This is a genomic window from Rosistilla carotiformis, assembly GCF_007753095.1.
Lineage (GTDB): Bacteria > Planctomycetota > Planctomycetia > Pirellulales > Pirellulaceae > Rosistilla > Rosistilla carotiformis.
Genome location: NZ_CP036348.1, coordinates 7,164,951 through 7,222,621, shown reverse-complemented (window position 1 = coordinate 7,222,621; position 57,671 = coordinate 7,164,951). Strand labels below are relative to the sequence as shown.

The window sequence follows — 57,671 nt, the reverse complement described above, 5'->3', positions numbered from 1 at the left end:
CAATAAGATCGTGTCGGCGATTCCCGCTGCTGCGCCGGTCGTCTCCATCGCTTTGCCAATTCCCAAGGCGGCGCCGATCACGACAAGCACCGACCAGTCGATCCCACGCCGCGCTTCGGTCGACGTGCAGCAACGCGAGCAGATCATGGCGATCACCGCACAGAGCGCTGCAGTGGTCAGATCCAGGAAACCGCTTGCCGCAGCCAGGACCATCAGCGTGATCACACCCAAGGCGATCCAGGCCCGTTCGGGACGCCGAACCGAAGCGTTTTCAACGGCACTGACTAAGAAGAAGTCGCGAGTATCGCGGCGAGATTGAGTGAACGAAGCGGGCGCATCCAACAGCAGCACGTCGCCCGGTTGCAGCACGACATCGCCCAGCTTGCCCGGCACGCGGCGGTCGCCTCGAGCGACGGCGATCACGGCGGCTCCGTAATGCGTACGGAAGCCTCCCTCGCGAATCGATTTGCTGACCAACGGGCACCGCGGCGAAACAACCGCTTCGACCAGCGATCGGTTCCAGGCCGGCGCGGCGACTTTCCTCGCCTGTTCCGACGCGATCTCGAGCCCACGAATCTTTTGCAGATCGACGACCGATTCGAGCATCCCGACGAAGATCAAGATATCGCCCGACTGCAGCTTCTGTGTCGGCCGAACCGCTTGAAAGACTTCGCCCCCCCGTTCGATCTCGGCGAGGTAGAGGCCTGGCAGATGTCGCAGCCCCGCATCTTCGATCGATTGACCGGCCAAGGGACCGCCCGGAACCACCTCCATCTCCACGGTGTACTGCCGCGGATCGTCGCTGGTGCTGACCGCGGGCTTGCGATCGCGCATCAACCAGCGGCTGCCAACGGTCATGTATAGGATCCCGATCAAGGTCGCAGGCAATCCAACCCAAGCGGGTTCAAAAAAGTGCAGCGGCCGCCCACCGGGACTCTGTTGGATCATGTCGTAGACCATGATGTTGGTGCTGGTTCCCATCAGGGTGCACATTCCGCCAAGGATCGCGGCGTAGCTGAGCGGCAGAAAGAACTTGCTAGGGCTGACCTGCATCTTCTTCGCCAGATCGGTCACGACCGGCAACATCGCAGCGACGATCGGAGTGTTGTTCAGGAACGCGCTTAACGCCGCCACGGGAGCAACTAATCGCAGCTGTGCATCGACGGTAGACTTCGGTCGCCGCAACAGCCAACTGGTTGCCAGTTCGGTGCCGCCGGTCAATTCCAGCCCAACGACCGCAGCGAACAACAGCGCGATCGTAACGACGCTGCGGCTGCCAAATCCGTCGATCGCTTGAGCGACGGTCGGCAGATAAAAGGTTGCCTCCGGGTTCAACGACCGGCTGTCCAAGGCAAACGCTGTCGACAGTTCGCCGACCGTGACCAAGGCGGCCAGGCTGGCCAGGACCAATAGATCGGTCGATGCCCAGCGGCGAGCCAACGCGTACAGCAAGACGCATACGATGGCGATCGTAAACCAACTTTCCCAAACCAAGTGCTGGAAGCTCCTTGTATCGATTGCCAACAGGGTTGCGAAACACCCCCAGCGGTGATTGCCCGCGGGGTTTTGTAATCAGGGACCATTCGAACGATCGATGGCGGCCAGGACGCGTCGGATCGGTGGCTGCACCGCTGCGATCAATTCTGCGGGCAGCGGCCGAAGAATTTTTCCAGCGTCGCTGCCTCGGGCCGCTTGGTGACCAACGAAACGAGCACCAGTGTAATTGCTGAAACGACAAATACCGCTACCACCGGGTGCAATGGCGGGACTTGTAAAAAGCCCAGCGAAAGCGGCTGTTCCGGGAAACTGTAGCGGGGGTTGCCGCCGAAATCAGAGCGGTAAAACAGTACGAACCAGGCCGAAATCGCTGCGATCACGCTGGCGATCGCTCCGGCGGCGGTCAGCCGTCGCCAATAGATCGCCGCAAAAACTAAGGGGAACAGCCCGGTGAAGCCGGCAAACGACCATAGCCCCAGGTCGAATACGCTGCGAGGCAACACGAGGCTCAAACAATAAGTAGCCAGTACCACGGCGACGACAAATGTTCGCGCGATCCTCACCGTTTTTTGATCGTCGCGCCCCTCGGAGTCCCCCGTTTGCAGAACGTCTTCGGTGAACATCGTCCCCAGGCAAAGGAATTGGCTGTCCAGCGACGACATCACCGCCGCCAGAATGCCGGCGCACAACAACCCGCCCAACAGCGGACCGGCATGCGTACTGACCAACAACCCCAGCACCGCGTTGCCGCGATCGTGCGGGTCCATCGACGCCAACGCGTCGGCGATTCCCGATTCGGGACCGCTGGCCCAGATCCCCAACAGCACGCAGGGAACCCAGACGATCATAATAAAGATCGGGTGCATCACGATCGGCAGCTTAAACGCATTGGCATTCCGGGCCGTCAACCAATGCTGGAAGACGTGCGGGAACATACCGACCGACAGCGGAATCAACAGGAACGAAAAGAAGAGCGGCTTGGGAATCTTGGCCCGCGTCAGCTGGCTCTCTTCGACTTGCGACGATGCGATCCGCAGATTCTCGATGAAGCTGTCGGTGCCGCCGATGGCACCGGCGATCACGACAAAACTGACAACTCCCAGAACCATAAAGACAGCGGTCTGGAAAGCGTTTGCCCAAGCGGTGCCTCGCATGCCGCCAAAAAAGACGTAGATCAACACGACCAGACAGATCACCGCCGACGCGATCGCTGACGGAACGCCATATCCCGACGCGGCAAACATCCCCGATTTTTCGAACGCGCCCTGCGTAACCGCTTCGACCACCGCGCCGCCGCCGAGCACGCCAACCATCAGGTAACCGATCACCAAAAAGACCAGGATCGGGAACAACAGGAAACCGATTGCGTGGCTGTCCAAGCGATCGCGAAAAAATTGAATCTGGGTGCGGTAGCCGTGGCGTTGGCCCAGTCGCCACAGTGGAACTCCGATCACAAAGAAGCACAGCGAGTGGACGATTCCGCTGGCCGAACCCAACAGCCCATACACGCCCGCTCCGGCGCGAAACGCCTGGCCCGTCGAACCGACAAGCGCAAAGGCGGTCATCGTCGTTCCGAACAGCGACATCAACAGCAGGAATGGGCCGATCGAATGGCTGGCGAACATGTAGTCTTTTGCGGTGCCGCGAAACAGCCGATTGGCGGCTAGTCCCAGCGTGATTAGCAGCGCCAGGTAGATCAGGATGACAGCCAACTGGATCATCGGTCCCCCTCCTTCAACTCACCTTCGATCGCCGCATCGGGCCAACAAAATTTGGTCGCCAGCAACCACAGCGTCGCCGCGGCGATCGAGATCCCGACGTGATAGGAGATCGCTCGGGGTAGAAACCCAAAATCGAGCGTCGCGTTGTTCCATTGCCAGTAGTCTTGGTGCAAGACCACCAGCACGACAATCAGAAACCAGATCAAATACTTCAACGCAGGACCTTTGCAGCGGGCGATCGATTAATTTGGTGGGAAATCTTCGGCACGAGGGCGTGTAATGTACCAAGTTAGCGGCCCCGCTGTCGCGATCCCCTGAGTCAGCCAATTCGACGCGCGACACCGCGACTTGTGCGATTCGGCGGTCTAGTGCGATAATCGCTCGGATGAGCAATTCAACCTACGATTACGATGTTTTGGTGATTGGAACGGGGCCTGGAGGCGAAGGTGCGGCGATGCAAGCCGCCAAAGCGGGGCTGCGAGTCGCGGTGGTCGAGCGGCACACGTCGATTGGCGGCGGCTGCACCCACTGGGGGACAATCCCCTCCAAGGCCCTGCGTTATTCGATCTCGAGCGTCATGAACGCGCTGGGCAGCCCGGTGCTGCGAGCCTGCGGCGTGCACGCCAACCCGACGATGAAGCAACTGCGCAGCAGCGCTCAACAGATCATCGGCAAACAGGTCTCGATGCGGCAGACGTTTTACGATCGCAACAACGTGCCGGTTCTGGTCGGCCAAGCGAGCTTTGTCGACGATCACACGATCCGCATCGATGGCCAGAGCGATCAGAAGGTGACGGCCAACAAGATCGTGATCGCCGTCGGTTCGCGTCCCTACCATCCGCCGGACGTCGATTTTGAGCACCCCCGAATCTTCGACAGCGACACGATTCTGGGGATCGACGAAAAGCCGTTTTCGATCACGATCTACGGCGCCGGAGTGATCGGTTGCGAATACGCATCGATGTTTCGCAATCTGGGTATCAAAGTCAATTTGATCAATACGCGGGCCAAGCTGCTGGAGTTCTTGGACGATGAGATCATCGACGCTCTCGCGTACCACATGCGCGATCAAGGCGTTGTGATTCGCCACAACGAAACGCTCGACAAAATCGAAGGGGTCGACGACGGAGTCATCTTGCATCTCAAAAGCGGCAAGCAATTGAAGAGCGATGCGCTGCTGTGGGCCAACGGCCGGCAAGGCAACACCGACGGATTGGGCTTGGAAAACGTCGGCTTAACGCCCGACAAACGGGGCCAGTTGGAGGTCGATGAGCAATTCCAAACCGCGCGCGATCATATCTATGCCGTCGGCGACGTGATCGGATTCCCCTCGCTGGCCAGTGCGGCGTATACGCAGGGCCGCGCCGCGGCGCGACACTTTTCCGACAGCGTCGAAGTCGAATCGAATCTGCGAATTCGCGACATCCCGACCGGGATCTACACCAGTCCCGAGATCAGTTCGGTCGGCAAGACCGAACGCGAATTGACCGAGGAGTGTGTGCCATACGAAGTCGGTTCGTCGCAGTTCAAGAGTCTCGCCCGGGCACAGATCACCGGCCGGACCGCGGGAATGCTGAAGATCCTGTTCCATCGCGAGACCCGCGAGGTGCTGGGCGTGCACTGTTTTGGAGCCGAGGCGAGCGAGATCATCCATATCGGCCAGGCGATCATGAATCAGCCCGAAGGACACAACACGATCGACTATTTTGTCGACACGACCTTCAATTACCCCACGATGGCCGAAGCCTACCGCGTCGCCGCCCTCAACGGCTACAACCGCCTGTTTTAGGTCGCGTATTCGCTGGAGTGGAGGCTTCAGCCGAAATACGCGCAACTCCAACCCCCGTTCGGCTGAAGCCTCGGCTTCAGTAATTCGTCGGCTAAAGCCTCCACTCCAACATTTCGTCGGCTAAAGCCTCGACTCCAGCGAAAACGTCGACTCCAGCTATTTGCGGTGCGGCATTGGGACCGGGCCTGCTATCGGCGGGCAAATCTTGGCATAATGGTGCGACCCCCAGCATCCCGCTTTCTCTGGGGGCACTCACAAATTCCAAGTAGGATGGGCGGTTTCGCCTTTCCGCTGCAAAACGCCGCGTTTGGGCAGACGTGCCCGATGCTACCAATCGACGAATGATATGCCAGTAACCTACAAAGATTCCGGAGTCGATCTCGATCTGTACGCTCAAGCGATGCAGCGGTTGCCCTCCCTTGCCCGGCGAACGTTCAGCCCCCGCGTGGTTTCCAACGACGGTGGATTCGCAGGGCTGTTCAAGCTCGACTTCTCCAGCCCGCTCTTCTCCCGCAACTACGAAGATCCGATTCTGGTTGCCGGAACCGATGGCGTTGGCACGAAACTAAAAGTCGCTCAGATAACAGGCCGCCACGATACGGTGGGAATCGATCTGGTGGCGATGTGCGTCAACGATCTGATCTGCACCGGCGCCGAACCGCTCTTCTTTCTCGATTACATCGCGATGGGACGCGACGATGCCGATCGGTTGGAACAGGTCGTCAAAGGGATCAGCGACGGTTGCCTGCAAGCCGACAGTGCGCTGTTGGGTGGCGAGACCGCGATCATGCCCGACATGTACGCCGCCGAAGATTACGACCTGGCCGGGTTTGCCGTCGGCGTCGTCGATCGTAAACATTTGGTCGATGGCAAATCGATCGTCCCGGGAGACAAGATCATCGGCATCTCCAGCGACGGCATCCATTCCAACGGCTACAGCTTGGTCCGCAAGATCATCTCGCACGCCGGGATCGCCCTGGATGCCTGTCCAGCCGAACTGGGCGGCGCATCGGTCGCCGATGAATTGCTGCGACCGACGCGGATCTATTCGTCGATGCTACGTCGCGTGCTGGGGCACTACCGCGTCAAACATGTCGTCCACGGAATCGCTCACATCACCGGCGGCGGGCTGCACGAGAACCTCTCGCGGATCTTGCCGAAGACCGTCGATACGGTGATCCAACCCGACAGCTGGCCGATGCCGCCCGTCTTCCCTTGGTTGCAGGGATTGGGAGACGTCGCCGATGAAGAGATGCAGCGAGTCTTTAATATGGGATTGGGGCTGGTCTTGGTCGTCAGCGATTTCTACGCTGCCAAGATCATGGAACTGGTGCGGGCTGGCGGATGCGAGTGCACCGAGATCGGCCATGTCGAAGCCGGCAGTGGTGAGAGTCGATTTGCATGATCTGTGATGCTGCATTGTTGCCGCTGCTGAATTCGTCGCTGCCGCTGGCCGTGGCGCAGATGACGACATCGACCTTCTGGTTGCTGGGCGTGGTTGTCGCCGTCTTGGCGATCCTGCTGTTGACCGGCCGCTTGTTGGAACGACGGCAGAGTTCGATGATGAACCCGGCGCTGCTGCAGCGGTTCAACCATCGCGTTCGCGTCTGGTTGATGATGTCGGCGATCCTGGTCTTCGCCTTCTTGATGGACCAATTCATCCGTGGCGTGACGGTGTTGCTGTTCGGATTTGTTTCGTTCTGGGCGCTCCGCGAATTTGTCACGATGACCCCGACGCGGCGCGGCGATCACCGAACGCTCTTCTGGGTCTTCTTTATCTTCACGCCACTGCAATATGTGCTGATCGCCTTGGGCCCGGCCTATTACGGACTCTACAGCATCATGATCCCGGTCTACGGATCGCTGTTCATCCCGGCGCGAAACGCATTGGCTGGCGATTCGAAGCGGTTCCTGGAACGGACCGCCAAGATCCAAGTCGGTCTGCTGATCTGCGTCTATTCGCTCAGCTACGCCCCGGCGATGTTGGACCTGAACCTCAGCAGCAGCCGCAAGGTCCAGTGGGATGGCAGCCCCGTTAGCTTGCTGTTCTTCTTCATCCTGATCGCCCAGATCGCCGACGTGCTGCAGCAGGCTTGGAATCGATTCGCCGGCGTCCACGTGATCGCCAAAGAGATCAACGCCAGTCGCACCTGGGAGGGACTGCTGGGGAGCATCGTTTTGACCGGAGCGATCGGCGCGGCACTCTGGTGGGCGACGCCGTTCGAATGGTACGAAGCGGCGGTGATGTCGATGATCGTGGCGATGATGTCATCCGCCGGCACGATGACCTTAAGTGCGATCAAACGCGATCGCGGCGTGACCGATACCGGCACCTTGGTTCAAGGGCACGCCGGGCTGTTGGACCGCATCGACAACGTCTGCTTCGCCGCTCCCGTCTTTTATCACCTGACCCGCTACTTCTTTTCCGTCTGATCCAATCGTGAAACTGTTCGACACCCACGCCCATCTCGATAACCCACGCTACGACGACGATCGCGACGCGTTGATGCAGCGATCTCGCGACGCCGGTGTCGTCTGCACCTTGGCGATGGGAACCACTGCGGCGTCGAGTCGCAAATGCATCGAGATCGCCGATCGCTACCCCGACGTCTACGCCGCCGTCGGAATCCAACCGACCTACGTCGGCAAACCCGATGCGGGCGATTGGGACGAGATCGTCGAACTGGCCAAGCATCCGCGCGTCAAAGCGATCGGCGAGACGGGACTCGATTGCTACTGGGACGACAACGCGCCGCTGCCGCTGCAGCAGACGCTGTTCCAGCAGCACATCGAACTCTCCCGGCAGACCGGACTGCCGTTTATCGTCCACATGCGAAACAGCGAAGCCGAGGTTTTGCAGGTGCTGCAAGACGCGGGCAAGCAGGGGCCGGTCAACGGCATCATGCACTCGTTCACCGGCGACTGGGAACTGGCGCAGAAGTGCTTGGACCTGGGAATGGATATAAGTTTCGCCGGGATGGTTACTTTCAAAAAGTCGCAGGATCTGCGCGAAGTCGCCGCCAAGATTCCCGCCGACCGGATCCTTATCGAAACCGATTCTCCCTACCTCACGCCGCACCCCTTCCGCAGCAAACGTCCCAACGAACCGTGGTATGTTCAGCACACGGCGGAGTGTTTGGCCGAGGCCCGCGGCGTTTCGGTGCAGCAATTTGCCGATCAGACGACGCAGAACGCTTGCCGCCGGTTTGCTATCGCGTTGGACGCCTAAAAACCAGCGAATCCGTAGCTCCACCAAACAACTTCGCGTTTCGATGCGTACTGTCAGGTTCGAGCCCACGCTGCAAACGCCGCCACATCTCTCCCCCTTTCCCCAAAGAAAAGCCGACGATGCTTGAACTTGTTGACGTGAAGAAACAGTTCCCTCAGCCTGGCGGGGGAACGCTGACGGTTCTGGACATCCCCAAGCTTTCGATCGATGCGGGGGAACAGGTCGTGTTGATCGGCCGCAGCGGCGGCGGCAAGTCGACGCTGCTGCACACGATCGCGGGGATCACCAAAGCGGACGGCGGCCAGGTGATCGTCAATGGCTACGACATCGCGCGGCTCAGCGAAGCCGGTCGCGATAGGTTCCGCGCCGGGGCGATCGGTTACGTCTTCCAGACCTTCAACCTGCTGGGCGGGTTTACGGCGCTAGAGAACGTGCGTCTGGGGATGACTTTTGGCAGCGGACGCCACGACATCGCGCGGGCTCGACATCTGTTGGAACGCGTCGGGCTGGCCGATCGAATGCACTACAAGCCCAGCCAGTTGTCGGTGGGTCAACAGCAACGCGTTGCGATCGCGCGATCGCTAGCCGGACGTCCCAAGTTGTTGCTGGCCGACGAACCGACAGCGAACATCGATCCCGCGAATCAACAAACGATCATCGATCTAATCCGCGACACCTGCCGCGAGGAACAGGTGGCGTTGCTGTTGGTTACGCACAGCATGCAGGTAGCGGAACAGTTCGATCGGATCGAAAAGTTCGAAGACCTCAATCGCGCCATGGCGACCGCCAGCATCTAAGACGATCCCGCGTCACCCCGCAATCGAACCGACGGAATTGCAAACACTATGAACCTCTTTAAGATCGCCTGGCGAAACGCCCAACAACGCGGACTGTCGACTCTGCTGACCACGATCTCGTTGGCTCTTGGAGTCGGCTTGGTCGTGCTGGTGCTGTCGATTCACGGCATCGTTTCGGACGCCTTTCAACGCAACGCAACCGTTGGCTACAACCTGGTGGTCGGGGCGAAAGGGAGCCCGCTGCAGCTGACTCTGAACACGGTCTACTACCTCAGCCAACCCGTCGAAAACCTGCCTTACGACTATTATTTGGAGTTCTTTGGGCAGGAGGAGCGGGAGCGGCAACTGGCGGCTTATGGCGGTCACTTGGACGAACCCGATCGCCCCGGCAAGTTCTCGCTCTACACCGGCAGCGACTCCGGCGGACTCGTGATCCCCGTCTGCCTTGGTGACTACTTTGGCGAATACCGCGTCGTCGGAACAACGCCTGCGTTCCTCGATAATCTGAAGCACGGCCCCGACGTCGACCAGCCTTATGAATTTCGCGAGGGGCGAAACTTCCAAACGCACAGCGAAGAGAACGGCTTCTTCGAAGCGGTTGTTGGATCGCGCGTCGCTTCGACGATGAACATCAAAGTCGGCGACACGTTCAACCCAACCCACGGCGATCCCGATGGCAAGGGGCACGACCTCGGATTCAAGATCGTGGGCGTCCTGAAACCGACCGGCACGCCCAACGACCGGGCGACGTTTGTGAACATGGAAGGCTTCTATTTGATGGAAGGCCACGCCAAGCCGAGCGAACATGGCGACGAAGAGGAAGAAGCGGAAGTCGAAGAGGAAGTTGTCGTCGCCGGCGAAGAGGCTGCGGTTCCCAACACTCCGCTGCCGTTGGACCAACGTGAAGTCACCGCGATCCTGCTGCGTCCGTCGCAGACGATGTTTGCGATGATGTTGCAAAACGTGATCAACGAAGGCCTGCAAGCTCAAGCTGCGACGCCGATCGGCGAGATTTCCAAACTGATGGAACAGTTCGTCGATCCGATCCGTTACGTCCTGCTGCTGATCACCGCGATCACCTGCATCGTCGCCGGCGTCGGAATCCTTGTCAGCATCTACAACTCGATGAACGACCGCCGCCGCGACATCGCGGTGATGCGGGCGTTGGGAGCTCGGCGAGGAACCGTGATGTGGATCATCCTGTTGGAGAGTGGCATGATCGCCGTCTTGGGCGGGCTGTTGGGCTGGATCGCCGCGCACGGCGCGATCGCTCTGGCTAGCGGCACGATCGAAGATCGAACCGGCGTCCCCGTCAACTTCTTCAGCACCACATCAGCTGAACTGTACGTCCTGCCGCTGGTCCTGGGACTCGCCGCAATCGCCGGCTTTGTCCCCGCACTGGTCGCCTATCGAACCGACGTCAGCCGCGCTCTGGCGTCTTAAACGCGAGGAATCAGACCGGTTTTGCTAGCGGGCCGAGTCGCGGCTGAAAACCGGCTCGGCGCGGCGTTTGGCAGGACTATTGGAAGTGTCGGGCGGAAAAAGTTGCAACTATTTTTCGTTGAACGAAACACGCTTGAGGAAAACCTTAAGTGGTCTGCGATCCCGTTGGACTGGGATATTACGCTTCTATGGCGATCAATCCGGCGGGCAAATAACGTTTGAAACCCGCACAAAATCTGCGTTTCTGGAAAATTGCTCGATGTGTACGTGTTGAAGTAGACAAAGGTTCGGATGGGCGTTAATATTCCTTCCGGACAGCAGCTGAGTGGTTTTCTCAAACCTTGGGAAATCGAAAGCTCGGAGATGGCTTTGGCAGCAGGTCCACTTATTACATCTCTAAACCTCATACTGAGTGCATTCGTCGATTGGCGAATGCACTTTTTTTGTTGGCCGAGGGGCCCACTCAATCTAGTCCTCGCGTTGCTCAGCCGCCGGCGGATGGTTCTGCACGAACGACCGCAGGCACTCTTGGAATCGGAGCACTAGCTTGCTCTGGAACCGGTAGGGATTCCAGGCCATCACGATCTGACGCGTCGGTTGGTTGCCGGCGAGCGATCGGTAGATCCGCCGATCCGAAGCGTCCAATGCCCGAGCCATCGCGGGGATCAAGCTGATCCCGTGTCCTAGGGTGACCAGTTCCTGGACCGATGCCAGTTGGCTGGTCCGTTCGACCGAGACCGGTTGCATCGACTTCTGTTGGCAGAATTGCACGATGTTTCGCGTCAAGCAGTGCGCTTCGCCCAACAGTACAAAGGGCATCGCGTCGAGGTCATCCAAGTGGATCTCGGACTGATCGCGCAGCGGATGTTGTGGCGACATCACCAACAGCAGTTCCTCTTCGAACAGGTCTTCGAATTCCAGATGCTTCGCTTCCAGCGGGCGAGCGAGGATCGCGAGGTCGGTCTCGCCATCGGCCAGTTGTTTCAGTAGGACCTCGGTCGTATCCTCCTGCACGCGAACCGTCGCCTCGGGACAGGCTTGGCCGAATTCACGCAGCAGCGGCGGCAGGAAATAGGGGACGATCGTCGGGATGCCTGCCAGCCGGATCGTCCCGGTCTCGCCATCGTCGGTGATCTCGCGATGGACGTCGTCGACCAACGCTAAGATCTGGCGAGCCCTATCGTGCAGGATGTGCCCCGCGTCGGTCAGCGCGATCAGCCGCGGTTGGCGTTCAAAAACCGGCTGCCCCAGTTCCTCTTCGAGCCGCGCGATCGAACGACTGAGCGCCGGTTGAGAGAGTCCAATCGCATCGGCAGCGCGGGTGAAGTTGCCAAACTCGGCGACTCTCAAGAAATTGCGTAGCTGATCGAGTTCCAAAGTGACCTCATTGCCAAAGGTTGGCGGAATGATGTTGGTAGAAGTAACGGGGGCAGAATGATTGAGGCAGAATGATTGAGGCAGAATGATTGAGGCAGAATGATTGAGGCAGAATGATTGAGGCAGAATGATTGAGGCAGAATGATTGAGGCAGAATGATTGAGGCAGAATGATTGAGGCAGAATGATTGAGGCAGAATGATTGAGGCAGAATGATTGAGGCAGAATGATTGAGGCAGAATGATGGAGGCAGAATGATGGAGGCAGAATGATGGAGGCAGAATGATGGAGGCAGAATGATGGAGGCAGAATGATGGAGGCAGAATGATGGAGGCAGAATGATTGAGGCAGAATGATTGAGGCAGAATGTGCGGTGTCGAATGCATATCATTCTGCCCCCATCAATCTGCCAACCTTCCCCTCTAAGTTAACAAAATAAGGTCGAGCGTCCTGCGACTCAGCCCGCAACCGCGAAGGTGCCGAGCGTCAGCGCGCCGCTGTGGGAATCGACAGCTTGGTTGGCGAAGCGGAGTGGTTTGCCTGAGGGCATCGGGTTGGGGATCTGCAATCGCAGTTGGTGCTGGCCGGCGGGCAGCTTTGTCGGATCGAGCGTTTGTTCGAACGTCTTCCGCGCTCCCGGTTGGATCATGCGTGGCGACCAATCGGTCGCCAGTTCCCCAATCAACTTTTGATCGCTGGCGATCTGCAAACGGGCGGTCCAGCCATGGTGATAAAACGGAGCGATCCCGCGGTTTTCGACCGTCACTTGAACCTTGACCGATCCGTCGGGCTGACGCTTCGCCGCCGCATCGACAACTTGCAGGTCGTAGCCCATTTTCTGAACCGCCTCGATCGCCCGCCGATAACGATCCGCATCGGCTTTCTTGCGACTCAACCCCGTGTCCATCATCCAAGTCGCGTGCGTTACGTCGCGGCACTCATCGAAACTCTGCGACGCGGCGGTGCAAGGTTCTTTGTCGAAACAGCAGCCCCAGACCTCCGGCCGAATCTCGCCTCCGATCGGCGCGGTCTGCCAACGCTGCGACAAACCAGCGTGCAACATCTTGGGCCAGAAGTACCAATCGTCTTGCTTCCGCCCGGTGGGGAGTGTCGAATGAGCGAACGAATCGTCGTGGTATCCGAAGGGATAGGTGGTGCTGTCGTAGTAGAGTTCGTCATCGGGGCCGGCGGGATAACGCAGCAGAACCGGCGTCTTTGGGAACGCGGCGACATAGGCATCCAAGATCTCACGCTGCACCTGCTTGCTGGCCCACAGTTCGGTCTTCGGATAGGTGTGCCATTCGCCCCACGTCCCCAACAGCCCTGCGGTGATGTAGGCCAGGCGAGGATCGCCGTCGTAGCGTGCGCCCCAGGCGGCGATGAAATCGGTCATCGTTTTCCGCAGGTTGGGATCTTCGTAGTCGGGAGTCTCGATCGCGGCCGGTGGATGCGGCGCGGTGTTGGTGTTCATGTAATAATGAACCTTCAATCCGCCGTCGATCAGAAATTGTGGGATCAGGTTTTTCCTGCCCGGGTATTCCAAGAAGACACGGACCACGGTCTGCCGGCCGCGCGACGCGATGTCTTCGAGCATCGCATCCATCGGTTGCCAATCGTATTGCCCCGGCCCGGTCACCAGCTTGGCAAGCGGCAGATAATTGAACTCCATGCTGTACGGAAACCGATCCGCCGGCGGATCCTGGTAGGGAACCAAGCCTTTGAGCGGATTGTCGGCAGGGCCCGGGGAGTAGCTGAAATCGGCGGGCGTGAATCGCCACGCCGCGTTCGGCTGGGCAATGGCTGGCGATGCGAAAGCGGCCAGTAAAAGCAAGGCGATCGAAAATGGGAGGCTTGCAAACGGGCGAGTTCTGGTCACGTGGAATCTCCGGTGGTGGCAGCGCGATGTGCCGCAGTCGCCCCTGGTTGCCCTCCTACTTCGCAACGACTTCGATTCGATACGGTTGCGATTGTACCAGTGTCTTGCGCGCCGCAGGTTTTGCCAAGGCGGCGATCTCTTTGTCCGCAGCCGCTTTGGCAGCGGTGATCTGCGTCAGCGTCGCATCGAGAGCCTTCTGTTTTTCGGGATCCTGCTCCGCAGTGCGCTCCGTTTTGGTCGCCTGTTCGACAGAGTCGAGGTGCTTGCGGTACGCGACAGCTCGGGCATGAGCCGGTTGGTTGGGGATCACGCTGACCGCCGCGTCGGATTGCAAATAGAAATCGTAAACGCCCGGCTTGGCATCTTTGGGAACGGGGATCGCATAATCGGCAGTCGCTGTTTTTTCATCGATCGTGATCTCGGGAACCTTCCAGTTGGCGGCCAGCCCGATCGCTTTGAACTTCAGCGGCGTCTTAAAGTCCATCCGCCGCGTGACGTTGCACTTCACCGTGTGCGTCTCTTCCGGCTTCACCTGCGGCGTCGCTTCGGGATGCGTCAGGTCGATCGATGCGTGCGACGAATCGCCGGCCAGGGAAAGCATCAGCGTCGATGTCGTCCGCGCCGCGGCTGCGGTTGTCGTGACGTTGGCGCTTGGACCAACGCAGACGACCGGGATCGCTGTCGTTTGAAATTCCGTATCTCCCATCGTGGCGGTCGCCGTGACGGTGATCGGCGTCGCTTCAAACGCAGCGTGCTCGGCAGCCGACAACAGCAGCGTCGTCGCGTTTTCGCCAGCGGAGATGATCGATGGCCGGGCGATGATGCCGTCGGGAAGTCCAGCGGCTGCGACCTGGATCTCGCCCGCGAAATCTTCGCGATCGACTTCCACAACCAACGGAATCGTTTCTCCCTTGCGAACCGCCAAAGCATTCGAAGGGTAATGGTTGGCGTTGTCGATCCGCAGTTGTTTGACCAGCGCGTAGGCGCGGAACTGGGGCCGCGGCGTCCGCAGCGTCAAGCGATATTGGATCGGTGGGCCGTCGTTGGCGGCACTGAATTGATCGCCCACGCGAATGTAAAACGGACCATCGCGATCGGCTTTAAACGCTCCCGAAGGATCGACGCTGGAGCGATGATATGGATTGGTTCGCTCTTTGTCGCGGGCCGGATGGTCATCGAAAAACTGGACCTGCACCGCGTTCTGCTTTCCGTCTGCAGCGGTGTCGACGCGGAAGATGCCCAGCACCGGATCGCAGGTCTGCCCAAGCCGACTGGCGAACAGATCGACCTTCACCGTTTGGTCCTTCTTCGCGTCGAAGCGATACCAATCGGCATCGCGTCCCGCCCCAAAGATCCCTGAGACTTCGCTGTCGATCGCGATCGGCATCGCTTGTGGATGCGAATCGTTCGGTTCCTGTTCGACGTTCACATCGACGTCGGTCAGCGCGATGCTGTGCCCGTCGACTCGCAGCGTGTCGTCGAGGAATCGATCCATGGTTGCGGTGGTTGGTCGAGCGACGGGCGGAGTGGCGGCTGCCGATTCAGGAGCGGTGATCGTCCGCTGCGACGTCTGCCATGGGCCAACTTTGCCCGTGGGTTCTTCGAGCCCCAGTCCTGTCAGCGTGATCGTTGTTTCGGTGTTCGCTTTGGCCGCGATCGGTTGCACCCAACGGACAACCGGGCCGCGATGCAGTTTGATCGCAAAGAAGGCGTTGTCGCCGCCGGCAAACAGATGGTCGGCGATGGCCAGGTAGTATTTGCCCGGAGCCGGCGGGGTGAACAGCACCACTGGATCTTCGCGAGTCGGGTCGGTTGCCGCTCGCACCAGTCGCCGTCCCGATTCGTCGAGGACTTCGATCTCCAGTTCCGACGCGGAGTCGATGCTGCCAGCAGCGGCTTCGATCACGATCGGGTCTTTGGAATCGAGTTGGATCGCGATGTAAGCGAATCCGCTGGCGCGAACCGTTCCGGTAACCCAGCATGGCAGCGTCGCGACGGCCGCTTTTTCCAGAGTGCTGGTGTCGGCTGGCATCGTCACGACGGGTAGGTCGGTGACGATCAACCGAAGCGGATTGCTGCTGCCGTGAAAACCGTCGGCGCGGACTTCGTAAACGCCCGGCTTCGCTTTGGCGGTGACTTCAAAGTGACCGTAATCGGGCTCGGTCGCTTCCGCCGCAAAGGCCTTGCCCGGGCGGGTTTGCAGTGCCGCGGTGATCGCCGGATCGGAGAACCACAGACGATCGATATCGATAAGATCGCTGCCGACCAAGCGGACTTTGGTCGGTTGGTCGACTTGAATGACTGGCGGCTGAATCGCTCGCAGATGCCCGATCGGGTATTGGGCGGAGACCTGCGTCGACAAGCTCGCCGTGGTCAGCAACAGCGCAAGGGTTAGGAGAGTTCGCATGGTGGGATGGCCTTGCCGAAGCGTTTGCGATCTTGGGAGAGAGGGAACTTCAGGTGTCGATAGCACCGTCGCGATCAATGGTTGGGCGGGAACCCTTCGGGCGGGCGACCGCAACGTTTTGCAGTCGCCCGCGTCGCGGAGAGCGATCAGTGGTTGAACAAAAACTCTTTGGTGTTGATGATCGCCCAGACCAGATCTTCGATCGCAAGTCGGCGGTCGGGTTTGCTGGCCAGGTAATCGGTCGCCGCTTTCGCTTCGGTTTCAATTGGCTTACGCGACAACGCCGCCAGGTAGAGTTCTTCGACAAGGGCGTCGTCGGCCGATTTCTCAGCCGCCAGACGCGCGATGCGACCACCGGCCCCCGTCAGCTTGGACTGCACTTCTTTACTGTTGATCAAGTGCAAGCACTGGGCCAGGTTCGACTCGCCGCTCCGTTCGCATTCGCAGGCACTGCTTCCAGCGGGGCGGCCAAAGACCGACAGGAAGTAGGAGTTAAATCCGTTGTCGGGCAGCTCGTAAGGGCTGGTTCCGGCGGGCATACCGGCGAACTGCGTCGGGACCTCGGTCACCGTGTCGATCGCCGAAAGCAAAGTTTCGGCGGCCAAGCGGCGTGGATAGAAACGCGAGAAGTTCAACTTGTCGTCGGCGTTCCAGTCGTTTGGTTCGCTGGAGCGTTGATAGGTTTGGGAGGTGCAGATCAGATGCGTGAGGGCCTTCAGATCGTATCCCGAATCGACGAACCACTGGGCCAGGCCGTCCAGCAGTTTTGGATTGCTGGCCGGGTTGGTGACTCGCATGTCGTCTTCGGGATCGACCAAGCCGCGGCCGAAGTAATGCTTCCAGTAGCGATTGACGATCGCGCGGGCGAAGAAGGGGTTGTCGGGATTGGTCAACCAATCGGCCAGTTCGGTCCGAGGATCGTCCCAGGCGTCGACGGTTAGCGGTTCGTTGCCAAGGCTGGTCGGCGGAACGGCTTGCTTGTTTTTCGGGTTGGTCGCCGTCGCGTTGCCGGGACGATGCACGACCAACAGCTCACCCGGCGTGTCGCCCGTCTTGCGACCGACGCGCGAGAAGAAGGCGGTCAGCCCGTAATAATCTTGCTGACTCCAGACTTCAAACGGATGGTGGTGGCAGCGGGCGCACTGCAGTCGCAGCCCCATGAATAGTTGAGCTGTATCTTCGGTCAACGATTCGGGGTCTTTGACTTCGCGGTACCAGCCGACCGCCGCGTTGCGATCGGGAGAACCCGATGCGGTCAGCAGGCCGCGGACCCATTGGTCGTAGGGGACGTTGTTGTCGAAGGCTTCGTGCAACCAGCGGTAGAAGGCAAACGTCGACTCGCGATCGGTTGCTGCGTTTCGCTTGTTCCGCAGAATCGCCGACCACTTGGTCGCGAAGTGCGATGCGTAATCGGGGGATGCCAGCAGGCGATCGATCAGTTTTTCGCGACGCTCTGGATCGGTGTCGTCGATGAACTCGCGGGTCTCTTCGATCGACGGCAGGCGACCGACGATATCGATCGTCGCGCGTCGGAGGAACGTTACGTCGTCACAGGTTGGCGATGGGGGAAGCCCCAGTTCCTGCAAGTTTTCGAAAACCCAGCCATCGATCGGATTGCTGAGCGATTCGGGCGCTGGCACTTCCAACCCCAGGGGGATCGACGCGCGGAACACGCCAACGTGACCTTGGTAGCGCGCCATCACCGCAACCGAACCACTCAGTTTGTCGACCGATACGAGTCCCGCGTCGTCGACTTCTGCCATCGACGTGTCGTTCGATTCGAACGCGGTGGTTCGCGTGACATCCTGCGTCGAGCCATCGCTGTAGCGGGCGACGACTGTCAATTGTTGAGCGCTGCCACGCTGCATCGTCATCTCCAACGGCAGCACATCGATTCCGACAACCACGGGATCGTCGGGGCTTCCGTAGGGCATGCCTTGAGCGATCCAGCGACGCATCACGCGGTAGGAAGGACTGTCGGTTGCGACCAGCGATCCGCCACCGTGAGGGACGCCGCCCGATGCTTTCTGCAGCAATAGGCTGTGATCGGGAGAGGTCGGGAAGACGCGGCGGTTGCGTCCTTCGGCGACTAGCCATTCGTAATCTTCCTGCGGTTCAAATCCCAACAGCGACATGCGGAAGCCGTTTTGACCGCCGCTTTTGCCGTGGCATCCGCCGCCGTTGCAGCCGAACTTGGTGAAGATCGGCGTGATTTGATCGGGGAAGTTGATCGGGACGTCGTTGATCAAGTTTTCTACGCGGATGGCGATCTTGGCGGTTTGCTGCGTCGCGTCGTCGGCTCCCAAAATGGCCGCGGTGACGGTGCAGTCTCCTTCGGCCAGCGTGCTGATGTATCCGGTCTCCGAAACGTCGACGATTCCCGCCGGCTGCGGCTGCCACTGAACATCGCGCGTCACGTCGCGGATCTGCCCCGATTCGTAATGCCCCAGCACCACGCATTGTTGTGCGATGTCGCGGCCGCGGAGGGTGATGATGCCATCGACCTCGCGTCCGGTGACGATCTCGATCGATTGCAATTTTCCTGGAGCTCCCATGCCCGGCGGTTCCACCGCAGCGGAGGTCGACTCCGACGTGGCTGGACTCGCCGCGTAAAGAGACCCAACTAGGGGAAGTGACAACAACGCAAGCAGGCAGCACGTCGCACGCATGACTCGAAATCCAAATCGAGGTGACGCGGTCTACTGCATTCAAGGTGGGGCGAGGGGCAGGAAACCGCTGAAGGAGGGCATTTACTGGCAGTCGGAGGGATGATTATCCGCCAACCAGCGGCAGATATCAAGTCTTTCGAGCGATTTCGGTGGTTTTCCGCCAGCCGCTTTGACGCTAGCAATTTCGTGCAGCACGTCTGCCGTAGTGGACGAGGTCACGAGTCCCTTCTCTCTCTCGTCGAACGCTAGTAAATTCGGCGAAGGACTCGTAGCCTCGTCCACTACGAGGCCGAGTGCGTTTGCTGAGATTGGACGCGCGGCCCGTTGGGCACGCGGTTAAACGATTGGGGCGTAACGCGTTGGGTGCGAAGGACTTAGGCTTTTGCGAAGACGCCGCGGAGGTTGTTGGCTTCGAAGCCGCCGGGGGCGTCGCCGCTGGAGCCATACATATAGATAGCGGCTTGCACGATCGCCGACATCGCGCTGGAGATCAGCGAAACCAGCAGCAATCCGATCACTCCCAAGACGATCACGGCGATTCCCGCTGCTCCGATCGAAGCGGTCAGGAAGCCGCCGCCAACGATCAAGGCGATGCAAGGGAGCGAGGCGAGGAATCCGAAGAATCCGATTCCTCCCTTGGCTCCCAGCGATTCGCCCCAGGTGCTTTTCAGGATCGTTGCCGATCGCTTGAGGGCTTCGAACGGGCCGGCTTTCTCGATCACCAGTACCGGGACGACAAAGAAGCTGGCCGCCGCCCAGGCCATCCCTAACAATCCCGAAACGATCGCCCCGACCTTCTCGCTGCGACTCTCGATCACTCGCAGGATCACGCCGACGGTGGCGCTAAGCAATGCCCAACCGGCGATCTGGGGCAGTCGAGACATCGCGGCGGAGATGCCGTCCGATAGCGTCGGTCGCTCGCCGTAGAAGCTTTTCACCGCGCATGCGATCAAGGCGGAGTTGAAGAAGACGATCACGAAGTAGTTGACGAAGTAGAAGGCAAACAGAACCGCCAGGTAGAGCGGGTTCTGCATCGGGTCGCCCGCTTCCTGCCCCTGTTCGATGGCGTTTTCCACCGCGCCGGTCATCACCAAGGGGATGGCGAAAGAGATCATCACCAGCATGCAGCTGATTCCGCTGAGCAGCGGGAAGATGATCAGTTGCTTGTCGCGTTGCAGTACGCCCAGGCTTTGTTTGGCCAGTGCATACCCGTTACTTAATCGCTCGAACATCGTCCTGCCTCGGTTGTTTGTTTTGTTGTGTTCGTCGTCTGCCGCTTCAGCGGCAGTTCATGGACGTCAAATCGTTTGTTTACCACGTCAGCGGTTTGCCGGCGCGGAGATCGTCGCGGACCTTCTTGAGGATCACGGGGAGATCGAAGACGCGGCGAGCGGACTTCTGATCGGGATCCAAGACCGCGACTTCGATCGCTCCTTCGACACACATCGCCATCGTGCGAACCAGGTCGATTGGGCTCGGTTGCAGGCATTGTGAGTTCTGCAGTTGAGCATCGTTTGCGTACTGTTCAGCTTTGGCTTGGTCGGTGAACATCGCCAGTGCGATCCGATCGTCCTGCATCTGCCAGCAGGCCGGACCGGCGTCGGAGAGCAACAGCCAGGGTTGCAGATTCACCGATTCGGAGGAGAGGTCATCCATTAAGAATCGCTCCCGGCGTCGGGAGTTGTGGGTTGGGTGGCGGGCGAATCTTTGGGGCCCAGGCTGTCCAAGTCGGCATCGAGTTTCGCATCGGCCGCCGGTTTGTCTGCCGGCTTCGCTTCGGCCGCGTTATCTTTGTCCGCTGGTTTCGCGTTTAGTGCCGGAGAGACGGGGATCATCACCATCCGGATCGGCGTCCCACGCGGTGGCATGTTTTCGGTGCACGCGCTGAATTCCAGGTACTCCGCGTCTTTGCTGCTCTCGATCGGAACGTCCAGCGTTGCCGAAGCGAAGTTCGAAACGCAAACGAGATCGCCGTCGTCGGCTGAATAAAAGTCGCGTCCGCTGCGTGGGTCGGTCCACCACTGGCTGCCAGCGAAGACGAAATCGGTGTTCAGTTTCTCTTTCGTTCCGGTTTTGCAGATCCATTCTTGCGCCTTGGCTCGATGGCGTTTGCCCTCCTTGTCGCGCCACAGCACCCAGATCGCGATCCGATCACCGGTGGGGGGCGAGAACTTGGGTTGGAACTGAACCGGCCGGCCGGGGGTCGCTCCCACGGCCAGCAAGGCCGCGTGGACATATTGGCTGCGAGCCAGCACAGCGATCGCCGATTCGTGTTCTTTAGTCCCCGCCGGGCAGGCGAACATCTCCAACAACCCCTCTCGAACGGCGACGTATCCGTCGACGATCACCCGGCGGTTTGGTTTGTCGATCCACAGTCGGGCGTCGGGCGCCAACCGCGTTGCACCTTTAGGGGCGTCAAAAGCGGCGATCACTCCTTTGATCGTTGGACTCTCGCTCTCCTCGGGTGTCGACGGCCGTTGCGGTCGGTCGGGATCTTCGCTGGCTGGCAGGTCGGCAATCGGTTTGCTGGTGTCGGCGGGCTGAGCGATCGCCGATCCGAGGCTCGCGAGCGTCAACAACAAACAGACCAACGAGCGAGGCACCTGCGCAGCGCTCTTTCGGTTGCCGTGTCGCAGTTGAATTAGGTTGGCAAGCATCGGATATCCTTCTCGCGTGGGTGAGCAAAAATGCAAATGTCGATGGCGATGAAGAATCGCAGCGAACAGCGATCTTCGGCCCAACAGGCATTGCATCGCTGGTTGGATCAGAAAGAATAGGCATCGACAGTCCCCGGCCGTAGGGCAAATTGGCTCCACAGGTCGGCAGCAAGTATCTTAGCATCGTATCCACCATGACGACTACAACATTGACACAACGAACCGAATCATCCCCAATCGATGCGAGCGAGGACTATCTGATGGACAGCGAAAACGCTTGGGGTGAATTGATCGTCCAGTTGACCCGGCGGCAGACCAGCCGTCGCAAATTGAAGGCCGATCCGGTTTGGGAGATGTTTTTCGAGCTGCCGCCCTCCGCTGGCAACGCCGACGGCGACACTGCATTGGCTGATGCCGCGGCTGTCCTGGTCGCTGCGGCCAAAGGGAACGAGGACGCCGCGAAGCCTGCCGATTTTGATTGGTCCGCCGCAGCGGCGGCGCTCTCCGGCAGCGCGCCAACCGAATCGGATCTGTTGACCTGGGCCTACGTTCTGCCATTGTTAGCCGACACGTTGGGCGAGGCGCAGTGGTGGGAGGTTTTGGGCGTTTTGAAGTCGGCTCGGCAAGCGGCACTCACCGACCTGCCAGTCGAAAGTTCGCGTCGAGTGATCTTGGCGGCTGAGCTGGGGTTGGTGTTGGCTTGGGGGCTGAAGAACTTTCAGACCTCGGTTCGTTTAGCCGAGTCGAGCTGGAGCGTTTATTGCGAGTACTTGGAATGCGAAGACGATCGCTTGCAGGAGCTGTTGTCGGGCGGAGCTCAGCGGTTGCCGAAAGCGTTGGCGTCGGCGCTGCGATCGATGCAGATCGCCCGCGTCGGATTTAAGCACAAACCGGCCAACGAGCAGCTGGGCGAATTGAACGAGATGGCGGCTTGGCAGTCGCATTTGGTCCGCTGGGACGGTTCGTTGTGTTTGCAGCCGATGGAGACCAAGCTGTCGAGCGATCTGTTGGATACGGCGACGCGATTGTTAAAGGATCCGGGGCTGCGGATGGCTTACGATTTCGCTTGCCGCACAGCCGACAAGGCGTTGAAGAATAAACTGACGACCGAAATCGAACTGCCCGAGAGTGGAATGTATTGCGATTCGGCCGGCTTGGTTTCGATGCGTCCTTCGTGGTTCCGACATCACGGATGGATCGTCGCCGATTTTTATTCGCAGCCCGCGCCGCGGATCGAACTGTCCGCCGGCAAGCGGATGATTTTGGAAGGGGCTTGGGAAGCGACGATTCAAATCGATGGCCAGGATTGCCAACCGCGCGGCGACTGGGAAGAGGTCTGTTGGCATAGCGATGACGACGTCCACTACATCGAGATGGAACAGTGTTGGACGCATGGCGTGACGCTGCAGCGACAATTGATGGTCGTCCGCGAGGATGGGGCGGTGCTGTTGGCCGATACCGTGTTGTCTCCCGATGACAGCGAGATCTTCTACCGTTCCAGCGTCCCGCTGGCGGCGACGATGCAGGCGGCTGCCGACGCGGAGACGCGCGAGGTGGTGCTGCACGATAACAAGCCGCGGGCGATGGTCCTACCGATCGGATTGTCGGAATGGCGAGTCGGTCGCAGCCCGGGGAAGATGGAGGTCGCCGAGGGGCGTTTGACGGTCAGCGGCCGCGGCGAAAAGCGGCTGTACGTTCCGGTCTGGATCGATCTAGAACGCCGTCGTTTCGATCGCCCGCGGACGTGGCGGAATCTGACGGTGGCGTCGCGGTTGGTGATCGCCAAGGCGAACGAAGCGGTCGCGTCGCGCGTTCAATTTGGATCGGAGCAATGGATCGTGTTCCGGTCGCTCAGCGAGCACAAGGCTTATACCTTCTGCGGAAAACATTTGGCTGCCGATTTCTATTGCGGCCGGTTCGATCCAAGCGATGGATCGTTGGAAGATTTAATCACCGTCGAAAATGCGTCGGATTCACAGGATGGGAATGCATGAACAAGTCGATCACGGCCGAACAACAGCGTTTGTTAGCCAGCAACGAGCGGACGGGAAACTGGCAGCGTTGGGGGCCTTATCTTTCGGAGCGTCAGTGGGGGACGGTTCGCGAGGACTATTCCGAAAGCGGCGATAGCTGGCAATACTTTCCGCACGACCACGCCCGCAGCCGCGCCTATCGCTGGGGCGAAGACGGCTTGATGGGGATCACCGATCGCCAGGGGCGACTCTGCTTTGCCCTGGGCTTGTGGAACGGCCGCGATCCGATTCTCAAAGAGCGGCTGTTTGGGCTGACCGGTCCCGAGGGGAATCACGGCGAAGATGTCAAGGAATGTTATTATTACCTGGACAGCACGCCGACCCATTCGTACATGCGTGGCTTGTACAAATATCCGCAGGCGCGGTACCCGTACGAAGATCTTGCCGCGGTCAATCAGGGACGCAGTCGCAACGAACTGGAATACGAACTGTCGGATACGGGAGTCTTCGACGAAGATCGCTACTTCGATGTCGATGTCCGCTACGCCAAGCAGGCTCCGGACGACATCCTGATCCGCGTGCTAATCACCAATCGAGGGCCGGACGCCGCCGTCTTGCACGTCGTGCCTCAGTTGTGGTTCCGCAACACTTGGACCTGGCACTGCACCCACGAAGGCTGCACCGCGCGGCCTCATCTATCGTTGAACGATGACGGGCGAATCGTCTCGCGACACGAGACGCTTGGTGCGTTTCAGTTTGCCGCCGACACAGGGCCTCAAGGCGAAGACCCCACGTGGCTGTTTACCGACAACGAAACCAACGCCGACCGGCATCCCGACCTGCCCTGCGAGAGCGAATACTATAAGGATGCGTTTCATCAGTACGTGATCGAAGGGGATACCAAAGCGGTGAACCCCAAGCGGCATGGCACCAAAGCGGCTCCCTATTATCTGCTGCGGATGAAGCCGGGCGAACAGGTTCAGTTGCAGTTTCGACTGGCGGGCAACCAGGACATTCCAAGCGGCGATTGGTTTGGCGAAACATTCGACGCCAGCTTTGAAGAACGGGCGTCGGAGGCGGACAGCTATTACGACAACGTGATCGCAAAATCGCTGAGCCCCGAAGAGCGGAACATCTCGCGGCAGGCCTACGCCGGGCTGCTGTGGACGAAGCAGTTCTATCACTTCGTCGTCGACACTTGGCTCAACGGCGATCCCAACGGACCGCCTGCGCCCGCGTCGCGACTGAACATTCGCAACAAAGACTGGCGGCATCTGTTTAACCGCGACGTTTTGAGCATGCCCGACAAATGGGAGTATCCGTGGTTTGCGGCTTGGGACAGCGCATTCCACATGATCCCGATGGCGCGGTTGGATCCGCATTTCGCCAAAGAGCAGCTGATCCTGTTCTTGCGGGAATGGTACATGCACCCCAACGGCCAGATCCCCGCGTACGAATGGACCTTCTCCGACGTCAACCCGCCGGTCCACGCTTGGGCATGTTGGAGTGTCTATGAAGCGACGGGAGAACCCGGCAATCGCGATCGGCTGTTTTTGGCGCGGACCTTTCAAAAGCTGCTGTTGAATTTCACTTGGTGGGTCAATCGCAAAGACCCTCGCGGGCGGAACGTCTTCTCCGGCGGCTTCTTGGGTTTGGATAACATCGGAGTCTTCGACCGCAGCAAACCATTGCCCGATGGCGGCTACATGGAGCAGGCGGACGGGACCGGATGGATGGCGTTTTATTGCGGCACGATGCTGCGTATGGCGTTGGAACTGGCCGACAACAATCCCGCTTACGGCGACATGGCCAGCAAGTTCCTGGAGCACTACGTCGCGATCGCCGAGGCGATGAACTCGATGGATGGCGACGGTCTGTGGGACGATCAGGACGGCTTCTATTACGACCATCTTTACATCAAAGATCACGGCACGCCGATGCGGATCCGTTCGATCGTGGGGCTGATTCCGCTGTTGACCCCGGTGATTTTGGATGAAGCTGTGATCAACCGCCTTCCCGGATTTAACAAGCGGATGAAGTGGTTCTTGGATTCCAAGCCGGATCTCCGCGATCGGATGACGTATGCGGAACGGAAGGATCCCAACAGCCAACAGCCTTGCCATCGATTGCTGGCGATTCCGTCGGAGGATCGTTTGCGACGGTTGCTGTCGGTGATGTTGGATGAATCGGAGTTCCTGTCGCCGTACGGAATCCGTTCGCTCTCGGCGGCCCACCGCGAAGATCCGTTTGTGTTTGAGTTACACGGTGTCCGCAACGAAGTTGCGTACGTGCCAGGCGAAAGCGATTCATGGATGTTTGGTGGCAACAGCAACTGGCGCGGTCCGGTTTGGATGCCGTTGAACTTCTTGATTATCGAATCGCTGCGAACCTATTACCAATTCTGCGGTGATACGGTTCAGATGGAATGTCCGACCGGATCGGGGCAACTGATGACGTTGCTTGAGATCGCCGAAGAACTGGAGCGGCGGTTGACGACGTTGTTCAAAGCCGACGACGAGGGGCATCGCCCGATCCACGGCGGCGAAACGCGTTATGCCGAGGATCCCGCATGGAACGATCTGGTCCTGTTCTACGAGTACTTTCATGGCGACAACGGCCGCGGCCTGGGGGCGAGTCATCAAACCGGATGGACTTCGTTGGTCGCGACCCTGTTGGATCATCAGGCCCGATCGTCGTCGCAGCGCACGCAAAAGAAATAGGCAATTGGATGATGAAATCTGTTCCGATGATCCTTGCGATCCTGTTGGTGCCAGCGTTTGCAGACGCTCAGAATCGGGTGCAGCCCGAGTTGATGGAGGTCCCCGAGATCCGTTCGTCTTGGGACGATCTGACCGAGGGGATCGCGACGAAAGAAGACTGGATCGCGCGTCGCGCGGTTCTGAAGCAGCGGTATCTGGATTTGTTGGGGGACCAGCACAAACCGGAAAAGCCGCCGCTGGATTTGATCGTTCACGAAGATGTGGTCGTCGACGGTTTGTATCGCCGGCAGTGGATCAGTTATGCCGTCGAAGCGGACGAGCGGGCCCACGCCTATCTGGGAACGCCGCTGGAGCTCGACGGCAAGGCTCCCGCGATCGTGGCGCTGCACGGGACGTACCAGCACGGCAGCAAGCGGGCGGCGGGACTGATCGACAACCCCGACAAGGCCTATCTCGATCATCTGTGCCGTCGCGGTTATGTCGTGATCGCGCCGGAGCACTTCGTCTCGGGAGAGCGGACGCCGGCCGCGGGCCCTTATGACACCGCCGCTTTTTACGAGAAGCATCCCCAGTGGACGGCGGTCGGGAAATTCACGTACGAGCATTCGATTGCCATCGACGTCTTGCAGAGTCTACCGCAGGTCGATGCCCAGCGGATCGGAGCGCTGGGGCATTCGTTGGGAGGCCACGGCACCTTTTTCCTGGCTGCTTACGACGATCGCATTCAAGCCTCCGCGTGCAATTGTGGAGCGTCTTTCTTTCGGCACAATCCCAACGTGGAAGGCTGGGGACGCAACCGTTGGTACATCTATTTCAAGCCGATTCGGGAGGGGCTGCTGAAAGGGGAGCTGCCGCCTATCGACTTCCACGAGATCATCGCCTTGATCGCTCCGCGGGCGTTTCTGGACGTCTCCGGTTTAAACGACGGCCATACTCCAACGCAGAAACAGCGGCTGTTGATGCTGATGAAAATCATGGATGTCTACGAACTCAATGGGGTGCCGGAGAACCTCGGCTTCTACGTTCACGGCCGCAAGCATTCGGTGGCGCACGAATCGCGGCAATTGATCTACGGATGGATGGACACGCATCTGAAACCTGCTGAAGCGACGCAGACGCACCTCGTTTCCCCTGCTGCTACAGCGACTGACCCTTGATTTCATACCAGCACGAAGTGCAAGCGAGTGAATTTCACCGCACCAGCACGCTGAGTTCGAGGTCACTCGCTTGCGTTTCGTGCTAGTATGTTTGCGGCGCGGGCGATCTTTAGCGAGCCGCTGATGCCGGGACGGAGGAGCCATTGGGGCTGGCCGTTGGCGGCGGGGAGCTTGCGGTTGTCGGTTACGGTCCAGACAAGGTAGTTGCCGTCCAGATCGACTTCCGGACTGCATCGCGTGATCGTGAGATTGTCCATCACGATCGGTTTTTCGCCGGCGATCTGAAATGTCGCGGCCGCTTTCATGCCGATGATCTGATGAGGTGCGATGTCTCGCAGGTTCACAATCGCTTGGACCGTCAAGCGATCCATTCGCAGGATCCGCACCACGGGATCGCCTTGGCGACACCATTCCGATTGGAATCGGAACTGTTTGACAATCGTACCCGCGAACGGGGAGACGCTTTCACGTTCTTTCAGATCGATCTCCGCCACCGACAGTTCAGCTTCGGCAACCTGTCGAGCGTAGGACTCCTCGCGCTGTGCAGCCTCCGCGATTTTCAGCTCTGCCGCGCTACGGTCCTTGTTGCTGGCCGCACGGTAGCGTTCCAGATAGGGCGTGCGACCGACTTCATCGAGCAGTTCGGTCTCTTTTGTGTTCTTCGCCAGTTCGATTTCGGCAGCCCGGATATTCCAGTGGTTCTCCGCTTTGACGGTCGCTTGATCTAGCTCCGCTTTTGCAACTTCCAAACGCGCCTTCGATTCCACATCCCGCAGTTGAAATAGCAACTGTCCTGCGGCGACGTCTTCGCCGGTCCGCGCATGCAGCGTGGTCAGCAGCCCGTCGCGTTCGGCCGCCAAATCGACTTGGTCGAGGATCATCAAGAGACAATCGGTTTCGATGCTCGTTGGTTGCGAGCGATCCTGGCCGCGACAGATCGAACCGCCGAAAAGTGCGATCGTGAACAGGACGTGAAGCGGGAAGATGGGTTTTATGAGATCAGACATATTTGAACCAGGTTCTCTTGGCCCAGTCGAAGAATTCGTAAAGTTTGCAGTAGCCGATCGAGCCACGGCCAGCGTGAATGTGAGCGATGACTTCGGTGCCTGGACGGGTGCGGATTTCGGAATCGGTGGGCTGTTTACCAATGTCGACATAGACTCGGATGATGTTCCCTTGGTCTTCGTCAACGTCGGCGCTGCGGGCGATCTCACGAATCGTCCCTTCGCGGACCAGGGTTGGATGCGAGGCGAGCACATACGATGTCTTTAATCCGCTAGCGTCGTCTGGGGCCTGGTCGTTGGTGTCCCCGTGGGGCGGCGGTTGTTTGTCGATCACATCGCGAAGGTATCCGCTGCGCTTATCGGCCAGCTTCAGTTCCAATTCCCAGGGGCCTTTCGGATCGGCGATCGTTAACAATTTTTGCCCCGGTTGAACCGGACGCGCGGTCAGGCGTTGCGGCATGTCCCAGGTGACGATCTGGCCGTCGGCGGGGCTTGTGATTTGCAATTGAGCCTGCTTTTCGAGCAGAAGGTCGTATTGGTCTTGGATCTTGCCGAGACTCGCTTCAAAACCGGCGCATTGGCGGACGTTGGTCTGCCGTTGTTCGTCGTCTTTGAAGTCGCCCAGCAGTCGCTGCAAGCGGCATGTTTTCAGCTTCTGCCGTGTCTCGCGGAGCTTGCCTTCGACGTCGGCGATCTCGGCCGATAAGGCGGGGTTGGAGAGAGTCAAAAGAACTTGGCCCTGTTGGACCCATTGGCCGTCGCTGACCAGTAGTTGATCGACCACGCCTTCGGTCTGTGCGTAGACCTTGCTTCGCTGTGTCGGTTGCACGATCCCTTCGCATCGCAATTTGAAGTCGGCCGGGACGAGGCTGAGGGCGGCGATGATCGCGGCCAGCAGCAGCGTGATTCCGATCGCTTTGTTGCGGTGGTGTCCGCGGAACAGGTTGGTGAAGTGCCCCAGTTCTTTCCAGACCGGCATCAGGAACAGGCTGTTGTGGCGGCGGGCGTTCGCGACCGCGTTGACGACGGGCAGTTCGATCGCTTGCCACATCGGCAGGATCTCGTCGCGGCACAGCGGTCGCTGCAGCCCCTCGATCGCAAGGACACCCACGACGTCGCCGAGATTCGCATCGCGATCGCGAACGATCGCGGCGAGGTCGTTGGGATCGTTGGAGGGTTCGCGTTTTTGAATCAGCGGGACGAAGGCGACCGATTGCGCATCGGTCGCTTCGTAGTAAATGTCCAGCAATCGGGTCAGTTCGGGAGCCATGTCGGAGGCTTGCTCGGGAGACCAGATCGCCAGGCGTGCCGTGGCCGATCGCGTGGCGAGCCGTTGGATCGCAATGACCGATTCGCTGCGCCGGTCGAAGACCTGTTGATTGCTGATCGCCCGCACAACACAACTCTGCCCGCGGAAGATCGCCAGGCTGATTCGACCCTCGCCAAAGAAGGCGTGCAATTCGTTGACGACGTCAAAGGCGACTTCGGTCTCGTGTAGATTGCGGCCGACAACCTCCGCAACTCGCATCGCTCGAGCCTGCAATTCAGGCGACTGCACAACGCTGGTGATGGGGGCTGGCGTGGCGACTTCTACGATAGCGTGTTCGGTTTGATTAGGTTCTGGAGACGCCGCATGCGATTTGAGACCTGCGGGCTGCACCGGGGGAAGCGGAGTTGCAATGGGATCAACTTGGATGTCCGTGACGGGGACAGCGACGTTTTTGGAGACCGCGGCGATATCCGCCGTCGCAGCGCGGTGCTCCGAAACGATCTCTTGGTCCGTCTCGTCGTCGGGTGAGCTTGGTTCGTCGGTCGAATGGTTTCCTTGAATTGCCTTCGCCGCGATCACAGCTAGCGGTGCGGTGGCGTCAGGAATCCTTGGGGAGGGTTCCGTGTCCCGATGCGTCGGCGCGATCGAGCGTTCGAGTTCGGCCTGCACTTGTTGCAGGTCCGCCAAGGTCCAGTGGCTTGATTCGGGAAGCGCGTTGGGTTGAAACAGTTCGGCGACTGCTAGCGTTTGCTTGTCGCGGCGGATTGGAAAGACGAGTTGGCGATGGAACAGGACGAGTTCGCGGATTGCGTCGTCGTCGACAGCGTCGGGATGGTCGAATGCTTGGGACGATTCGGGAGTGACAAAGATATCGGCGCGGCCCGTTTCGCAGACTTGTTCGGCGTTGGCGACGATGTCAGCGGTGAAATCGGAGTCGGGGGCGGCATCGGCCAGTTCGATGCCATGGCTGGCTTGCCAGCGGAACCCGCCGCCATCGGGACTCCAGAGGATTCCGGCCGATGCACCGCTCGCGTTGCAAAGTTCGGGCAGCCTCTGGGCGAGCGATGCCAACGGATCGGCGGGCTGTGCCGGTGCTGCGGCGATCGCCCTCAGCAGCCGCGGCAAGTCAGCTCGAAGATCGGATTGCGTTGGGGTTTCAGCGGACATCGGTTTCGCAGGTCAGGATGGGATTCGTGCGTCTTGGGCTCGCGATGCGACCGCGTCGCGCAGCTCGCTCGATCAACATCGTTTGGCTTGGGCTGCAAGCATTCGTTAGCGAATCTGTCGCGTCGGGTTCGAAATCGCGGTAGATCCCCAGCCTTGCGGCATGGAACACTACGAAAAGTCTAGTTTACCCCTGGCGTTCGTACAGGTTCGCGTGTCGGTATGTTTAAAGATAGGTAGTTTGACATGTGTTTGCCAGCATTTACCTTTCGATTGCTCACCGCGAGGCAGAGCTGAGAATCGAGCAATTTCGATTGGCTGCTAGAGATCGATACGGCCGATCTAATCGTTATATTCGGCGCAGGCTGCCCGATAGATAGGCTTTCCGCACATTTGACGAGGCGATGGAATCACCCCGCCCACCAGTTCGAATCGCTAGCATTGCGCTGTGTTGCGTCTTGGTTGCCTGCTGCGCCGCTGCCTGGGGCGATGATTTAGGCATCGACGAGTCGCTGATTACTCCTCGTAGCCTGTATCGCAACAATCCAGCCCGTACCGTCGACAAGGGGGCACCACGGCAGAGGGATCATCGATTTACCGTCGAGTCGGGATTGGTGAAGGTGCCCCGGGGGGAGGCTGCGGCGGTAAGCGAGTCGGATGCTGCGGAGCCTTTGGCGTCGGGAGCGTCTGTTTCGTTGTCGCAGCCGAATCTTCCTGCCACTTCGTCGCGCGTTGAATCGGCTCCGCCGGTGGTCCGTGAGCCGCAGGGATCCCCGTTGGCGAGTGGGCGCCCGTCGTCGGCGACTGTTGACCGAAAGCCGAATCACGCCCGGTCTGAAGCGACAACTCCATCGGCTGGGCGGACCGGCGCGACGCCGCAAATCTCGACCCTGCATTTCCCCGTGACACAGCGATTGGTCGCACCGGTGGCGTTGCCCGTTATGAGTCGAGATTTGGTTGGCGAATCGCCAGCGGCAGGTTCGGTACCGCTTTCGCTGTCGATGGATACGACCCTTCAGTTAAGTGCTCCGGCGCTTCAGCCTGCGGCACCGATTCCGTTGGCAAGGGACCCGATGCTGGCCGACCCCAATTTTGATGCTCAGCGGTTCTCGATCACTCAGATCATCGAAAGTGCAAAGACGACTTCGATCTTGACCGACCGGCCGGCGGTGATGTTGTCGGTCAATGATCTCTTGGCTCGGACGTTGTTCAATTCAAAGACTGTCAAGATTCTGCGGATTCAACCGGTGGAAGACCGGCAGGTGGTGGATCAGGAATTTGGTCAGTTCGATTGGGCCACGTTTTTCGAGAACCGGTTGTTGCACAACAACACGCCGGTGAACCAACTAAATCAAGCGGGCATCGGCCAGACGCTTATTCGGGGAGATGATCTTCAATTTCAGGCCGGGATGCGAAAGCAGACGACGACCGGTGGGGAGATTGAAGTCCGTGAATCAATCCGTTTTTTGGATGACAATTCGGGGCGGTTGCAACCATCGGACCAAGCGATTTCGGCGCTAAGTCTTGTCTATTCGCAAGAGTTGTTGCGTGACGGTGGCCGCGATGTGGTGTTGAGCCAGGCGTTGGTGGCCAGTTATCAAGCCGACCAATCGCAAGCCGAGTCGGTAGCTTTGATCAGTAGCCGATTGCAGGAAGTGCTGAACCAGTACTGGACGCTGTTCGAAAACCGCGGCAACTATTATGTCCAATTGGCCCTAACCCGATGGGCTCACGAAACGCTGATGCAGTTGGAGTCGCGACGTCGGATCGACGCTCAGGAGAACACGATCGAACAGGCGCGGGCGCTGCTATTGGAGGCGAAGGCGGATCTGGTGGATGCGGAGGTTCAGGTGCGGATCGCTCAAGATCAATTATTCCGATTGGTCAATGATCCGGCACTGGATCCGGAGCATGTCGAGATCATCACGACCCATCCACCACTGATCGGTAGCGTCTTGTTTGAGCCGCGGACCGAATTGTCGGCGGCACTGCAGAACCGCGGCGAGGTCTACGAACGGATCGCGGCGATTAGCGAGGCGGCGGTGCAACATCATGTTTCTTTGAACCAGTTGCTGCCACGGTTGACGGTGTCGTTGGAATCGTCGCTGAACGGAATCGAAGGGCAGCGGAATTTGTTTGGTGCCAAGGCGAACGGGCTTGAGACGTCGCCAACGATCGAAGCGAATTTTAATCTCGAATTCTTCCTGAGCAATCGCGCCGCGCGGGCGACCAATCGGCAGACACAGCTGGCGCTGCGACGATTGCAATTGGAATATGAAGACACGATCGAACAAGTTCGGCTGGATGTTTCCGAATCGATCCGCACCTTAAACGCCTCGGCCGACGTGTTGGATCTGCGCAGCCGAACACTTCAGGCTCGGCGAACCGAATTGGATTATTTGAGGTTGCGTCGCGATGTGATTCCACAGGCGGACGCGTCGGTGAGTCTATTGTTGGAGCAGTTTTTCCAGGCACTGGCTCGGCTGGTCACGTCGCAGCAGAGCTATTTACAGGCGGTCGGCAATCAGCAGCGGGCACTCGCCGATCTGCAGCGGGCGAAGGGGATGTTGATCCACAGCAGCGAAGTTCCTGGGGACGCATTTGTGCCGGTCCCCACGATCCCGCAAGCGCTGAAGACCCAGTTGCGAGGCAAGGGGGAGTTGCGGACGGACATCGATCGGTCCGTCATTCAGCCGGGTGTCAAACGTCGCTGGCAGCACCAGGCGACACTGCAAGCTCCGACGGTGCTGTCGCGGTAAGGCGTTGCTCGTCGACGCGTGATGGAAGGGCCTTGGCATCGGATTGCCCACGACGAAACTTCGCGCAGTCGGGGAGAGACGTCCCGGCCGAGCGAAGTGCGTTGCGGCAGGAACCTGCGGCTCCGAAGAAGGAGCCAGCGGTTCCGGCTTGCCTGCTCATTGGCTCATCGACAGCAGTTTTTGGGCCGTGGAGCTGAGTCCCGACATCAACACCGATTGTTCTTCGACAGCCGCCGCGGCGGTGGTCGTGTTCGTGCTGACTTCGGAGACGCCATCGGCAATCCCTTTGATCGAACGAACGACCTGTTCGATATTCGATTGAATATCGGCAACATTCGATTCGATGCTGTTGGTCGCTTTGGCCGTTTGTGTGGCCAGTTGCTTGACTTCGGTCGCGACGACTGCAAATCCACGGCCTGCTTCCCCGGCACGTGCCGCTTCGATCGTGGCGTTCAGTGCCAACAGATTGGTTTGCTCCGCCAAGTCTTGGATCACGCCGACGACTTTGCCGATCGATTTGCTGTTAGAGTTCAGTTCCTCGACACGCTGGGTTGCTGCGTTGGCATCGGTCGTTGCCGTTTGGGCCAAGCTGGCGGTTTGAGCGATGTTTTGAGAGATCTCGTCGATCGCTTGAGCCATCTCGGTGACGCTGGCTGCGATGGACGAGCCGACTTCGCTGGCTTGCCGTTTCGTTTCTATCTGGTGCGAGATGTCGGTCGCGTATTTCACAACCTTTTCGACATTGCCCTTTGCGTCAAAGACCGGATTGTAGGTGGCTTGCAACCAGATTTCTCGGTGCCCTTTGGCGATACGTTTGTATTCGTTTTGTTGGAACTGGCCACGAGCTAGCGCATTCCAGAAGGCGATGTAGTCGCTGCTGTTCGTCCATTCGGGATCGCAGAACATGCGGTGGTGGTGCCCGCGAATCTCGTCTAACGAGTAACCCATCGCATCGCAGAATTTCTGGTTCGCGGTCAGGATCGATCCGTCGGGACGAAATTCGATACAGGCTTGTGTCTTGTTCACCGCATCGATCGCGGCCAACTTCTTGGCACTGATATCGACCGCGAATTTGACCACTTTATAGATTTTGCCCTCTTCGTCGCGGACCGGATTATACGTGGCTTGAATCCAAACTTCTTTGTGGTTTTTTCCGAAGCGTTGGTATTCCGATGATTGGAATTCACCATTGGCAAGCGAGTTCCAGAAGCTTGTGTATTCGGGCGATTGAGCGTAGTGGGGGTCGACAAAAATGCGATGGTGTCGGCCACGGATTTCGTCGAGCGAATAGCCAAGACAGCTCAAAAAATTTTGGTTTGCCGTAAGGATCTTCCCTTGCAGGTCGAACTCGATAATCGCTTGCGAGCAGTTCAGCGCATTGTAGATTTGTGAGTGGTTTGCTGATTCGCTGTTGAAGGCCTCCGGTGCCTGGTCGAGCACTGCGACGCTAACGTCATTCGCGTCGTGTGACGCGAAGATTCGATTTTTCCACATACGATTCGCCCCTGCGTAGGTTTGACAAGTTCACGTTGGTGAACCTGTTTGTTGCCGATGAAACACTTGATACCGAAGCCTAGGTTTGCAATGCGTCGTGTCAAGCTGCAAGGGAGGATAAAGGGCGGTTTCACGCGATGGCCGATCGATTGTGAGTGCCTTGGCTGGCGCAAAACGAGCGGCGGAGAGGCGATTAGGGGAGTTGGACCCGCGCCCAGAAGAACCGCTGGCGATCGGCGCGGGTGCGGACATCTTCCAGCATCACTCGCAAATCGCCATCGTAGGCGAGTCGTGTCGATTTCGCACGCCACGAGACTCGGACCGGTTGGTCCAGCTTGACGCCCATTTCCGGGGAGAGCAAGATGCTGCAAGAATCAGCCGGAATGCTGGTGATTTGTACATCGCCGTTGGCTGTGATCTGGGCATTGATGTCGCCGGGGCGCAGACGATCGGCGTGGTCCCACAGGAAAGGGCTGATGTTGACCGATGGTTTCAGGTCATTCAGTTCCAGCCACCAGAAAAATTGATCGCCGGCCCGCATCGTCGATGCTTCAATCCGTTGGGGGATCGGTTGTCGGCGGTGGCTGCGGAGCTGCATCCACTTGAGCATGTCGTCGATCTCTTCGTGAAAATCTTCTTCGCCACGGCCACGGTAGCTGACCAGCATCGTGTCGTATTGCGGCCTCAGGTAACGCTGCAGGACCGCTCCATTGCGGATCAACGGTGCAGGGTATCCGGCCAGTTCGCCGAGCACGAAGTACTGTGGAAAGTATTTTCCGTTTTCCGAGTAGTGTCGGATATGTTTGTCAGCGTCGGCGGAGATCGCTAATAGTCCCGCCCATAAATCGGGATGCGACAGAGCGATATCCCAGGCCGCTGCGCCGCCGGCGCTATGTCCCGAAAGGAAGACACGGTTAGGGTCGATCGAAGTCCGTCGCAACGCGTCGCGCAGCGAGCTGAGCACGCGGTAGTGTTCACGGGGCGTGAAGCGATAGCCCGAGAGGTCCTCGTTTTGCCACTGGGGAGCGATCACAACAAAACCATGTCGCGACGCGGGGCCCAGTCGCTGCTGTAGTTCCGCGTTGTAGGACCCTGTCCACCAAGCGATTTGTTCATCGAGGCTGCGGCCGGGTTGGTGCAGGGTGACGATACAGGGATAGCTGCGGAGCGGGTCGTATTCGGGAGGCAGTTGAATCAGATATTCGTGGGCAGCGACCTCGCCACGAGCGGGCATCGCGATGCGATACAGTCCGGGTGTTTCGGGATCGGCCGACGCTTCGGGCAGCGACAGCGGCGGTCGCGTGGTGCGAATGATTCGTGAGACGTTTTCGGGGGTTGCCCCTTCCTGGTTTGCCAGTTCGGCGAGGATTTGTTCGCGCCGCGCCGGATCGCTGCTGGCCAGGTACTCGTCGACCAGTTCCCGGACTCGGATTAGCGATCGGGCAACCGCGAGGTTTTGTTCGCCCGTTCCCGACCCTAGCAGCCAGCCCCCGATCGCCAAAGCGATTCGGTTTTCGAGGGTGATGTTATCGACTTCGCCGAGCCGTTGGTAATCGCTCAACCGCGCCATCGTATGAGGCTTCAGGTCGCGTCGGATTTCCTCGAGTAAAGGCAAGAGCGGTTGGGCCGTTTCGGGAGCGAGTTGTTCGACCTGTTTCGTTAGACGGTCGGATAGATCGATCGCTAATTGATCGTCCTCGCGAAACTTGCGGAGCGCATCCTGGACTTTAATTCGAGTTTCGATGGCTACGTCGTCGATCGGAAAGCTTTGCAGCATTTGCATCGCAAACTGGGGCTGCCCTGCGTCGCGACGGAGGATCGCTTCGTCGAAAATCTGGCTGGCTTCTTGTTGGATCAGCGTCCGCAGTTGACGCTTTAAGCCCTCGGCTTCGGGAAAGTCTTTGATCGCTCGTTTCAACGTTTCTCGGGCTGCGGCGTAGCGACCCGCTTCGATGTAAAAGCGGAACAGTTGCAGGCGGCCATCGAGTTCGGACTGGTCGATCCAGTTGGAGAGGATCGAATTGAGTTGATTCGAGGGGAAGGCCGAGGTGGCGATCCGCATGTCCCAGACGTAAGACCGCGTCGATAAAAGCCCTTCGACTTTGACATAACGCGAGTTGAGTTCGGTGATCCCTTGATGGATTGTCAGCGGTCCTTTGGGGCCTTGCATGCTGAAGGTGCGGCGGCCGTAAGGGTCGAAAGGGGAGATCCCAAAAATCGATCCGACCGCGCTGACGACGCGGCCGCCCGCGACCGGGGTGCGTTGGTCCAGTAGGATCGGTTGTCCGGTGTCGGCGGGGGCGATAATCGTGGGGGGGACCACCATCGCGCGTTGGTTAAGATAGATCCGACGTAGGCCGTCGTCGATCATCCAGATCGGTTTTGCCTCGACCGCTCCCTCGGCGGCAGCTTGGAATGCGTTTTGGTCAATGGAGGCGAGTTCAACGACGGAGCCTTGCAGTTGCAAGCCGTTGCGGAGCTGAATGATCCGCTCTGCCGCATCGATCGCACCCAGCGGAAGCAAGGCGAGCCACAGTAGCGTACGGGTGCATGTTGCCAACATCGAGCGGGAGGTTCTCCAAATAAATCGTTCGATACGGTTGGGCAGATTTGCCGGATTTTCAGTACACTGAAGCCCCATGCTGCCGAGCGTCACGAGAAAAGCAATGGTTGAGGCTCTGCTTACTGTCGGTCGCATCTCTGTCTTGGGTGCAACCGATCTTAAGAAGGGTAGCCCTACCAGCATACGCTGTATTGTTCGGGGGGCTTCGGACCCAGTCAAATCAATCCGCGAACTAGGAACCAACTGCAATGCAGATGTCACGACTGACCGGCACGATCGCTGTGACTGGCCCCCTGTTGTTTATGGTAACAGCGATTGAGCTGCTGTCGGCGTGGTCGGGGGATTCGGCTTTTGCTTCTTGTTTCGGTGCGATTCGGATAGCGATGTTGGTTGTTCTCGTGATCGCACTAACGCAACGCAGCAGCTGAAACCACTCAGTGGCCTGCCCGAGCGAAGCTGGCTTGTCCTGCTCCCTGGCGGCTCAACGAAGCGTTTTTCCGTTGATCACCAGGTCTCAACCGAATCAATTGCGTCTACCGTCCGCTGAAGAACTTTTTCAGCGCCTCTCCCGCCGCATCGCGGGAGTTTTCGGACATCTGCTTTTTCAAGTTAGAGGGGAGCTTCTGTGGTGGCTTCTTCTCAGGTGGCTTGCGTTTGCCCGAATCCTCTTTGGAGTCCCCGTCGCCGACGGATAGCTCGCCACTGAGATCTTCATCGCTTTGGATGGTTTTCGAAGCGTCGATGCTCATCTGCCGGGTTTCGGGTTCGCCCAGTTTACGGACCCGTTCGATGTTGTCCGCCTCGTCGAGCCAAGAATTGATATCAACTTCTTCGAACTTGCTGTCGTCCGTTGCGTTCACGGTTCGCTGAGCCGCATCTTTGACGTCGACAACCTGGGGCTTCTTTGGGCCTCCCAAGCCATACTCAACAAGCACTTCAAATTCCAGTTTGCCGACGGTCAGCGCGTCGCCAGGCTTCAGCGCCTTGGCGCGATCCGGTGGCAAGCGGTTCCCGTTAACAAACGTTCCGTTGCGGCTTTTCAAGTCTTGAATCAGAAGTTTTCCGTCACGTTGCACAAGAATGCAGTGTTTACGGCTAACCGATTCGCTCTTTGGGCGAAGCTGGCATTGGTCGTTTCGACCGATCAAAAACTTCTCTTGGCTCACCGATATCTCACGACCAGCGTGGCTTCCCGAGAGAACTTTCAGTTTTACCTGCATCTTGCACCTAGTTTCTTAAACGACAGTTTGGCTTTTGATTTTTCTACGTGGACTACTCAGCAGCTGGTGGGAATCGATGGGCATAAAAAGAATTATCGGCGGATCGAAAATAAATTATAAAAGGGAGTCAATATTTGGGCCGTTCGGGCGAAATAAAAAGGAAGGCCCATGGTGAAGCATAGTCAGGACGCATGAATTCCGCTCGGTGCTACCACGAAAAAATGGTGCGGCGCAAAAGAAAAGGCTTGAACCGCGTCGTTGGGAGTCCGTAATGGCGGATAACGTACCTAAAGTGGATGCTTGCTAAAATATCTGTACGCAGGAATTGTACCAAAATGTGATGATCGGGCCACATCGTCGGAAAGGGAATTTTCGTATCGAGTGGATGGGGGAATCGCTTTTCTTCCATCACAGCCTGGGTTAGCGGCGGTTTGTCCACGCAGGGGAGCCGAATCGCGCATTGACTATGTCGTGGGCACGCGCGGTTTCGGCGTCGGATAGTTGGGTGGGGGAGAGTTGCGTGTCCAACGCGTGTGTGAGCGTTGTTGTCAAGTGAGCGGCAAACTGTGCCGGATCGCACGGCTTTCCCGAAACGCATTGCAGTCCGGGTAGCATTGGAGCCGCGGGACTGGTCTGAAGCAGGATGCTGCCATGTTGCAGGATCGCTCGGCCGACGCGTCGTTGGGCGCTGCCGGCGATCTTGTAGCCCGAGACGACGAGGTCTTCGTCGGTCCGACGCTCGAAGCATAAAAAGGCGTCGTCGTCGGCCAAAGGCTTCCAGCCGCTGTCGGCAAACCGGCGGGCGGTTTGCATCGCGACCGCCGAGATCGTCTCCATGATCGCGTTGTGGACAGTTGCGTAGATCGTCAGATCCGCACCGTGCCGCGATTTGGGCGTTGCGATGCTAAGGCTGTAGGTGAGTTCGGCGTCGTGTACGATCGCTCCGCCACCGGAACTGCGGCGGACGACGGGCAGGTCGGCGCTCCAGGTGTGCTGTTGGCGATCGTCGTACTGCTGGAAATATCCCAGGCTGAGCGTCGGCGATTTCCAGCGGTAAAGCCGCAGGCAGGCTGCGGCTCCCTGGTCGACCGATTCGGCGAGCGCTTGATCGATCGCCATGTTCATCGCGCCGTCAAACGGATCGTCGATGTGTCGGATCAAGCGAGCGTCCATGAGCGTCCTTTACTTCGGCTGTGGATCAGTTGCCTTCGGCGCACTGCTTCTGGTAGGCCTCGTGGCTCAACAGCTTCGACGCGTCGGGTTCGCCGCTGATGCGGACTTTGATCATCCAACCGGAACCAAAAGCATCGCTTCCCAGCAGATCCAGCTTGCCCGGCAGTTCGGTGTTGGCCTCGATCACTTCGCCGGCGACAGGGCTGTACAGCGGGCTGACCGCTTTGACCGATTCGACTTCGCCAAATTCTTCGCCCACGTTCAACTGGCGGCCCACTTCGGGCAGTTCCATGTAGACCAGGTCGGTCAATTGTTCGGCGGCAAAGGCGGTGATCCCGATCGTGGCGACGCCCGATTCAACGTGCACCCATTCGTGAGTTTCCGCGTACAGCAATTCTTCTTGATTCATCTTTTGATATCCCAGTTTCAGGCCAAAGCAGCGACGTTGATCAACGGTTTCGTTTGTAGAACGGTAAGGGGACGACGTTGGCCGCGGCTCGCTTGCCACGGATGTCGATCGTTAGCGGCGATCCGATCTGCGAATGCTCTGCCGCGACGTAACCCATCGCGATCGGATATTGCAGCGTCGGCGAGACGGTGCCGCTGGTGATCGCGCCGATGTTTTGATCGTTGGCGTCGAGGATTTGGCAGCCTTCGCGGGCCGGCCGGACTCCTTCGACGCGAATCCCTACGCGGACGCTTTGCGGTTGGTCGGCTTTGATTTTGACCAACGCTTCGGAACCGATAAAGGTGCGGTCCTTGAAATTGCACGCGAATCCAAGTCCGGCGGAAATCGGGTCGATCGATTCGCTCAGTTCGTGTCCGTACAGCGGCATCGCGGCTTCCAATCGCAGCGTGTCGCGGCATCCCAGCCCGGCGGCTTGGATGCCATGCTTGCGACCGGCGAGCATCAGGTTTTCCCAGATTCGACCCGCTTCGTCAGCGCGGGTGATCAATTCCAAACCGTCTTCGCCGGTGTAGCCGGTGCGGCTGACGATCACCGGCTTGTTGAACTGTTCGGTTACGTAGCTGTGGTAATATCCCAGCTTGTCGGCGGGGTGTTTGAACAGACCTTCGACCGTCGCCATGGCCAGCGGGCCCTGCAGCGCGATCATCGATGTCAGTTCGGTGCGGTCGGTGCAAATCACGTCGGGGTAATCGGCCATCCGCGGCGTCAGCCACTCGATGATTTTCTGGCGGTTCGACGCGTTGACGACGAGCATGTGGAAGCGGCCGCCGGAAGGTTTTTCGATGTGGTAGACCAACACATCGTCGAGGATTCCACCCTCTTCGTTGCACATCAGACTGTACCGGATGCCGCCGGGGGCGAGGTCGCTGACGCGGCGGGTCAGCAGGCGATCGAGCAGTTCGGCGGAGCGGTCGCCGTCGAAGCGGATGCGTCCCATGTGCGAGACGTCGAACAGCGTCGCCGCGTTGCGGCAGGCGTGGTGTTCGGCGACGATCGACCCGTAATGGATTGGCATGTCGAACCCGGCAAAGGGGCTCATCGTCGCGCCGGCGGCGCGGTGCCATGAGGTCAACGGAGTGGATGCGATGTTGTCAGTCATGGTTTGGTAACGAGGCCAGGTAGGGTGGGCGTCATTCGAGTTGCCAACACCAGCGGGACGTCTCCGACGGAGGATGGAGACGGCTTGTACATCGGGTAACTTGCAAGGAACTGGCGTCGATACATTGCATCGCTTATTGTAACGCTGCCCTTGTGGGCTGCTAGGGTATCGTGCAAACGCGATGGCGGCGTGCGCCCTAATCAACCGTTGTCGCCCGCGTTGGACTCAGGCAGAGCATTCCATTGAATCGTCAGGCTCGTCCCAAAGCATCGATCATCCAACGCGAGGGTGTCTATCGCGAAGCCTCGCGGACCGCTTCGTTGGGGTTGGGCGTCAACATCTTTTTGGTGGTTTTGAAGTTGGTCGGTGGGGCGATCACCGGTTCGGCGGCACTGTTTGCCGATGCGATCAATTCGGTCGGCGATGTCGCTAGCTCATTGGCCGTTCACGGTGCGCTCTGGATGGCCCAGCAGGATGAAGACGATGATCATCCCTATGGGCACACCAAAGCGGAGTCGATTGGGGCGCTGAGCATTGCGATCTTGATCGCGTTTTCGGCAGGCATGTTGGCGATCGAAAACATTCGCCATCTGCGCCAGGTCGTGTCGGTGCCCCCGCAGACCGCAGCGATCATCGCGGCGTTGTGTGCGGTTTTGAAAGAGGCGATCTATTGGCAGACGCGGCGAGTCAGCAGCCGGATCGATTCGCGATCGCTGCAAGCTGCGGCGTGGGATCATCGCAGCGATGCGATTTGCAGCGGGGCGATCGCCGTCGCCCTCTTTGCGGCTCCCTACCTGGGACCGCTGGGCCGGTTTGCCGATCCCATCGCGGCGATCCTGGTTTGTGCGCTGTTGATCGGGATCGGAGTGCGGTTGTTCTGGCAGACGGCGCTCGAGTTGATGGACCAGCAAGCTGATCCAGAACTTACCGATGCGATCCGTCTGCGCGCCGAACAGATCGGCGAAGTCACGCGAATTGAAAAGCTGCGGGTCCGCAAAAGTGGCTTGGAGTTTTTTGTCGACATCCACGTCGAGGTCGATGCGCAGCTGACGGTCGGCGAAGGGCATCGGATCGGACATCTGGTGAAAGATGAATTGCTACGCAACTTTCCCCGTGTTCGCGATGTCCTGGTGCATGTCGAACCGGACGACTGATCCTTGCGTGGTCGCAGCCTTTCCGCGGCGCAGCGTTCTCCCGACAGATGCGGTGGGTGCCCGCCTTATTCGTGCCAACGCCAGTATGGCCAGGGCCCGGAGCCGGTTGAGTTGGGTGGCTGTTCGGTGAAGCCATCGCTGGCCGCCATCGAAACCAGATCGCCGGAGCCTTTGGAGGGAACGAGATGGGCGCGTCCCTGGTCGTTGATCTGAACCAGGCGGAACCAATGCAGCGGCAGGGTCCGTGAGCCGGGATCGTCCAACATCACCCGTGGCGCGCTGGGGAGCCAGTCGCGTTTGCCAGCTTGGCGGCTGAGTAGCGGAAGGACAAATCGGCGGCATCCAACCGCTGCACTGACCGGATTGCCAGGCAGTCCAATGATCGGTTTTCCCGCTGCGGTGACCGCTCCCAAGATCGGCTTTCCCGGGCGAATTGGCAGTCGATGGAAGTTGATCTCCCCGCCGTTTTGTTTGATCGCGTCGGGGACAAAATCGTAGTCCCCCATCGAGACGCCGCCGGTCAAGATCACGGCGTCGGAGTCTTCGATGGCCGCGGCCAATCGTTCGGCAAGACCTTGTTGATTGTCGACGACACGGTCGACGCACCGTACGTGCAACCAGTTCTTTCCCGAGAGCAAAGCGTTCAGTGTGGGGCCGTTCGAATCGCGCAGCTGCCACGGTTGGACCGATTCACTGACGTCGTGCAGTTCATCGCCGGTGACAAGGATCGTGATCTTTAAGACGCGGGAGACATGGACTTCGCTGGCGCCAAAGTTCGCCGCCGCTGCGATCGCGCCGGCGTGCAGCGTCGTTCCGGCCTGTAAGATTGCCGAACCCTGGCTGGCGTTTTCACCTTGCCGTCGAATGTTTTCACCCTTGCGACAGTTGGCGGTCGCGGGAAGCAAGCGGATCGAATCGGGTGACTCTTGCGTCTCCTCGCGTTTGACCACCAAGTCGTAATCTTGTGGCACGATCCCACCGGTAAATATTCGCATCGCGTGTCCCGGTTGAACGTCTGGTGTGGGGTGTCCGGGGGCACTCTCTCCCGAGACGGGGAGCGGTTCGTCGCGGCCGAGGTCGTTCAGTCGGATTGCGTAGCCGTCCATCGCCGATACATCGGCGGCTGGGCTATCGCGATCGGCGTGAATCGGTTGGCTGAGGATTCGCCCCGCTGCGTTTGCCAGCGAGATCGTTTCACTGGCGACCGGGGCGATCCGCCCGGCGAGTTCAGCGATCGCTTGGTCGGGCGTTTTTTCTGACTTCTCGATCATGGTAGGCGTTCCATTGTTCAGGGGTGTCGACGTCTTGGATCGCTTCGCGGCGGATCGTAATCGTTTGGTGTGGTGTGCGACGCAGCCAACGCATGATGCTGCGGTCGGCTCCGCAAGCGACAGCTGTCAACTGTTCAAGGTAAGTCGCGGGATAGATCGCGACGAGGGGTTCGGGGAACTTGCCGTCGACGGTCGCTGCGGTGATTCGGTCGGGAACCTCGTTCCAGGCTGTGATCAAAGGAGCAAGGTCGGTGGAGGTGAGCGCGGGCAGGTCGACTGACACGATCATGGCGGCGGCAAATCCCTGGCGATTCGCCAGTTGTAGAACGCTGACGATTCCGCTGGCTGGACCTTGGTGGGCGTCGGTGTCGGGAACGGTTGGGAGCGATGTCGTCAGCTGTTGCAATGGGGCGACCGAGACGACGATCGTTCGGCAGTAGGGATTCAGGCAGGTGGCGACATGTTCCAGCAGCGTGGTGCCCGTGGGCATCGGCAGCATCGCTTTGGAAGAGCCCATCCGCGACGAACGGCCGCCGGCAAGGATCGCTCCCAGCAGCGAAGGGCGTTGTGTCGTTTGGCTGGCGTAGGTTGTCATCGCGTCTGCGGGGGAGGGTGCTCCCGGCTGAGGGAGCCGGTTGTTGTTTAGGTCCGGTGTGCGTATTGTTGGGTTGGTGGCGGCGAGTGTTCGTGTGTGTTGTTGCGTAGTGGGCGTCGGACATGCTGAGGATCGATCCAAAAGTCGATTTTGCATTTAAGCAGATGTTGGGGCATCCCGGACATCCAGCGGTCACGATTCACTTTCTCAATGCGATCTTGCAGCCACAGGTGCCGATCCAGCAGGTGGAGATACTCAATCCTATCCAAGGCAAGCAGCGTGCTGAGGATAAGTTGGCCGTCTTGGATGTTTTGGCCTGCGACGACCAGGGGCGTCGTTTTAATGTGGAAATGCAAACGACGCTTCCGTTTGCACTCCCCAAACGCTTGCTGTACTACAACTGTCTTAATTATGTTCGCCAGCTGTCCGAGGGAGAGGGGTATCGAGGGCTTGCTCCGGCGATCAGCATCTGTGTGCTCGATAAAGTGTTGTTTCGCGAGGACCCACGCTACCACTTGAGTTTCCGTTTGCGGAGCGACCAGGTGAGCGATTTGGTTTTTATTAACGATCTGGAATTTCACACGCTCGAACTGCCCAAGTTTCAGCAGGCGTGTCATAATGATGTAAACGCGTTTGCAGCGGAGCAGAAATGGTTGTATCTGTTGCAGAACGCCGGATCGATGGACATGGAGACGTTGGCGGAGTTGCTTGATGATCCGGTCTATCACGAAGCCTTGGGAGTTTTGGACATGATATCAAAGTCGCCTGAAGAACTCGATCTGTACGAAGCGCGGCTGAAAATGTGGCGCGATGAGCAAGCCCGGATGGAAGCTGCGCAGATCGAAGGGCTTGAGCGAGGCATCGAGCAGGGGCGTGAGCTAGGGATCGAGCTAGGGATCGAGCTAGGTCGCGAACTCGGAATCGAGCAAGGTCGCGAGCAAGGAATCCAGCAGGGGCGCGATTTGGGACTTGCCCGAGGGAAGATTTTGGGGCGGCTGCAATTGCTCGCTTCGATGCTCGACATGCCCGAGCCCGCGAGCTGGGGTTCGATGAGCGAGAAGGAATTGAACCGAGTCGAAGCTGAGCTGCGTGAGCAGTTGTCGCGACGAAACGGAGGCTCCGGTCGCTAGCTCGTTTTGTCGCGGGCCCGCCCGAGGGTTGTTCTTTGACGCAAGCTGACCTTCCCCGCCGTGCTATCTGTTTTTATGGCTGCTGAGTTTCGGTGCTCTCGTTCGCAGCCGCTTTGGTCAGTACATCTTCCACCCACATCCGAGCACGCATCATCGTGGGGAAGCCGATCGTCGGAGCGGAGAGCATCGCGACGTGTCGCAGTTCATCGGGCAAGCAGCCCGCTTCGAGTGCTTTGCGGGCGTGCGAATGGGTTCCTCCTTCGAGCCCCGCACCGATCGAGATCGCCAATTTTGTCAGGGCGATCGATTTGGCATCCAGCGGCCCCGACTTGGCCGCCGCGGCTGCGAATGCTTCGTAGGCCTGCATGTATTCGGGGAATTGGTCGTGCATCTGTCGGTAGGGCTTGGGGATCATCGGTGCGGTCCATTGGGCTGCGGTTGGGAAGGAATCGCGTTGCGGTTGAGGCGATCGGCGACCTGGCGTTTGCGTATTCGTTGTCGCTTAGGGATTGATATCACATGATCTTCGAGCGGTTCGGGGCCGATTTGTTGAACCGATTGTGCGGCTTGTGCCGATACGAGGGGCAGCGGGTTTCTTGTCAGTAGAAGCCATAGACGCTCTGCGCACACTACCCGAGGGGGATTTGGAATGATTCGTCGATGCCTGATCGCGGCGTTTGTTGCCGTCGCATTTTGCTGTGTTACTGAACAAGCGGACGCACAGCAACAAGCCTATGGGCAAACCTGGGGTGGAGCCGGTTCGCGCGACTGGAATCGCTTCTACCACTACCCATACGTCTATTACCCACAGAACTTTTACGCGCCGCAGTACTTCCAAAGTGCAGACGACTTGTATCATCGCTATCCTCAAGAAATGCGGATTCCGGTCTACAATAAGAAGTGGCACAACTACTATCCAGCCGGTCGCCGTTATCATTACGGCCATCACTTCATCCTGGATGTCTTTTAGTCTGCCTGCCATGTGGCCTCGTGGCGGTGGGACTCCATCGCTCACATAACGGAGGCGGCTCATGTCCGCAGGCTCGCGCGGCACCAGTATCCGACCACTGGGAAAGATTCTCGAAGCGATCGGCGAGCCGGTTTATGTCGTCACTCGCGACGGCCGCTTCGAGTACTTTAACCGAGCGGCTTTGGAATGGCTGGGCTGCGAATCGCAGCCGTTGGTCGACTGGAAATCGACCCCCGATCGCGATCCCGCGTCGGCAATCGATGCGCTGGCGCAGTCGCTGCAGCCGCCAAAGATTCTGCGTTGCGGTCGACCGATCGCACAACCGATCGCTCCCCGCGTCGACACGCTTCAGGGACCAGCGTCCCGAGAGATGCTGTTCATTCCGTTGGGAGAGACCGCCGTCGAGTTTGTCGTGGCGGTGGGGGATTGCCACTGGTCGGGTGAGGTGACTGCGGAGTCGATCGATCTGGTTTCGCTGAGCCGTCAGTTAGCCGCGATCCGCCAGCAGTATCCCCGACTGAATCAGCTTGGTCCGTTGGTTGGAGCTTCGGGGGCGGCGGAGCACTTGCGTCGTCAAGCCTCTCTGGCTGCAGAGTGTTCGTCGAACGTCTTTCTTGTCGGCCGATCGGGTTGCGGCGGCGATCAGCTTGCCTTGGCGATTCAGCGCCGCCCGACCGAATCTCCGTCGGCGTGGAGTTCGTTGACGCCTATCGATTGTGCGTTGATGGATGCGGAGTTGTTGGAAGCGGCGCTCTCGCCGGTGATCGCTCGGCTGGGCGGCAGTTCGACCGCTCGGGCAACGGTTCTGCTCCGCAATCTCGATCGCTTGGCCGTCGAAGCTCAGTCGCCGCTGCGTCATCGGTTGGTCGAGTTCGGGTCGCGTTTGCGATGCATCAGTTTGTCGGAGTTGTCGGTCGCCGAATGTCTGCGAAGCGAACATCTGGATGGCGATCTGATCTACCGTTTGGCAACGCTCGAGATCGCTGTTCCCTCGTTGACGCAGCGGATCATCGACCTGCCGTTGATCGTTCAGTTTTTGATCGAACGTCGCGCCAAACCGAATCAAATCATCGACGGCATCTCGCGGCCGGCACTCGACTTGTTGAGCACCTATCCCTGGCCTGGCGACTTCGACGAACTGGATGCTGCGATCCGGCACAGCATGCGGGAGAGCGGTTCGCCCGTCATTCAACCGCAACATCTACCGTTGGCGATCCGGTCTTATGCACCACCGGATCCGGCGGCGACCGCCGACGATCGGCCTATCGATTTGGATCGCTTGTTGGCGCGAATCGAACGCGAGCTGATCGATCGAGCATTGGAACGCAGCGACGGAAATCGGGCCGAAGCAGCTCGGCGGCTGGGGATCAGCCGATCGCGGCTGTTGCGTCGGATCGACGATAACAACGATTCAACCGAAGTGGAGGGCTGATTCGATGCGATGCGTTTGGCTGCTTTGTGAGTCGGGGAATCGTTGGCGCCCTGCGGTTGATCATTTTGCTGTGCAGATGTTGCCGGCGGCCGATGATGTCTTGGAGATCCGCAGCATCGAACGTCCCGAGGCGTGTCTGGCGGCGCTCGCGCAGCAGGTGCCTGCGGTTGTGTTATGGGAGCTTCCGGCGGCTGGGGCGGGCCCGGTTCTGGAGTCGATCTCGCGGGCTGGGGCTCGCGGGGCAAATCGCCCGCTGCAGTTCGCGGCGTTGTCGCAGGGGGCGATCGTGCCCCGCGGGATCGCGGGCGAAGTCGAACTGAACTTGCGCGAACTGGGCGTCGCTGGCGTCGTCGATCGGCCGGTTTCCTTGGCTAATCATGCTGCGATGGTGCGGCGATATTGGCAGCAAAATCAGCGCGACGACAATCTTTCGGCGGTGCGTGAGATCTGGGATCGATTGCCCTGGGCCGGCGATCGGTGAGCAAATCGCTGCATTGTGCGGCGATTTCGGCAACCCCGGTAGACCAACAGGCGTTCAGGAATTTAACCTCATGGGTTGGTTCCCCTGTTTTCTTCACATCTGCAACCGTGGGTTCGCGTCATGACACCCGATGATATTCGTTCGGCGATCGCCGATTTTCCCGATCCCGAAACCGGTCGTCCGATCGGTTCGACCGATCAAATCAAGAGCATCCGCTGTGATTCCGGGATCCAAGTGCAGGTTGGATTGACCAGTCACTCGGCCGCGCTCAAGGAAGAGGTTGTCGACCAGTTGGCGTCGCGGATTGTCAGCCGATTTGCGGGGCAGAGTCCGGCGATCGAAATCGTCGAACACGACCGACCACCAGCGCGACTGGGACAGATCGGCTTGCGAGTCAAGAGCGTGATTGCTGTTGGTTCGGGGAAAGGTGGTGTCGGTAAAAGCACCGTTGCGGCTAGCCTGGCTCAGTGCCTGCAACGCTTCGGTTCGAAGGTTGGTCTGATGGACGCCGATGTCTATGGGCCGAGCGTTCCGCATCTGTTGGGACTTTCGGGACGCCCCGAAGTGGATGAGAACAAACGGATCATCCCGATCAAAAAGGGGCCGATGCCGGTGATGTCGATGGGGTTCTTGGTCGAACCCGATCAGGCGGTGATTTGGCGTGGGCCGATGCTGCACAGTTCGGTCACGCAGTTCCTCCGCGATACCGACTGGGGGCTGTTGGACTATCTGATCATCGACATGCCACCGGGAACCGGAGACGTCGCGCTGACGTTATCGCAGATCTTGCCTCTGTCGGGCGCGGTAATCGTTTGCACGCCTCAAGAGGTCGCGTTGTTGGATGCGGTTAAGGCGATCTCGATGTTTGGCAAGGTACACATTCCGATCTTGGGAATGGTTGAAAACATGAGTGGTTTCCAATGCCCCGATTGCAACAAGCACTACGACATCTTTGGCAAAGGTGGCGCCCGCGATAAGGCTGAAGAGTTGGGAACGCCATTCTTAGGCGCGGTGCCGATCAATATCCCGCTGCGAATCGCTGGCGATCAAGGGAAGCTGGCCGAATGCTTGGACGACGATGCGATTCGGGCGCCGATGGATCAAGTCGCACGCGCTGTCGTTCGGACTCTGGCGGCGAAAAACGCTGCCGCTCCCGCGACACCTCAGTTGCCAACGCTGTAGTTCGTTGATGTGTCGCCGGTCGGACCTTAGGGACGAGGGAAACACAAAAAAAGCCAACCCACTCATTTGAATGGGTTGGCTGATGTGGAGGTCTCGATCGTCGGTACCGCGACGCGTTTAGAACGTTACGATGGCGTCGATGCCAAAGGTCGTTTGGTTGCTTCGCGGAGCATTTGTTGGCGAGTTTGGATTGTTCTCGTTGATCCCGGCCGGAATCGCGTCGACATCCCAGTCCCATCGCACTTCGGGACGGATGATGACAAAATCCTTCGGTTTCAGATTCAGCCCCAATGTCAACGCGTAGACGTCGGTGTGGTCATTGGTATCGCGACGGTTGTTCCACCATTCAAAGCGAAGGCCGGCAGCCACTTCATCCGCCAATTCGTAGAAGAAATAGTTGTTGATGGCAAACGCGTCGCGGGCGAAGGTGTCGAATTGGTTCTTCGTGTCCAGACGATCAACTTGCAATACGTGGTTGAAGTTCTCGACGGTCGTGCTGGCGACAATGCTGTGCATCTGGCCACGCTCTCGCATGTCTTGTCCACGCAGTTCGAGGTTCTCGTTTAAACGACCGACTGTGTTGGTGTAGGTGACCGTTGTGTAGTCGGTCAAGACCACGCTCAAGCCGCCCAAGAAGTTGTCGCCGTTGTCCTCATAGCCTGAGTCCCATCCGAGCGTGTATCCACCCCAGACCGTGACAAATTCGTTCGCCTTGTGAGTGACCAATGCACCGGTGTGGGTGAATGGTTCACTGTTCACCATCGTGTAGGAATGGCTATAGAAAAAGTTGTCCGGTGCGCTGACAACTTCATAGCCAATCAAAGTGAAGAAATGTCCCATTTTGATCGACGTCTTGCCGTAGGCGACTTCGCCATACAGTTGTGGCATCGCGCTGCCGTAGACTCCGTTGTCCCAGTCGTTGTCCCAGCCGCTTTCGGTGCCGAACGCTTGGGTGTCTTGGGCGTCGACGCCGTAGACGTAATCGATGCGGCCGCCCAGATCGAGGCCCTGTGTGCCATCGGTCTGTTTTTCGGCATACATCCACATTTGCGATAGGTTGACTCGGTCGGCGTGGTTGTTAAATCGCATCGGCGAGTTGTAGGTGTGGTAGCCGAGTTGGGCCCATCCCCCGTATGAAAAGCCGTCGAAGCAGCTGGCGAAGTAACCCGGAGCTGCTGCGGGGCCGCATGATTCACAGCTTGCGTCACCGCAATATCCACCAGCATCATGGTATTCGTAGCCTTCCCCGGAAACGGGGTAGCCTTCGCTCGGATATTCTTCGTAGCCAAACTGTTGACCGACGGCCAGACCTGCGTTGCAGATGCAAGCAATCGCAAAGAACCTGCTAATGAGATTCATCTTTGTAACTCCACGTGCCAATGCGTTCGCCCCGGGGAGTGCGTGATACAGGGTCCCACGGGTGCCGCCAGAAGGGATTTTGGCGGCTGCGGTATCACTCTTACTATCGAAACAATCGCCACAACTATTAATGTCTTCCGGAGCAAAAGGTGGAAACCAAAGGGGCGGATTGCACGGGGCTGGTAAGTTTTGCGGATTAGGGGCTGTGCGGGCCAGTTGCGGTTTCCTAAATCGAGGTCCGCAAGGTTACGATTCTGCTAGCATTGCTTTCCGTTTGCGAGGCAACGGTCGTCACAGCGCGGGTGGCTGAGAGGCGACGGTAGAGAAGGGGGAGAGGAATGGCGTCGATCAACTTGGCGGCGCGGCGTGATCGGCTTATGTTTCCGTTTCAGATATCCGCGAAGACTCGCAGGGGGAGGCGGCCGTTCTTTACGGCGTTGCTGGATATCGCAGGGGCAGGACCGCGGTGACGCAGGAAGCGTGGTGCCCCGAGTTCGATGGCTCGCATGGTTGCCCGGCACCGCGAGGGTAAGGACAAAAAGAAAGCCAGCCAGTTTGATAACAAACTGACTGGCTCTTCGTTAGCTCGACTAGCTCTAGGATGGGAAGTCGCGGTTCACTTTAGAAAGTGTAGATACCGTCGATTCCGAAGGTCGTTTGGGTCGCAGCAGCGTTTTCGTTGACTGCCAAGCCGTTGATGTTGGCGTCCTTATCCCAAGTCCAGCGAACTTCGGGGCGGATGACCCAGTTGGCGTTGCCACGATAGTTCACGCCCAATGTCAGGTCGTAGATATCGTTGTTGTCGCCAGGGGCCAGGTTGTAGCCGTTACCTTCAACGTTCCACCACTCGAAGCGACCACCGACAGCCCAGCAGTCGTTGACTTGGTAGATCAAGTAGTTATTGATATCAAACGTGTCGCGTTGGTTCAGCTTCGCTCCGCCAGCACCTTCGATCGACGTCTTCAGGTAATCGATCTGGTTGACGTAGCTCAGCTTGTTGGTCAGCTCTTTTTGCGTGACGATGCTGAACATATTGCCCTTTTCGCCACCGTATCCGGGTTGCGAGATATTGCCAAAGCGGCCAGCAACATAGGCGAAGGTGATGTTCGTGGTGTCATCAAGCTGTTGCGAGATACCACCGATGAAGTTGTCACCGTTGTTTTCGAAGCCCGAGTCCCAACCCGATGTGTAGCCACCGTAGATCGTGGTGCTGTCGCTCAGATTGTATGTAGCCAATGCACCGGTGTGCGTGAATGGCTCACTGTTGAACATCGTGAACGCGTGGCTGTAGAAGAAGTTGTCGGGAGCGGTTACGACTTCATATCCGATGATGGTATAGAAGTGACCAACTTTGACCGACAGATCGCCGTAGGCAACTTCGCCGTAGGCTTGTGGCAACGCGTGACCGTAGATGCCGTTGTCCCAGCCGTTGTCCCAATGGCTGCCGTCGTTACCGAACGCTTGTGTATCTTGAGCGTCGACACCGTAGACGTAATCAACGCGTCCACCCCAGTCGAAGCCGGTCGATCCGTCGGCAACCTTCTCCATGTAGAACCATGCTTGGTGCAGGTTGATACGGTCGGGATGGTTGTTGAAGTTCGTTCCATTGCGACCGGCGGTGGTGTAGCCGAGTTGCAACCATCCGCCCTTGTCCCAGCCCCAGTGATTGCCACACAGTTGCCAAGGGTCGCCCAGGTCGCAAGTTCCGCATCCGGCACAAGCCAAGCTTGGCAGGCTGCCGTCCTGAAAGAAGATGCCGCCGCCGCTGACGCCACATCCGTCGCATCCGATGCTGTCGCAGCCCGCTTCGCAGCAGCCCGCTTCACAGCCACATGCTGGTTCGCAGCAGGACGCGTCGAGGCCGCAATCGGGTTCGCTGTCAAAACAGCCAACCTGTGCAACGTCGCCAAAGTAATTTGTTTTCATCTGCTGTGCAGTTGCCGAACCCGCGTGGATTCCACATGCAAACGCAGCCAAGAGTGCAAGTTTGCTAAGTTTCATACGATATTCTCCCCAATCCGTGAGTGATTGTGCTTGAAACCACTTTTCATGAAATGGTTCTCAGCGTGAACCAAATCCGCCTACCAAGTGTGAACCAATTGAAAAACAGTTTGATTCTGGGGGATTTCATCGTCATCCACCGCGGCGTTGGCATGAAGAAGCCCGTAAAACGCTAAGGGAACTACGGTTTGAGGTCCGTTTGTTCCGGTTACGAATTCGCTGTCGAATCTCCGGTTATGGTGATGCGAGTCAACCAAAAACTGCCGCGCAGAGAAGCTTTGCGGGACGTGACGACTGTCGGTCCAGGATCGCGCAGAATTCCCCCTGATGGGGTTATGTTGGCGATCCAATGGAGTCACTGAAGAGGGCTCGGGAGAACATGGCCGCGTCAAACGCCGCCATGTCGTCGATGCCTTCGCCCAAACCGATGAATTTGACTGGCAGTTGAAATTGCTCGCGAATCGGGATCACAACGCCCCCTTTGGCGCTGCCATCGAGCTTCGACAGCACAATTCCCGTGCAGCCGGCCGCATCGCTGAAACCACGTGCTTGGCTGATCGCGTTTTGCCCCGCGGTGGCATCGAGTACTAATAACACTTCGTGGGGGGCCGACGGGACCGGTTTGCCAATCACACGACGGATTTTGTCGAGCTGTTGCATCAGATGCGTTTGGGTTTGCAATCGTCCGGCCGTGTCCATGATTGCGATGTCAAAGTTCTCATCGACAGCCTTCTGTGCCGTCGCAAACGCGACGCTGGCTGGATCGGATTCGGGTTTTCCGGTGACGATTTCACAGCCGATTCGCTCGGACCAAATTGTCAATTGTTCGACCGCGGCGGCGCGGAAGGTATCCCCGGCCCCCAAGACAACGCGGTTTCCTTCTTGGGTTAGCCGATGGGCCAGCTTGGCGATCGATGTCGTCTTGCCCGAACCGTTGACACCGACAACCAGGATCACCGTGGGCCCTTCGGCGGCCATCGAAAGAGCCACCGATTCCTGCGTCAGCATCGACTCGACCTGCTCGCGAATCGTTTCAAGGATGTCGTTCATTTCGACCTTCCGACCCCGAAACTTGGTCGCTACATCGTCGCGGATCCGAGCGGCCGGACCGGCTCCCATGTCCGTTCGCACAAGTCGTGCGAACAACTCGCCCAGGAATTCATCTTCCACCAACCGACCTTCGTTTTTGAAAAGGTCGCGGATGTCGGTATTCAGGACTTGGCTGGTCTTTGTCAAGCTCTTGCGGAACTTATCGAACATTCCCGCTTGGCTGGTATCTGGATCGTTTGCTTTCTTTTTAGACCAAAATGCCATTGTCTTTACCGTAATCGAACAGATGAAGGGCGAACGCATCGAGTGGTCGCGAATCCAAAAGAGGACGGCGCAACCCTGTGAGATCATTTTAACGCTCGATGGCTTTTGTGCGACCATCCCTTGCCATGACCGCCGCAGCCGGTTCAGAATGCCTTCGCGAGCTTCCGCCAAATGTGCCGCGTTCCAGGCGACACTGCGTGGATCGTTCGCAGTTGGTCGTCGAACGTCTTCTCTTAATATTTCTCCAGCTTGGTTTTTTCATGTTGCGACTCAAATCGAATTCGTCTCAACGCTGGCTTTCGCAAGTCGAGAGCAATCTCGACGAGATTTTAATCGATCACGCCCACTGCGAACGCAAAGCGGCATCGACCGCGATGGGGTTGATGAATTCCTACGCCGAGCGACGCGAGTTGTGCGACGAAATGGCCAGCATCGTGATCGAGGAATTGGAGCACTATCGAATGGTGCTCGATGTGCTCGACAGCCGCGGGATCCGCTTTCGACAGTTGAGGCCTAGTTCGTATGGCAGCCAATTGAATGCTCTGATCATTCGCACCGAACCGCAGCGAGCCGTCGATAAATTGCTCGTTGCATCGTTGATCGAGGCTCGTAGTTGCGAACGGTTTGATCTGCTGCGAAAGCATGCTCCCGACAAGGTGCTGGCCGATTTTTACGATAGCTTGTTCGAGAGCGAGGCACGGCACCACGCCACCTACGTCCGATTGGCCGAAGAGTTTGCGCCGCGCGCCGAGGTCCAACGACGGCTCAACGAATTGTCCGAAGCCGAAGCGAAGATTATCGAAGTTGGCAGCGAGTTGGCTCGCATGCACAGCTGACATGAGGTCGGGCCAATCGTAACGCCTACTCTGGACGCGAGTTAAGCAAATTCGTTCGGCGACCGCTTTGAATCTGCTAGCAACACCGGGGCTTTCTGGTTTCTTGATTCGTCGCTTGCCTTCGGCGCGACATCCCCGAATACTTTTTCTTGCGACGCCCAGTGCGTTGCCCCTTCCGGGACGGAAGCGCGATCGATGGTTACCGTCACACTGTGGCGGTTCAACGATCTGTTGACGGGATTGTCAGCACGCCTCGCATGCCCACCTTGATGATGCGGATCGGATGATCTGCCCCATCAGGCATGAAACGGATGTCTTTAGGTCACCGGAAGGAGAATTCTGCTATGCATTCAACACTTAAGCTCAATGCGCTTTTGTTTGCAGCGATCGTCGGCGTCAGCAGTCCGGCGGTTGCTTCGCATCCCGCTTCGATTCAATTTGATCTTTCGCCCGTCGCCCCGGCGCAACCGGTGGCGCCCAACGAGGACGTATTTGTTCCCCCCGGCTATCGTTGGGTTCGCGTGCGATTGGACATCTCGTCGTTGATCAACACTGCGGAACAATCGAAGCCTCATGAATTCGTTTACCGAATTCAGTGCTCGTCGCCCGATAGTCGTGTAGTCGATTATTCGCCGCGAACCCAGTTGTCCGCTTCGACAGTTGGCGGTATCCGTGTCGAACAGTCCGATGAAAAATCGAAAAGCCTCGGGCTCGCGCTGAAAGGTTCCTATCTGAACTTGGTCGATGGAAGCAGTGGAGCCGATTTGGGGTCGAAAGTCTGCAACAAGACGACGTTCGAGAAGGCCGCACCGCAGGAGATCTTGTTTGCCAGTGGTACGATCGCTCGCGGACAAGGCGTCTATTTTAAACTTCGCGCCACGCCGGCACAGGTGCTCGATGGGCAAAAGCCGTTCACGATCACCCTGCAAGTTCCCGACAGTTGGCGCGGAGATTTGATGTCGGTTCATCTGGACGCGACGGAATCGCATCGCAGCTTTGGCGGATTGGAACGCGAATCCTCCGCGGCATCGCCGGTTCGCTTCCAGGTCGCTGTCTATGACCAAGCCGACGATATCGCTCGCCGTTGGGCGTGGCAATTGGCCGAGGCGGAGCAACGATTGCGTGAAGCTTCGACGCGGTATGCCAGTTCGATTCGCGAACGTTCGCTACCTACGATCTTCCATCACGTGGCGGCGGCGCTCGATGTGATCGAGCCGCGGATTTCGGAGGACTGGATGCAACGGGCGTTGTACGGATCGATTGATCCCTATTTTGATAAACAAATCCGCCAGTTGCCCGTTGCGGTGAAAGTGGCCGTGCTCGACTATGTCGATGCGAAGACAAACTTTGAAGGACTGGTCCGGTCGGCATCGATTTCCCAGGAGGCGCACTCGGGGCTGGCGGTCAATTGATTGTCCGCAGGAGGATTTCCAGCCGCGCGGAGCAGGGATGCTCGGATGCGAGTGCTAAAAGAAGCGACGGCGATTTAGCTGGTTCGACGTCGTTGATCTAATTGTCGCTGAATCCAAACGACAGGCTGCTCTCTCGGCCCAATGGATTTTTTTGATATTGCCGGAAGCATCCGCTGCACAAGTCGTAGCGTCGACGCTGGTAAACATCTTCGCCGATTGCATCGCTTTCATCATCTCCCAGCCGTTCCAGGATCTCATGCAATTCAAGCAGGTGATCGGTGTCGGCGTCGTCGACGATACCCGCGGGCGTATCGAAGACAGCCTTGATCTCTACTTGAACGGAGTACCGAAGTTCTTCGTCCGGATTGATCTCACATTTGCAGCGATCACACGAGTAATGAATCATCCAGCAGTGGTCCTTGGCCGCGAGGGAGTGGAGCAAGTTGGGGATCGAGCGTGTCGTCCCAATGTCGCGATGCATGGTACTGACAGCCGCCGCTGTGTGGCAATACAAAAAGCAGTCGCGTGATCGAAAGTCGCTTCAAACGCAAACGCCAACGATGACGACCAACAGAATCATTATTCCGGCGCATATTTTCCCAACCGTTCCCAGCAGACGTCCCCAGAACGCAGCGTGACCGACGGGAATCGTCTCCTTCCATTGCTTGCCGCTCATCCATTCCCCCAGCACCGCGCCGGCGGTTGCTCCGAGGGCGCCGAACAATAGAGCAGCGACGATTGTTCCAAAGATTGGAATCGGCAAACCTAGCAGTGCACCTGCCATCGCGCCGATCATCGAACCGACCACGGCCATCATCGTCGCCCGCCGGCTGCCGCCAGCTTTCTTTGCCCCCAGTGCCGCGGCGGCAAATTCCAGCAACTCACCCAAAACGGCAAACCCGACTGCCGCGATCACTTCGGTGCGGCCTAGCGAGATCCGTTGCTGTTCGGGAGCCAGCAGGTAGTAAGCGATCACAAGCGCCGCGGCGATCCAGTTTCCGGGCAAGG

Annotated in this window: 45 protein-coding genes (2 of these 45 cut by a window edge); 19 read left to right on the top strand and 26 right to left on the bottom strand. The window is 58.6% G+C overall.

Annotated features, from left to right (window positions below; genetic code table 11):
* The 3 genes from Poly24_RS25975 to Poly24_RS25965 form a co-directional block, all read right to left on the bottom strand.
* On the bottom strand, positions 1-1,494 hold the 5' portion of the coding sequence (locus Poly24_RS25975) for an SLC13 family permease (RefSeq protein WP_145102381.1). Its footprint begins 342 nt before the window's first position; 1,494 of the gene's 1,836 nt are visible here — the first part of the coding sequence; it begins with the start codon at positions 1,492-1,494; the stop codon falls past the left edge of the window.
* A gap of 143 nt (positions 1,495-1,637) precedes the next feature.
* Positions 1,638-3,218, bottom strand: coding sequence for a sodium:solute symporter family protein (locus Poly24_RS25970; RefSeq protein ID WP_145102380.1), 1,581 nt, complete (start codon positions 3,216-3,218; stop codon positions 1,638-1,640).
* The gene (locus Poly24_RS25965; RefSeq protein ID WP_145102379.1) at positions 3,215-3,433 is read right to left on the bottom strand and encodes a DUF3311 domain-containing protein; all 219 of its coding nucleotides are present in this window, start codon (positions 3,431-3,433) and stop codon (positions 3,215-3,217) included. The genes Poly24_RS25970 and Poly24_RS25965 overlap by 4 nt, the downstream gene beginning before the upstream one ends.
* Before the next feature lie 170 nt (positions 3,434-3,603).
* On the opposite strand from Poly24_RS25965, the gene sthA reads away from it, so the two are divergent.
* The 6 genes from sthA (at position 3,604) to Poly24_RS25935 (ending at position 10,476) form a co-directional block, all read left to right on the top strand.
* Complete coding sequence (sthA, locus tag Poly24_RS25960; RefSeq protein WP_145102378.1) at positions 3,604-5,007, top strand: Si-specific NAD(P)(+) transhydrogenase; 1,404 nt, start codon at positions 3,604-3,606, stop codon at positions 5,005-5,007.
* Positions 5,008-5,353: 346 nt separating this feature from the next.
* Positions 5,354-6,412 (top strand): phosphoribosylformylglycinamidine cyclo-ligase, encoded by a 1,059-nt coding sequence (gene purM, locus Poly24_RS25955; RefSeq protein ID WP_145102377.1) that lies wholly within the window; start codon positions 5,354-5,356, stop codon positions 6,410-6,412.
* Positions 6,409-7,440, top strand: coding sequence for a phosphatidate cytidylyltransferase (locus Poly24_RS25950; RefSeq protein WP_231753356.1), 1,032 nt, complete (start codon positions 6,409-6,411; stop codon positions 7,438-7,440). The genes purM and Poly24_RS25950 overlap by 4 nt, the downstream gene beginning before the upstream one ends.
* A 7-nt stretch (positions 7,441-7,447) precedes the next feature.
* On the top strand, positions 7,448-8,236 hold the full coding sequence (locus Poly24_RS25945; RefSeq protein ID WP_145102376.1) for a TatD family hydrolase: 789 nt from the start codon (positions 7,448-7,450) through the stop codon (positions 8,234-8,236).
* 119 nt (positions 8,237-8,355) lie between these two features.
* Positions 8,356-9,033 (top strand): ABC transporter ATP-binding protein, encoded by a 678-nt coding sequence (locus tag Poly24_RS25940; RefSeq protein WP_145102375.1) that lies wholly within the window; start codon positions 8,356-8,358, stop codon positions 9,031-9,033.
* A gap of 48 nt (positions 9,034-9,081) precedes the next feature.
* A complete protein-coding gene (locus Poly24_RS25935) occupies positions 9,082-10,476 on the top strand; it encodes an ABC transporter permease (RefSeq protein WP_145102374.1) in 1,395 nt (464 codons plus the stop codon).
* Positions 10,477-10,944: 468 nt separating this feature from the next.
* Here the strand turns inward: Poly24_RS25935 and Poly24_RS25930 are convergent, their stop codons facing one another.
* The 7 genes from Poly24_RS25930 to Poly24_RS25900 form a co-directional block, all read right to left on the bottom strand.
* The gene (locus Poly24_RS25930) at positions 10,945-11,853 is read right to left on the bottom strand and encodes a LysR family transcriptional regulator (RefSeq protein ID WP_145102373.1); all 909 of its coding nucleotides are present in this window, start codon (positions 11,851-11,853) and stop codon (positions 10,945-10,947) included.
* Between the two features lie 456 nt (positions 11,854-12,309).
* The gene (locus tag Poly24_RS25925; protein WP_145102372.1) at positions 12,310-13,728 is read right to left on the bottom strand and encodes a DUF4832 domain-containing protein; all 1,419 of its coding nucleotides are present in this window, start codon (positions 13,726-13,728) and stop codon (positions 12,310-12,312) included.
* A gap of 55 nt (positions 13,729-13,783) precedes the next feature.
* Positions 13,784-16,135, bottom strand: coding sequence for a hypothetical protein (locus Poly24_RS25920; protein ID WP_145102371.1), 2,352 nt, complete (start codon positions 16,133-16,135; stop codon positions 13,784-13,786).
* A 146-nt stretch (positions 16,136-16,281) separates the two neighbouring features.
* Positions 16,282-18,804, bottom strand: coding sequence for a DUF1549 domain-containing protein (locus tag Poly24_RS25915; protein ID WP_145102370.1), 2,523 nt, complete (start codon positions 18,802-18,804; stop codon positions 16,282-16,284).
* A 374-nt stretch (positions 18,805-19,178) separates the two neighbouring features.
* Positions 19,179-20,036: a DUF6159 family protein gene (locus Poly24_RS25910; RefSeq protein WP_145102369.1), complete on the bottom strand. Its 858-nt coding sequence runs from the start codon at positions 20,034-20,036 to the stop codon at positions 19,179-19,181.
* A 79-nt stretch (positions 20,037-20,115) separates the two neighbouring features.
* Positions 20,116-20,460 (bottom strand): hypothetical protein, encoded by a 345-nt coding sequence (locus tag Poly24_RS25905; protein ID WP_145102368.1) that lies wholly within the window; start codon positions 20,458-20,460, stop codon positions 20,116-20,118.
* Positions 20,460-21,461, bottom strand: a complete 1,002-nt coding sequence (locus Poly24_RS25900; RefSeq protein ID WP_145102367.1) for a YdjY domain-containing protein — start codon at positions 21,459-21,461, stop codon at positions 20,460-20,462. Before Poly24_RS25900 ends, Poly24_RS25905 begins: the two co-directional genes overlap by 1 nt.
* A 194-nt stretch (positions 21,462-21,655) precedes the next feature.
* On the opposite strand from Poly24_RS25900, the gene Poly24_RS25895 reads away from it, so the two are divergent.
* The 3 genes from Poly24_RS25895 to Poly24_RS25885 are packed head-to-tail and all read left to right on the top strand — an operon-like array spanning position 21,656 to position 27,311.
* Complete coding sequence (locus tag Poly24_RS25895; RefSeq protein ID WP_145102366.1) at positions 21,656-23,455, top strand: hypothetical protein; 1,800 nt, start codon at positions 21,656-21,658, stop codon at positions 23,453-23,455.
* Entirely contained in the window at positions 23,452-26,154 is a 2,703-nt protein-coding gene (locus Poly24_RS25890; protein ID WP_145102365.1) for an MGH1-like glycoside hydrolase domain-containing protein, read from the top strand. Before Poly24_RS25895 ends, Poly24_RS25890 begins: the two co-directional genes overlap by 4 nt.
* An 8-nt stretch (positions 26,155-26,162) precedes the next feature.
* On the top strand, positions 26,163-27,311 hold the full coding sequence (locus Poly24_RS25885) for a dienelactone hydrolase family protein (RefSeq protein WP_197452178.1): 1,149 nt from the start codon (positions 26,163-26,165) through the stop codon (positions 27,309-27,311).
* A gap of 62 nt (positions 27,312-27,373) precedes the next feature.
* Here the strand turns inward: Poly24_RS25885 and Poly24_RS25880 are convergent, their stop codons facing one another.
* Entirely contained in the window at positions 27,374-28,318 is a 945-nt protein-coding gene (locus Poly24_RS25880) for an efflux RND transporter periplasmic adaptor subunit (protein ID WP_197452177.1), read from the bottom strand.
* Positions 28,311-30,752, bottom strand: coding sequence for an efflux RND transporter periplasmic adaptor subunit (locus Poly24_RS25875; protein ID WP_145102362.1), 2,442 nt, complete (start codon positions 30,750-30,752; stop codon positions 28,311-28,313). Before Poly24_RS25875 ends, Poly24_RS25880 begins: the two co-directional genes overlap by 8 nt.
* Before the next feature lie 899 nt (positions 30,753-31,651).
* On the opposite strand from Poly24_RS25875, the gene Poly24_RS25870 reads away from it, so the two are divergent.
* Complete coding sequence (locus tag Poly24_RS25870; protein ID WP_197452176.1) at positions 31,652-33,508, top strand: TolC family protein; 1,857 nt, start codon at positions 31,652-31,654, stop codon at positions 33,506-33,508.
* Positions 33,509-33,664: 156 nt separating this feature from the next.
* Here the strand turns inward: Poly24_RS25870 and Poly24_RS27730 are convergent, their stop codons facing one another.
* Both Poly24_RS27730 and Poly24_RS25860 read right to left on the bottom strand, forming a co-directional pair.
* Positions 33,665-35,002: a methyl-accepting chemotaxis protein gene (locus tag Poly24_RS27730; RefSeq protein WP_145102360.1), complete on the bottom strand. Its 1,338-nt coding sequence runs from the start codon at positions 35,000-35,002 to the stop codon at positions 33,665-33,667.
* Positions 35,003-35,195: 193 nt separating this feature from the next.
* Positions 35,196-37,565 carry a carboxylesterase family protein gene (locus Poly24_RS25860; RefSeq protein WP_145102359.1) on the bottom strand — a complete coding sequence of 790 codons (2,370 nt, stop codon included), beginning with the start codon at positions 37,563-37,565 and terminating at the stop codon, positions 35,196-35,198.
* A 248-nt stretch (positions 37,566-37,813) separates the two neighbouring features.
* On the opposite strand from Poly24_RS25860, the gene Poly24_RS25855 reads away from it, so the two are divergent.
* Positions 37,814-37,993 (top strand): hypothetical protein, encoded by a 180-nt coding sequence (locus Poly24_RS25855; protein WP_145102358.1) that lies wholly within the window; start codon positions 37,814-37,816, stop codon positions 37,991-37,993.
* A gap of 105 nt (positions 37,994-38,098) precedes the next feature.
* Here Poly24_RS25855 and Poly24_RS25850 read toward each other — a convergent pair whose 3' ends face one another.
* The 4 genes from Poly24_RS25850 to gcvT form a co-directional block, all read right to left on the bottom strand.
* On the bottom strand, positions 38,099-38,785 hold the full coding sequence (locus tag Poly24_RS25850) for an FHA domain-containing protein (protein WP_145102357.1): 687 nt from the start codon (positions 38,783-38,785) through the stop codon (positions 38,099-38,101).
* A 420-nt stretch (positions 38,786-39,205) separates the two neighbouring features.
* Entirely contained in the window at positions 39,206-39,958 is a 753-nt protein-coding gene (locus tag Poly24_RS25845) for a lipoate--protein ligase family protein (protein WP_145102356.1), read from the bottom strand.
* A 25-nt stretch (positions 39,959-39,983) separates the two neighbouring features.
* Positions 39,984-40,367 carry a glycine cleavage system protein GcvH gene (gene gcvH / locus Poly24_RS25840; RefSeq protein ID WP_145102355.1) on the bottom strand — a complete coding sequence of 128 codons (384 nt, stop codon included), beginning with the start codon at positions 40,365-40,367 and terminating at the stop codon, positions 39,984-39,986.
* Positions 40,368-40,407: 40 nt separating this feature from the next.
* Positions 40,408-41,526, bottom strand: a complete 1,119-nt coding sequence (gcvT, locus tag Poly24_RS25835; RefSeq protein WP_145102354.1) for a glycine cleavage system aminomethyltransferase GcvT — start codon at positions 41,524-41,526, stop codon at positions 40,408-40,410.
* 242 nt (positions 41,527-41,768) lie between these two features.
* Between gcvT and Poly24_RS25830 the strand changes: the two genes are divergently transcribed.
* Positions 41,769-42,680: a cation diffusion facilitator family transporter gene (locus Poly24_RS25830; RefSeq protein ID WP_197452175.1), complete on the top strand. Its 912-nt coding sequence runs from the start codon at positions 41,769-41,771 to the stop codon at positions 42,678-42,680.
* A gap of 65 nt (positions 42,681-42,745) precedes the next feature.
* Here the strand turns inward: Poly24_RS25830 and Poly24_RS25825 are convergent, their stop codons facing one another.
* Together Poly24_RS25825 and Poly24_RS25820 are read right to left on the bottom strand one after the other, a co-directional pair.
* Positions 42,746-43,951, bottom strand: coding sequence for a molybdopterin molybdotransferase MoeA (locus Poly24_RS25825; RefSeq protein WP_145102353.1), 1,206 nt, complete (start codon positions 43,949-43,951; stop codon positions 42,746-42,748).
* Complete coding sequence (locus Poly24_RS25820) at positions 43,908-44,546, bottom strand: molybdenum cofactor guanylyltransferase (RefSeq protein ID WP_197452174.1); 639 nt, start codon at positions 44,544-44,546, stop codon at positions 43,908-43,910. Before Poly24_RS25820 ends, Poly24_RS25825 begins: the two co-directional genes overlap by 44 nt.
* A gap of 122 nt (positions 44,547-44,668) precedes the next feature.
* Between Poly24_RS25820 and Poly24_RS25815 the strand changes: the two genes are divergently transcribed.
* On the top strand, positions 44,669-45,676 hold the full coding sequence (locus tag Poly24_RS25815; protein WP_145102351.1) for an Rpn family recombination-promoting nuclease/putative transposase: 1,008 nt from the start codon (positions 44,669-44,671) through the stop codon (positions 45,674-45,676).
* A 73-nt stretch (positions 45,677-45,749) separates the two neighbouring features.
* On the opposite strand, the gene Poly24_RS25810 is transcribed toward Poly24_RS25815, so the two are convergent.
* A complete protein-coding gene (locus Poly24_RS25810) occupies positions 45,750-46,091 on the bottom strand; it encodes a carboxymuconolactone decarboxylase family protein (RefSeq protein ID WP_197452173.1) in 342 nt (113 codons plus the stop codon).
* A 234-nt stretch (positions 46,092-46,325) separates the two neighbouring features.
* Between Poly24_RS25810 and Poly24_RS25805 the strand changes: the two genes are divergently transcribed.
* The 4 genes from Poly24_RS25805 to Poly24_RS25790 all read left to right on the top strand — a co-directional run bounded on the left by Poly24_RS25805 (position 46,326) and on the right by Poly24_RS25790 (position 49,741).
* Complete coding sequence (locus Poly24_RS25805; RefSeq protein ID WP_145102350.1) at positions 46,326-46,646, top strand: calmodulin-binding protein; 321 nt, start codon at positions 46,326-46,328, stop codon at positions 46,644-46,646.
* A gap of 61 nt (positions 46,647-46,707) precedes the next feature.
* The gene (locus Poly24_RS25800; protein ID WP_145102349.1) at positions 46,708-48,078 is read left to right on the top strand and encodes a helix-turn-helix domain-containing protein; all 1,371 of its coding nucleotides are present in this window, start codon (positions 46,708-46,710) and stop codon (positions 48,076-48,078) included.
* A 4-nt stretch (positions 48,079-48,082) separates the two neighbouring features.
* Entirely contained in the window at positions 48,083-48,559 is a 477-nt protein-coding gene (locus Poly24_RS25795) for a hypothetical protein (protein ID WP_145102348.1), read from the top strand.
* 120 nt (positions 48,560-48,679) lie between these two features.
* On the top strand, positions 48,680-49,741 hold the full coding sequence (locus Poly24_RS25790; protein WP_145102347.1) for an Mrp/NBP35 family ATP-binding protein: 1,062 nt from the start codon (positions 48,680-48,682) through the stop codon (positions 49,739-49,741).
* Between the two features lie 117 nt (positions 49,742-49,858).
* On the opposite strand, the gene Poly24_RS25785 is transcribed toward Poly24_RS25790, so the two are convergent.
* The 3 genes from Poly24_RS25785 to ftsY all read right to left on the bottom strand — a co-directional run bounded on the left by Poly24_RS25785 (position 49,859) and on the right by ftsY (position 54,415).
* Positions 49,859-51,100, bottom strand: a complete 1,242-nt coding sequence (locus Poly24_RS25785; RefSeq protein ID WP_145102346.1) for an outer membrane beta-barrel protein — start codon at positions 51,098-51,100, stop codon at positions 49,859-49,861.
* 621 nt (positions 51,101-51,721) lie between these two features.
* Positions 51,722-53,101, bottom strand: coding sequence for an outer membrane beta-barrel protein (locus Poly24_RS25780; protein ID WP_145102345.1), 1,380 nt, complete (start codon positions 53,099-53,101; stop codon positions 51,722-51,724).
* Positions 53,102-53,434: 333 nt separating this feature from the next.
* On the bottom strand, positions 53,435-54,415 hold the full coding sequence (gene ftsY / locus Poly24_RS25775; protein WP_231753355.1) for a signal recognition particle-docking protein FtsY: 981 nt from the start codon (positions 54,413-54,415) through the stop codon (positions 53,435-53,437).
* A 260-nt stretch (positions 54,416-54,675) separates the two neighbouring features.
* Between ftsY and miaE the strand changes: the two genes are divergently transcribed.
* Together miaE and Poly24_RS25765 are read left to right on the top strand one after the other, a co-directional pair.
* On the top strand, positions 54,676-55,251 hold the full coding sequence (gene miaE / locus Poly24_RS25770; protein ID WP_145102343.1) for a tRNA-(ms[2]io[6]A)-hydroxylase: 576 nt from the start codon (positions 54,676-54,678) through the stop codon (positions 55,249-55,251).
* A 344-nt stretch (positions 55,252-55,595) separates the two neighbouring features.
* On the top strand, positions 55,596-56,663 hold the full coding sequence (locus Poly24_RS25765; protein ID WP_145102342.1) for a hypothetical protein: 1,068 nt from the start codon (positions 55,596-55,598) through the stop codon (positions 56,661-56,663).
* A gap of 97 nt (positions 56,664-56,760) precedes the next feature.
* Here Poly24_RS25765 and Poly24_RS25760 read toward each other — a convergent pair whose 3' ends face one another.
* Together Poly24_RS25760 and Poly24_RS25755 are read right to left on the bottom strand one after the other, a co-directional pair.
* Positions 56,761-57,069, bottom strand: coding sequence for a hypothetical protein (locus Poly24_RS25760; protein ID WP_145102341.1), 309 nt, complete (start codon positions 57,067-57,069; stop codon positions 56,761-56,763).
* 135 nt (positions 57,070-57,204) lie between these two features.
* Positions 57,205-57,671: the 3' portion of a DUF456 domain-containing protein gene (locus tag Poly24_RS25755; RefSeq protein ID WP_145102340.1), read on the bottom strand. 79 nt of this gene lie beyond the right edge of the window; 467 of the gene's 546 nt are visible here — the last part of the coding sequence; the start codon falls outside the window, past its right edge; its stop codon occupies positions 57,205-57,207.

Coding starts and splice junctions, on each gene's coding strand:
- Poly24_RS25970 (WP_145102380.1), bottom strand. CDS start 3,218: ATGATCCAGTTGGCTGTCATCCTGATCTACCTGGCGCTGCTAATCACG.
- sthA (WP_145102378.1), top strand. CDS start 3,604: ATGAGCAATTCAACCTACGATTACGATGTTTTGGTGATTGGAACGGGG.
- purM (WP_145102377.1), top strand. CDS start 5,354: ATGCCAGTAACCTACAAAGATTCCGGAGTCGATCTCGATCTGTACGCT.
- Poly24_RS25950 (WP_231753356.1), top strand. CDS start 6,409: ATGATCTGTGATGCTGCATTGTTGCCGCTGCTGAATTCGTCGCTGCCG.
- Poly24_RS25940 (WP_145102375.1), top strand. CDS start 8,356: ATGCTTGAACTTGTTGACGTGAAGAAACAGTTCCCTCAGCCTGGCGGG.
- Poly24_RS25935 (WP_145102374.1), top strand. CDS start 9,082: ATGAACCTCTTTAAGATCGCCTGGCGAAACGCCCAACAACGCGGACTG.
- Poly24_RS25920 (WP_145102371.1), bottom strand. CDS start 16,135: ATGCGAACTCTCCTAACCCTTGCGCTGTTGCTGACCACGGCGAGCTTG.
- Poly24_RS25915 (WP_145102370.1), bottom strand. CDS start 18,804: ATGCGTGCGACGTGCTGCCTGCTTGCGTTGTTGTCACTTCCCCTAGTT.
- Poly24_RS25910 (WP_145102369.1), bottom strand. CDS start 20,036: ATGTTCGAGCGATTAAGTAACGGGTATGCACTGGCCAAACAAAGCCTG.
- Poly24_RS25905 (WP_145102368.1), bottom strand. CDS start 20,460: ATGGATGACCTCTCCTCCGAATCGGTGAATCTGCAACCCTGGCTGTTG.
- Poly24_RS25900 (WP_145102367.1), bottom strand. CDS start 21,461: ATGCTTGCCAACCTAATTCAACTGCGACACGGCAACCGAAAGAGCGCT.
- Poly24_RS25895 (WP_145102366.1), top strand. CDS start 21,656: ATGACGACTACAACATTGACACAACGAACCGAATCATCCCCAATCGAT.
- Poly24_RS25890 (WP_145102365.1), top strand. CDS start 23,452: ATGAACAAGTCGATCACGGCCGAACAACAGCGTTTGTTAGCCAGCAAC.
- Poly24_RS25885 (WP_197452178.1), top strand. CDS start 26,163: ATGATGAAATCTGTTCCGATGATCCTTGCGATCCTGTTGGTGCCAGCG.
- Poly24_RS25880 (WP_197452177.1), bottom strand. CDS start 28,318: ATGTCTGATCTCATAAAACCCATCTTCCCGCTTCACGTCCTGTTCACG.
- Poly24_RS25875 (WP_145102362.1), bottom strand. CDS start 30,752: ATGTCCGCTGAAACCCCAACGCAATCCGATCTTCGAGCTGACTTGCCG.
- Poly24_RS27730 (WP_145102360.1), bottom strand. CDS start 35,002: ATGTGGAAAAATCGAATCTTCGCGTCACACGACGCGAATGACGTTAGC.
- Poly24_RS25860 (WP_145102359.1), bottom strand. CDS start 37,565: ATGTTGGCAACATGCACCCGTACGCTACTGTGGCTCGCCTTGCTTCCG.
- Poly24_RS25855 (WP_145102358.1), top strand. CDS start 37,814: ATGCAGATGTCACGACTGACCGGCACGATCGCTGTGACTGGCCCCCTG.
- Poly24_RS25850 (WP_145102357.1), bottom strand. CDS start 38,785: ATGCAGGTAAAACTGAAAGTTCTCTCGGGAAGCCACGCTGGTCGTGAG.
- Poly24_RS25845 (WP_145102356.1), bottom strand. CDS start 39,958: ATGGACGCTCGCTTGATCCGACACATCGACGATCCGTTTGACGGCGCG.
- gcvH (WP_145102355.1), bottom strand. CDS start 40,367: ATGAATCAAGAAGAATTGCTGTACGCGGAAACTCACGAATGGGTGCAC.
- gcvT (WP_145102354.1), bottom strand. CDS start 41,526: ATGACTGACAACATCGCATCCACTCCGTTGACCTCATGGCACCGCGCC.
- Poly24_RS25825 (WP_145102353.1), bottom strand. CDS start 43,951: ATGATCGAGAAGTCAGAAAAAACGCCCGACCAAGCGATCGCTGAACTC.
- Poly24_RS25820 (WP_197452174.1), bottom strand. CDS start 44,546: ATGACAACCTACGCCAGCCAAACGACACAACGCCCTTCGCTGCTGGGA.
- Poly24_RS25815 (WP_145102351.1), top strand. CDS start 44,669: ATGCTGAGGATCGATCCAAAAGTCGATTTTGCATTTAAGCAGATGTTG.
- Poly24_RS25810 (WP_197452173.1), bottom strand. CDS start 46,091: ATGATCCCCAAGCCCTACCGACAGATGCACGACCAATTCCCCGAATAC.
- Poly24_RS25805 (WP_145102350.1), top strand. CDS start 46,326: ATGATTCGTCGATGCCTGATCGCGGCGTTTGTTGCCGTCGCATTTTGC.
- Poly24_RS25800 (WP_145102349.1), top strand. CDS start 46,708: ATGTCCGCAGGCTCGCGCGGCACCAGTATCCGACCACTGGGAAAGATT.
- Poly24_RS25795 (WP_145102348.1), top strand. CDS start 48,083: ATGCGATGCGTTTGGCTGCTTTGTGAGTCGGGGAATCGTTGGCGCCCT.
- Poly24_RS25790 (WP_145102347.1), top strand. CDS start 48,680: ATGACACCCGATGATATTCGTTCGGCGATCGCCGATTTTCCCGATCCC.
- Poly24_RS25785 (WP_145102346.1), bottom strand. CDS start 51,100: ATGAATCTCATTAGCAGGTTCTTTGCGATTGCTTGCATCTGCAACGCA.
- Poly24_RS25780 (WP_145102345.1), bottom strand. CDS start 53,101: ATGAAACTTAGCAAACTTGCACTCTTGGCTGCGTTTGCATGTGGAATC.
- ftsY (WP_231753355.1), bottom strand. CDS start 54,415: ATGGCATTTTGGTCTAAAAAGAAAGCAAACGATCCAGATACCAGCCAA.
- miaE (WP_145102343.1), top strand. CDS start 54,676: ATGTTGCGACTCAAATCGAATTCGTCTCAACGCTGGCTTTCGCAAGTC.
- Poly24_RS25765 (WP_145102342.1), top strand. CDS start 55,596: ATGCATTCAACACTTAAGCTCAATGCGCTTTTGTTTGCAGCGATCGTC.
- Poly24_RS25760 (WP_145102341.1), bottom strand. CDS start 57,069: ATGATTCATTACTCGTGTGATCGCTGCAAATGTGAGATCAATCCGGAC.